This window comes from Streptomyces sp. NPDC085481, from assembly GCF_044541845.1.
GTDB lineage: Bacteria > Actinomycetota > Actinomycetes > Streptomycetales > Streptomycetaceae > Streptomyces.
In genome coordinates, this window is record NZ_JBITTJ010000009.1 from 112,337 (window position 1) to 167,166 (window position 54,830).

The window sequence follows — 54,830 nt, forward strand, 5'->3', positions numbered from 1 at the left end:
TATCTGCCCGTCCTGTCCGCCCTGCCCGGGGTCGAACTCCACCTCCAGACCCGCACGCTCGCCACTCTCGAACGGGTCGCCGACAGCTACCACCTGCCCGCCGCGCGCCGCCACACGGACCTCGACTCGCTGCTCTCCGCCGGTCTCGACGCCGCCTTCGTGCACGCGTCGACCGCCGCGCACCCCGAGATCACCACCCGGCTCCTCGAGGCCGGCGTGCCGACCTACGTCGACAAGCCGCTCGCCTACGAGTACGCCGACTCCGAGCGACTCGTGGAACTGGCGGAGAAGCGGGCGGTCAGCCTCGCCGTCGGCTTCAACCGCAGGCTGGCCCCCTCCTACGCCCAGTGCCTCGACCACCCGCGCGATCTGATCCTCATGCAGAAGAACCGGATCGGCCTGCCCGAGGACCCGCGCACCTTCGTGCTCGACGACTTCATCCACGTCGTCGACACCCTGCGCTTCCTGCTGCCCGGCGAGGTCGACCACGTCGACGTGCGCGCCCGGATCCGCGAGGGGCTCATGCACCACGTGGTGCTCCAGCTCTCCGGCGACGGCTTCACCGCCATCGGCATGATGAACCGGCTGAACGGCTCCACCGAGGAGATCCTGGAGGTGTCGGGACAGGACACCAAGCGCCAGGTCCTCAACCTCGCCGAGATCGTCGACCACAAGGGCCAGCCGACCGTCCGGCGACGCGGCGACTGGGTGCCGGTGGCCCGTCAGCGCGGCATCGAGCAGGCGGCCTCGGCCTTCCTCGACGCCGTACGGGACGGGCGGCTGCTCAGCGCACGGGACGCCCTGGCGACCCACGAACTGTGCGAGCGCGTGGTACGCGAGGCGCTGCCCCAGTCCGCCTGAACGTCCCCGTGCCCTCGGCCGCGCACAGCGCGCCCACCACGAGCAGCGCCGCGTAGACCGGCCAGTCGCCGAGGCGGACGTACGCCGTGGTGGACTGCGAGAGCGGCAGCTCGTACACCGTGGCCGCGCTGCTGCCGGTGGACAGGGTGGCGCCGGTGCGCCGCCCGTCGGGACCGTACGCGGCGCTGATCCCGGTCAGTGTCGCGTGCACCACCGGGCGCCCCGACTCCGCCGCCCGCAGAGCTCCCAGCGAGGCGTGCTGGGCCGGGGCCCAGCTGTCCTGGAAGGTGGAGGTGGCCGACTGGGCCACCACCAGCTCGGCGCCGTCCCGGGCGAGCCGACGGGTCATGTCGGGGAAGGCCGACTCGAAGCAGACCAGCGTCCCGAGCCGCACGCCGGGCGGGCCGCCCTCGGCCGGGGCGGGCAGCGTCATCACGACCGGAGTCGTGCCCCGGCGCCGGTCCTCGCCGGCCGCCTTGCCGACGGAGGTGACCCAGCCGAGCACGACCCGTGCGGGCACGTACTCGCCGAACGGCACGAGCCGCATCTTGTCGTAGCGGTCGCCGGTGGGACCGTCCCGGCCGACCAGGATCGCGCTCTTGAAGATGCCGGGGCGGTCGGAGCGGCGCGCGTCCACGTTGACGAGCACCGGCGCGTCCACCGCGCGCGCGAGGGCCGTGAGCCGCTTCGCGAGCTCCGGCCGGGCCCGCAGGTCCGCGCCGACGCTGCTCTCGCCCCAGACCACCAGGTCGAGCCGCTGCCCGGCGAGCGCCCTGGTCAGCTCCTCGCCCCGGGCGAACCGCCGGTCGGCGCCGCCCGGCCCGTCGAGGACACCGGGCTGGACGACCGCGACCCGTACCGTGCCGGTGATCGGGGGCGGCGCGGTGCCCCACCAGACCAGGCCGAGCGTCAGGGCGCAGCCGACCAGGCCCGCCACCGCGGCACGGCGCAGCGGCGGCGCCGCCACGAGCAGCGCGGCGGCCGTGTTCACCGCCACCACCAGCAGGCTCACCAGCCAGACCCCGCCGACCGAGGCGAGCCGCAGCGCGGGCGGCACCTGCCACTGGCTCGCCCCGAGCAGCCCCCACGGGCCGCCCAGGCCCTCCCAGGAGCGGACCAGCTCGATCAGCAGCCAGCCGGAGGGGACCACGAACAGCGCGGCGGCCGCCCGCCACCGGGACGGCTCGCCGCCGAGCATCGCCCGCACCAGCCAGCCCCACGGCAGCCACAACAGGCCGAGCAGCGCGGCGAGGACGAGAAGGAAGACGTGCAAGCTTGGCAGCAGCCAGTGGTGCACGGCCAGCATGAAGCCGATGCCGCCGAACCAGCCGTCCAGGCCTGCCCGGCGTGCGCTCGGCGCCGTACGGATCAGCAGCAGCCAGGGGACGAGGGCGACGTACGCGAGCCACCACAGGCCGGGTGCCGGGAAGGCGAGCGCGGGCAGCGCGCCGAGGGGCACGGCGAGCGCGGAGCGGCCGAGACCGGCCCGGGCCGGACGCCCTGCGAGCGGATTGCGCATGCCGTGCCTCCAGCTGTCGCCTCCAGTGTGCGCGCGGCGGGGCCGGCGCTCCTCGCATGCGGCGCCCGAGGGCGTGTCCGGCGGATCACGGCTCGCCCTCGGAGACCCCCCTGGCTAGGGCGTGTCCATCCGGCGCCACTTCTCCTCGACGACGACCGAGCCCAGGAGCCAGCCGAAGTCCGCGCGGCGCAGGGTGAAGGTGTAGCGGCCGCCGCACACGAAGTCCCCGCCCGACTCGAACCGCATCGGGTTCACGTAGTCGGCGCGCACGGTCGCGGCGTCGCCGGGGTAGCCCCCGAGGTCCTGGATGCGCACCCGCCGGTTGACGATCAGGTGCTGGCGTACGGGGAACAGCAGCATCGTCTCCGCGAGCCAGTCGGCGACCTCGGCGGCCGGGCCCTCGATGCCGCCGGAGCCGCGGTAGTCGGCGCGGCCGTCCGGCGTGAACAGCGCGCGGTACGCGGTCCAGTCGGAGTCGTCCACGGCCGCCGCGTAGCCGGTGATCAGGTCGTCGATGGCCAGCCGGTCCATCACGGTCGCGAGATCCACGCGCTGCGTCATCGGATCAGTCTCCGGCAGAGCGGGCCGGGGGCCAAGAGGCGTGCGGGCGGCGCGTCGTGCTTCCTGTGCCCCGGACCTCAGGAAGCCGGAAGCCGGGATCAGCCGGCGGACTCGCCGGCGTGCGGGCTGAGGACGTCCGTGCCGACCAGGATGAAGAGCAGGATGCCGAGGGCGATCCGGTAGATCACGAAGGGCATGAAGCTCTTGGTGGTGATGAACTTCATGAACCAGGCGATCACCGCGTAGCCCACGCCGAAGGCGATGATCGTGGCGAAGATCGTCGGGCCCCAGGACACATGGCCCCCGTCGCCGGCGTCCTTCAGCTCGAACGCGCCGGAGGCGAGCACCGCCGGGATGGCGAGCAGGAAGGAGTAGCGGGCGGCGGCCTCGCGGGTGTAGCCCATGAGCAGTCCGCCGGAGATGGTGGCGCCGGAGCGTGAGACGCCCGGGATCAGGGCCATCGCCTGGCAGACGCCGTAGATCAGGCCGTCGCGCACGCCGAGGTCCTTGAGCGTCTTGCGCTCGCGGATCGCGCGGTGCCGGCCGCCGATCTCGTCGCGGGCGGCGAGCCGGTCGGCGATGCCGAGCACGATGCCCATCACGATGAGGGTGGTGGCGATCAGCCGCAGATCGCGGAACGGGCCCTCGATCTGGTCCTTGAGCGTGATGCCGAGGACACCGATCGGGATCGAGCCGACGATGACCAGCCAGCCCATCTGGGCGTCGTGGTCGGAGCGCATCGCCTTGTCGAAGAGCGAGCGGAACCAGGCGGAGACGATCCGCGCGATGTCCTTGCGGAAGTAGATGAGGACCGCCGTCTCGGTGCCGATCTGGGTGATGGCGGTGAAGGCGGCGCCGGGGTCCTCCCAGCCGGCGAAAGCGGCGGTCAGCCGCAGATGCGCGCTGGAGGAGATGGGAAGGAACTCCGTCAGCCCCTGGACGAGTCCGAGGATGAATGATTCGAACCAACTCATGGAGCCTGGGCCGTCCCGTATGTACGTGTGCCGTCAGAAGGTCGCTGCGCAGCGTACCCTCCCGAGGTGACGGGCCTGTTCGCAGGGTTACGGGTGCCCTTCGCGCAGGTCTCCGGGCAGCCGGGCGGGCTCGTCGGGCGACCGGGCTCAGCCCTCCGCGGGCCCCGTCGTCGTCCAGCCGGGTGCCTGTACGTGGGCCTTGAGGCTCGCCGCGTCCGCCTCGTCCCCGCAGCTCGCGCAGATCACCCGCGGGCTCAGCACCTCGCCGCAGCGGTGCTCCAGAAGCACGGGCCGGCTGCCCTCGTTGAGGTGGCGGTCGCCCCAGGCCATCAGCGTGACCAGGACGGGCTGCAGTTCCTCGCCGGCCTGGGTGGCCCGGTACTCGTAGCGCCTGGGCCGCTCGCTGTACTCGACCTTCTCCAGGATCCCGGCCTCGACGAGCCGCTTGAGGCGGGCGGTCAGGATGTCGCGCGGCGCGCCCGTGTTGCGTGCGATCCGGTCGAAGCGGCGGACGCCGAGGGAGACCTCGCGCAGCACGAGGAGGGAGTACTTCTCGCCGACCAGGGCGAGGGTGTCGGCGATGGAGCAGGGGCGGGGGGCGGCCTTCATGAGCCAAGACTAAGGCAGATCGGCAGGGGAGGGTTTGAGAATCCAACTTACTGGGCTATGTTACCGGTGAGTGTCGGTCCAGTTTTCCAACCCTGTATCCCTCGGGAGCCAGTCATGCGTGACGCCGTCATCGTCGAAGCCGTCCGTTCACCGATAGGGAAGGGCAAGCCCGGCGGAGCCCTCGCCGACGTCCACCCCGTCGCCCTGCTCTCCCACACCCTGCGCGCCCTGATCGACCGCAGCGGCATCGACCCCGCCCTCGTCGACGACGTCATCGGCGGCACCGTCGACCAGGTCGGCGAGCAGGCCATGAACACCACCCGCTACGCCTGGCTGGGCGCCGGCCTGCCCGAGACCGTGCCCGCCACGACCGTCGACCGCCAGTGCGGGTCCTCGCAGCAGGCCGTGCACTTCGCCGCCCAGGGCGTCATGTCCGGCGCGTACGACATCGTCGTGGCCTGCGGGGTCGAGTCCATGAGCCGCGTCCCGATGTGGTCCAACGTGCCGCCCGGCGCCGACCCCTTCGGCCCCGGCGTCGCGGCACGCTACCCGGAGGGCCTGGTCCCGCAGGGCATCAGCGCCGAGCTCATCGCCGCCAAGTGGTCGATCGGCCGCGAGGCCATGGACGAGTTCGCCGCCGCCTCGCACGCCAGGGCCGCGCGCAGCTGGGCGGCCGGTCACTTCGACGCCGAGGTCGTCCCGTACGGGGACGTGCGGCGCGACGAGTCGGTGCGGCCCACGACGACCACCGAGATCCTGGCCGGGCTCCGGCCCTCCTTCGAGGACCCCGGCTTCGCCGAGCGCTTCCCGCAGATCGACTGGTCGGTCACCGCGGGCAACAGCAGCCCCATCAACGACGGCGCCTCCGCCGTGCTCGTCATGGCCGCGGAGACCGCCCGCAGCCTGGGCCTGCGCCCGCTCGCCCGGCTGCACTCCTTCGCCGTCACCGGCTCCGACCCGCTGCTCATGCTGACCGGGGTCATCCCCGCCACCGAGAAGGTGCTCCGGCGGGCCGGGCTCGGCCTCGGCGACATCGACCTCTTCGAGATCAACGAGGCCTTCGCGAGCGTCGTCCTCGCCTGGCAGCAGGAGACCGGCGCCGACCCCGACAGGGTCAACGTCCACGGCGGTGCCATCGCCCTCGGCCACCCCCTCGGCGCCAGCGGCACCCGTCTGACCACCACCCTGATCCACGGCCTGCACGCCCGCGGCGCGCGCTACGGGCTCCAGGCCATGTGCGAGGCGGGCGGTCTCGCCAACGCGATGATCATCGAAGCGATGTGACGGCGGGTCCGCCGCGGAGAGATCCGGCGAGACACCCGCGCAGACGTCCGGCGAGACGCCCGCACGGAGGTCTGACAGACGCCCGCGGCGAGGTCTGACAGGCGCCCGCGGCGAGGTCTGACAGACGCCCGCGGAGAGGTCCGGACGGACGCCTAACCGAGCGGCGGCAGACGGTCCAGCCACGGGGACGGCTCGATGCCGTTCTCCGTGAGGGCGGTCACGCCGCCCGCCAGGCCCACCCCGCCCGGCCCGAAGGCGGACGGAGCCGAGCCGCGCACCGCCAGAGCCGAGGTGAGGGCGGGCGGGCCGGACACCGGGACGGTCAGGCCGAGTTCGAACAGAGCAGAGCCGGTCGTGGAGGTACGGGCCACGGGGGCCGTGTCGTCCTCCCAGGGCGCGCTCACCAGGAGTTCGGCCCGGCCGTCGCCGGTGTGGTCCTGCAGGGCGACGGCGTAGCCGAAGCCCTCGCCCGGCTTGGCGGTGGCCGCGAGCGGCGCCGAGTCCTCGGTGAAGGTGGCGCTCGGCCGGGCGGTGAGGCCCGCCGGGTCGCCGGTGAACACGGTCACGCTGCCCGTGCCGCCCGCGCCGCGCAGGGCGCCGACGGCGAGTTCGTCGCGACCGTCGCCGTTGACGTCGCCCGCGGCGAGCGCCCCGCCCCAGTACGCGTCCGCGTACGCAGGCGAGGGGCCGGCCAGGGGGACGACGGGGCTGCCGCCGATGCCGGTCGAGCCGCCGGGCGCCACGACGACCGCTCCCGAGCGGGCCGGGGCGCCGCGGTGCTGGTCGGCGAAGAGGGCGAGGTCGGCGTAGGCGGAGCCGTGGAAGCGGCCGGCGACCAGGGTGCGTACATGACCGGACGTACCGGTGTCCTCGACGTTGACCACCGCGGGGGCGGTGGCGCTCAGTCCGCCGGTGCCGCCGGCCAGGACGATGGCGGCGCCCCAGGCGGCGTCGACGCCACCGAGGGCCTCGCCGGAGGCCAGCACGGCCAGGTCGTCGTGGCCGTCGCCGCGCAGGTCGGCCGCGGCCAGCGAGGCGCCGAAGTGGTCGAAGGGCTCGGCCGCGCCGGCCACCGTGCCGTCGAAGGTCTGGGCGCCGGTCGGGGTGAGGCCGCTGGGGCCGCCGTACAGGACGGTCACCCGGCCTGCCTCGAACGCGGTGCCGACGGCCTCGCCAGGGGCGCCGATCGCGAGGTCGGCGTAGGAGTCGTCGTTGAAGTAGCCGGTGATCAGGCTCGTGCCGAACTGGTCGGCGGGCTCGTTGTCGCCGGGGACGTCCTGGGTGTTCTGGTCGATCCAGGTGAGTCCGCCGCGTCCCGCGCCCAGGTAGGGGGCGGCGCTCTGGCCGTACTGGACGGTGACCGCCCCGGCGTCGGCCAGGTCGCCGACGGCCTCGTGGGGATTGCCGAAGGCGACGTCGGCCTTGCCGTCGTTGTCGAAGTCGCCGGTGGCGACCGACTGGCCGAAGGTGTCACCGAGCTCGGAGCTCCCGGGCACGGTCGGCGAGCTGTCCTGGCCGACCAGGGCGGTGACGGGGCGCGCGCCGGCCGCGCCGCCGGGCAGGAGGTAGACGGATCCGCCCAGGTCCGCCGCGCCCACGGCGCCGTCGGCCCAGCGGGTCAGGCGAGCGGACGAGGCCACGACGACGTCGGCGGCGCCGTCGCCGTTCAGGTCCGTGCCGCGGGTCCGCTGCGTGACCGTCGCGCCGGCGGATTCCGGCAGCACCGCGGTGCTCACCGCCACCGCCACGACCAGCGCCATCGCCCACCGGTCCCGGCGGCCGGCCCCCATCCGTCCTGCCACGGTTCCCCCTTCGATCACTTGTTCGCGGGTGACTCTATACTCCGGATGACCAATGGGGGACGGGGAGGGAAAGTGGTACGTCGTCGACTCGGCTCCGTGCTGGCGGCCGTGGCCGTCGCCGGGCTCGTGTACGCGGGAGCCGCCGTGCGGGACTCCGCCGGCCAGGAATCCGCGCAGGGGCCGACCGTGGGCGCCACCACCAGCAGCGTGCGGGTGCTGACCTGGAACGTCTGCGGCGAGAGCGGCAGCTGCCGGGCCCAGGACCAGGCGGAGCAGCAGGCGGTCCGGATCGCGAACCTCGCGGCGAGCCAGAACGCCGATGCCGTCTTCCTGCAGGAGGTCTGCGGGGAAGAGGCCAAGAACGACGTGGCCTACGACGGCAGCAAGAAGGCAAGCACGAGCCTCGTGACCCTGGTGGACGGGAAGCTGGGCGAGGGCTGGAGCGTCGCGTTCCTGCCGTACACCCGCCCCGCCGAGAGCCGCTTCGGCGGCTCGGTGCCGGTCGCCCCCTCGGTCGCCCCCTCCTACCCGCCCCGCTACCAGAACCCGCAGGCCACCTCCGACTTCCGCTGCCGCGGACCGCTCCTGGTGGGCGTGCAGGGGATCGCGGTCGCGGTGAAGGGCGAGACCGGCGAGCCGGAGGAGTTCGAGCTGCACTCGCCGAAGGCCGGACTCTTCCTGAAGGCGCTCTGCGTGCGCCGCGCGGGTTCCGCACCGGTCCGGTTCTGCACCAGCCACCTCACCCCGCAGAGCGAGGACCTGGACTCCCGTGCCGGCTTCTCGTACCGCGCCGAGCAGGTGCAGCGGCTCGGCGAGCTCGTCGGGGACGGCCACGACACCGTGTTCGGCGGCGACTTCAACAGCCGCCCGCCGGACGACCCGAGCGTCGGCGCCGACAGGAACATCCTCGCCCCGCTGTACGGGAAGTACCGCGAGTGCGAGCAGGGCGCGAGCGGAACCGCGCGCAAGGGGTCGGGCACCATGTGGGACGACACGGACCAGGACCTGCGCACCGACCGCAAGTACGACTACCTGTTCTCCAAGAGCTCCTTCAGCTCCTGCCAGGTCCTGAGCGACCCGGCGCTCGCGGCCTGGTCGGACCACCTTCCCGTGCTGGGCACGGTGCCGGTCACGACCGGCTGATCCCGGCGGGCGCACCGGCCCCGACCGCGGCGCCCGCCGTCGCAGGCTCGCACTCCGGCACGGCGTCCGGCTCCGCGGCGGTCCTGGCCACCCCGCGCAGCCGGTGCCGCTTGCGCCAGCCCACCACCGCGGCGGCGGCCACCGACAGCACGATGAAGCCCGTCGCGACCAGGAAGGCGGGGGAGGTGGGCGAGGTGGCCTGGCTGCCGGCGACCACGTACGCCACCGTGTTCGGGATCGAGCCGAGTCCGGTCGCCACGAGGAACGGGACGTACTTCATCCGGGACACCGCGGCGCCGTAGTTGGCCACCGCGAACGGCATTCCCGGGAACAGGCGGATCGCCAGCATCGAGCGGAAGCCGTGCCGGTTCAGCTGCACGTCCGCCGCCGTCAGCCAGCGGCCCCGCACATAGGGGCGCAGCGCGTCCCGGCCCAGGGCGCGGCCGAGCGCGAAGGCGATGCCCGCGCCGAGTACGGTGCCGCCGAGGGCCGCGGCGAAGCCGGCCTGGGTGCCGAAGAGGGCGCCCGCCGCCAGGTTCAGGATCGGCCGCGGCACCAGGGCGGCCGTGCACACCCCGTACGCGAGGCCGAAGACCACCACCGCGCCCGCCCCGCTCAGCTGCGGCGGCCAGCCCGCCGAGAGCAGCCGCTGCGGCTCGAAGAGCAGCACCGACGACCCCGCGGTCAGCAGGATCACGGCGAGATACGTCAGCCGGGCCCGTGGCGACAGGAGCGCACGGGAGCGGCGTACGGGCACGGGGTGGGACACCCGGGGAGAGTAACCGACACGCTGATGTGATCGCCGTCATGTCCGTCACGGCCGCCGCCCCCCCTGATCCGGCCTGATCGACGAGACACCCCCTAGAGTGGGGAAATGACCATCCCGGTGCCCGGCAGCGCCCTCGCCGACACCGTGCTCGCCCGGCTCACGGAGGTCTACCCCGCCGCCGGCGACCCGTTCCGCGCCCAGGAGATGGTCGCGTACATGAAGGGCGTCGCCCCCTTCCTCGGCCTGCGCACCCCCGAGCGCCGCACCCTGTCCCGTACCGTCCTGGACGGCACCCCCGCCCCCGACGAGGCCGACTGCACCGCGATCGCCCTGCGCTGCTTCGCCCTGCCCGAGCGCGAGTACCACTACTTCGCCGTCGACTACCTGCGCCGCCACGTGAAGCGCTGCTCCTCCGCCTTCCTGCCGGTGGCCCGCACCCTCGTCACCACCGTCTCCTGGTGGGACACCGTCGACCACCTCGCCGCGCACGTCGTGGGCGGCCTCGTCGCCGCCGACCCCGCGCTCGCCGCCCGCATGGACGAGTGGATCGCCGACGACGACCTGTGGCCGGCCCGCACCGCCCTCCTGCACCAGCTCCGCTTCAAGGCCGCCACCGACACCGGACGCCTCTTCTCCTACTGCCTGCTCCGCTCCGGGCACCCGGACTTCTTCATCCGCAAGGCCATCGGCTGGAGCCTGCGCGAATACGCCAGGACCGACCCCGACGAGGTGCGCGCCTTCGTCACCGCGCACACCTCCCGCCTCTCCCCGCTCTCCGTGCGCGAGGCCCTCAAGAACCTCTGACCGCACCGAAATTCGCTCGACGAGGACGCCCCGGGCGGACATGATCGGGGCATGTCCCGGTACGCCTTCCCCGCAGCGCCGTCCGCAGTCGCGGACGCGCCGGAGGCTGCCGTCCTGACGCTCGGCGGCGACCGAAGCTGACCCTCCCCGGACCGACCGGCGGACCCCACAGGGGGAGGGTCGGTCCGGCCCCGGGGTCCCCACACATGCTTCGAGTACCGAAACGAGCGATTCAGCCATGCCCAAGCAGGCATACGCACGCACCAAGCCGCACCTCAACATCGGCACCATGGGCCACGTCGACCACGGCAAGACCACCCTCACCGCCGCCATCACCAAGGTCCTCAGCGAGCGGGCCGCCGGCGGCCCCACCACGTACGTCCCCTTCGACCGGATCGACCGCGCCCCCGAGGAGGCGCGGCGCGGCATCACCATCAACGTCGCGCACGTCGAGTACGAGACCGAGACCCGCCACTACGCCCATGTCGACATGCCCGGGCACGCCGACTACATCAAGAACATGGTCACCGGAGCCGCCCAGCTCGACGGGGCGATCCTGGTCGTCTCCGCGCTGGACGGGATCATGCCGCAGACCGCCGAGCACGTCCTCCTCGCCCGGCAGGTCGGCGTCGACCACATCGTCGTCGCGCTCAACAAGGCGGACGGCGGCGACGACGAGCTGACCGACCTGGTCGAGCTGGAGGTGCGGGAGCTGCTCACCGCGCACGGCTACGGCGGGGACGCCGTGCCCGTGGTCCGGGTCTCAGGCCTGCGGGCCCTGGCGGGCGACCCGCGCTGGACGGCGTCCGTCGAGGCGCTGCTCGACGCGGTGGACACCTACGTGCCGGTGCCCGAGCGGTACGTGGAGGCGCCGTTCCTGATGCCGGTCGAGAACGTCCTGACCATCACCGGGCGCGGCACCGTCGTCACCGGCGCCGTCGAGCGCGGCACCGTCCGGGTCGGCGACCGCGTCGAGGTGCTCGGCACCGGCACCGAGACCGTCGTGACCGGGGTCGAGACCTTCGGCAAGCCGATGGAGTCGGCCCAGGCCGGCGACAACGTGGCACTCCTCCTTCGCGGGGTGCCGCGCGGCGAGGTCCGCCGCGGCCACGTCGTGGCAGCGCCCGGCAGTGTCGCGCCGCGCCGCCGCTTCACCGCGCGGGTGTACGTGCTGTCCGCCCGCGAGGGCGGTCGCAGCACCCCCGTGACCACCGGCTACCGGCCGCAGTTCTACCTCCGCACCGCGGACGTCGTCGGCGCCGTCGACCTCGGCGAGCGGCCCGTCGCCCGGCCCGGCGAGACGGTCACCATGACCGTCGAGCTCGGCCGCGAGGTGCCGCTGGAGCCCGGCCTCGGCTTCGCGATCCGGGAGGGCGGCCGCACGGTCGGCGCCGGCACGGTGACCGAGGTCCACTGACCGCTCACGCACGCAAGCGTGGAGGCCCGCGTTCCGCACCCCGCGGGACGCGGGCCCCAAGCCCTGCGCCAGACTCGGGTCATGACGGACACTCAGAGGCGTACGGCACTGGTACTGGGCGCGGGCGGGCTGACCGGAGCGGGGTGGGAGATCGGGGTCCTGAAGGGCCTGGCCGAGACGGGGACGGATCTGACCGACGCCGATCTGGTCGTCGGCAGCTCGGCGGGCGCGGTCGTCGCCGCCCAGATAGCCTCCGGCATGTTCGCCCTGGACGAGCTCTACGAGAGCCAGCTGGCCGACCCCGTCGGCGAGCTCCCCGCCCGTCTCGGCCCCGGCGCGATCCTGAGGTACGCCGTCGCCGTGCTCGGCTCGCGCACCCCGGAGGCGTACGGGCGCAAGCTCGGCCGTCTCGCCACCGCCGCACGGACCGTCGACCTCGCCACCCGGCGTGCGGTCGTCGCGGGCCGGCTCGGGCCCGCCGTCGAGTGGCCCGAGCGGCGGGTGCTGCTCACCGCCGTCGACGCGGAGAGCGGCGAACTCACCGCCTTCGACGCGTCCGCCGGCGTGTCCCTCGCCGACGCCCTCACCGCCGGCTGCGCCATCCCCGGCGTGTGGCCGCCCGTCCCGCTCGCCGGACGGACCTGGATCGACGGCGGCGTGCACTCCACCGCCAACGCCCACCTCGCGGCCGGTTACGAGCGGGTCGTCGTCATCGCCCCGAGTGCCGCCGGCAACAAGGTGATCCTCTCCCCGGCCCGGCAGGGCGCCGCCCTCGCCGCCGCGGGCGCGCGGGTCGAGGTCATCACACCCGACGCCGAGGCCAGGCGGGCCTTCGGCCGTAACCCGCTCGACCCGGGCCGCCGCGCCCCCGCCGCCCGGGCCGGGCGGGCCCAGGCCGCGACCCACGCCGAGGCCGTAGCCGCGCTGTGGGCACAATGAGGCTGTGGGCACAATGAGGGAGTGAACGAGCAGATTCCCGTCATCCGCGACGTCGACTGGGGCACGGCGCGGCTCATGCCCGACGTGGACACCGAACGGGGCTGGCTGCTCACGGTCGACGGCGCGCCCCAGTCGTACGTCGACCTCGACGATCCGACGCACCTGGAGTTCGAGTACGCCCAGCGGCTCGCCCACGTCGTCGACCTCGCCGCCGACGAGGGCGCCCCGCTGGACGTCCTGCACCTGGGCGGCGGGGCGCTCACCCTGCCCCGGTACGTCGCCGCCACCCGGCCCGGCTCCCGGCAGGACGTCGCCGAGGCGGACAGGGGCCTGCTCGCCCTGGTCGCCGAGCACCTGCCGGTGCCGGAGGGTGCCGGGATCGCGGTGCACGGGGCGGACGCCCGCGCGTGGCTGGAGGCCGCGCCGGACGCGTCCGCGGACCTGCTGGTCGCCGACGTGTTCGGCGGCTCGCGGGTGCCGGCCCACCTCACGTCCGTGGAGTACGCCCGGCAGGCGCGGCGGGTGCTGCGGCCGGGCGGGACCTATGCGGCGAACCTGGCCGACGGGGCGCCGTTCGGCTTCCTCCGCTCGCAACTGGCCACCTTCGCGGCCGTCTTCCCCGAGCTCGCGCTGATCGCCGAGCCCGCCGTGCTGCGTGGCCGGCGCTTCGGCAACGCGGTGCTCGTCGCCTCCGACCGGGAGATCGACCCCGTACCGCTGGCGCGCCGGACGGCCGCGGACGTCTTCCCGGCGCGCGTGGAGTGGGGCGAGGCGCTGGCCCGGTTCACCGGTGACGCGCGGCCGGTACGGGACGACGGCGCCGTCCCGTCACCCGTGCCCCCGGACGGTGCCTTCGGCGTCGGCTGAGGCGTCGGCTGAGGCGTCGGCTGAGGCGTCGGCCGAGGGGTCCGCCGCGGCGTCCTCCGAGCTCGGATCTGCCGCCTCCGCGGTGCCCGCCACCTGCTTCGTACGGCGGGTCAGGTTGCGTACGTCCGGCACGAGCAGCACCAGCGCCGTCACCAGCACGATCAGCGTCGCGGAGCCCCACAGCGCGTTGCTGCGGCCGAAGAGGTCCTCCGCGGGGCCGGCCAGCGCGGTGGACAGCGGCAGCATCGCCGTCGAGCCGAACCAGTCGTAGGCGGCGACCCGGGACAGCTTCTCCTCCGGGATCTCCTGGTGCAGCGCCGTCATCCAGGAGACGCCGAACACCTCGATCGCCACCCCGCTGACGAACATCGCGGCCGAGAGCCCGACCACGTCGAGCGGGACCGCGAGCGCCGCCGAGGGCAGGGCGATCGGGAACACGCACAGGGTCCCGACGAGCAGCAGCCGGCGCGGCTTCCACCGCATCATCAGCACCGCACCGGTCAGCGTTCCGACGCCGAACGCGGCGAGCGCGAGCCCCCAGGGCCGGGCGCCGCCCAGCTCGTCACGGGCGACCAGCGGCCCGTACACCGATTCCGCCGCGCCCACCAACGCCACCACGATGGCGAACTGGGCGACGATCGACCACAGCCAGGGGCGGCTCGCGAACTCGTCCCAGCCCTCGCGCAGATCGGCCAGCAGGCCGCCGCCGGGCGCGCGTTCGGGGATGTGCCGTACGTCGAGGAAGGCCCGCAGCGCGCCCGCGAGGGCGAACGCGGCCGCGTCGACGGCGAGCACCCAGCCAGGCCCCATGGCGGCGATCATCGCGCCGCCGAGCGCGGCCCCGCCGATGCCGGCGCCGTTCATCGCCATCCGGAAGAGGGCGAAGGCGCGGCCGGCCTGCTCACCGCTGACGCTGGACATCAGCATGCCCTCGGCGGCCGGGCTGAAGAAGGCCTGCCCGGTGCCGCACAGGGCGGTGAGCAGCATCATGTGCCACAGCCGGGCCTCGCCGGTGAGGACGAGGACGGCGAAGACCGCCTGCGAGACGCAGTTGAGGGCGTTGGCGGCGACCATGACCCGGTGCCGGGGCACCCGGTCGGCGATGGCTCCCCCGACGAGCAGGAACAGCACCAGGGGCAGGGTGCGGGCCATCGCGACCAGGCCGACGTCCCCGCCGTCGCCACCGGACTGGATGACGGCGAACGCCGCCGCGATCAGGGCGCCGTGGGTGCCCAGGTTGGTGACGATCGCGGCGGCGGTCAGCAGCAGGTAGTTCCGCCCGGCCCAGCCGGGTATGCGGGCGCGGTTCAGGACGACTCCGGGGTCCCCGGGGCGAGCCGCACGGTGGAGAGGATCTGCTGGACGGTGGCGTTGGGCAGCTCTTCCTTGACGCCGGCGGCGGCGTACAGCACGAAGGAGGAGAAGTCGCCCTTGGCGTTCTTGAAGGAGAAGGCGACGGACTTGCCGTCCGACTCGCACTTGTTGCGCTTCTTGATGCCGGGGGCGGTGGCGGTGGCCATGCTGCCCTTGAGGCCGGACTTGGTGGTGTACGGCACGGCCTTGGTGATCTTGATGGTGCCCTTGGGCATGTGCTGGGCGTAGCCCGCCCACACCCAGTTGCCGGCCTCGTTGAAGGCCGCCTCGTCGGTGTTCTTGGCGCCCTGGCCGCCCTTGGTGGCCGCGGTGCTCAGGCCCCAGGTCTCCTCGGTGCCGTTCTTGTCGGTGTCGTACGTGCACCACTTGCTCTTGAAGCGGGCGGGCGAGGACATGGTGACGACGGGGGAGCCGTCGCCCTTCTTCTCGTCCTCGAAGTAGGTGATGGTGCCGGTCTTCGACACCTCCCACTCGGGCGGCACGTCGAACAGCGTGCCGTACTTGGGGTTGTAGACGACCTTCCAGCCCGGGATCGTCGGCTGCTGGCCGGCGCTGTCGCGCGGGTTGTCCAGCGGCGGCGCCGGGGAGGTGGCGGGCGCCGAGGAGGCCGTCGTCGTCGGCTTCGGGTCGTCGGCCTGGTCCTTCTTGCCGTCGTCCTTGCCGAGGACCAGATAGCCGGCGACGCCGGCCGCGGCGAGTACGGCCACGGCGGCCACGATCGCCACCACGGTGGTCTGCTTCTTCTTCCCGCCGTCACCGCCGCCCGGCTGCGGCGGGCCGGGCACCGCGTACTGCGGCACGGTCGGCTGCTGGTACGGGTTCGGCTGCTGGTACTGCGGGTTCGGCTGCCCGTAGGCGGGCTGGGTCGGCTGCTGCTGGTACCCCGGCTGCGTGTAGGGGTTCGGCTGTCCGTATCCCCCCTGCGCGTACGGGTTCTGACTCTGGTCCTGCGGGTTCTGCTCGCCCCCGGGCGGCTGCTGTCCTGGCCACATGGCCAGTAACGATAGAGGTGCGGCGGTGGTCAGGCTACGGCCGCCCCCGTGCGGGGATGGCGAAGAGTGCTACCCACGGGTAACATCACGGCCCATGAGCGCAGACCAGATGACCGTCGGCGAGATGCTCGCCGCCACGGTGCCCATGGCCCGGACCCTCGACCTGGAGTTCCTGGAGACCACCGCCGAGCGCGCCGTCGTGCGCCTGCCGGACCAGGCCGCGTACCACAACCACGTGGGCGGCCCGCACGCCGGCGCCATGTTCACCCTCGCCGAGTCGGCCAGCGGCGCGATCGTCCTCGCGGCCTTCGGCGACCAGCTGAGCCGCGCCGTGCCGCTCGCCGTCAAGGCCGAGATCGGCTACAAGAAGCTCGCCATGGGCGTCGTCACCGCGACCGCGACCCTGGGCCGCCCGGCCGCCGAGGTCGTCGCCGAGCTCGACGCGGGCGAGCGCCCCGAGTTCCCCGTGCACATCGACATCACCCGCGAGGACGGCGCCGTCACCGGCGAGATGACGGTGGTCTGGACCCTGCGCCCGAACTCCTGACGCGTTCCGGCTCCCCGTGGCCGCGCGGACCTCGTGCGGTCACGGCCGGTTCGCCGTGACCGGGTAGGCTGCCGGGGTTCGGTCGCCGCTACGGGAGAGGAACCCATGCACGTCCAGGAGTGGCTGGAGACGATCCCGGCGGTCGCCGTCTACGCGCTGGTCGGGGTGGTGATCGGCCTGGAGAGCCTGGGCATCCCGCTGCCCGGCGAGATCGTGCTCGTCAGCTCGGCGCTGCTCGCCTCGCAGCACGGCGAGATCAACCCGTACGTCCTCGGCGCCTGCGCCACCCTCGGCGCGATCATCGGCGACTCGATCGGCTACGCGATCGGCCGCAAGGGCGGCCGGCCACTGCTGACCAGGCTCGGCAGGAGATTCCCCAAGCACTTCAGCGACGCCAACATCGGCGTCGCCGAGCGCTCCTTCGAGAAGTGGGGCATGTGGGCGGTCTTCTTCGGCCGCTTCGTGGCCCTGCTGCGGATCTTCGCCGGCCCGCTCGCGGGCGTGCTGCGCATGCCGTACTGGAAGTTCCTCATCGCCAATGTCTTCGGCGGCATCCTGTGGGCGGGCGGCACCACGGCCGTCATCTACTCGGTGGGCATCGTCGCCGAGGCCTGGCTCAAGCGCTTCTCGTGGCTCGGCCTCGTGGCCGCGGTCCTCGTCGGCCTCGCCTCGATGCTGATCATCAAGAACCGGGCCAAGAAGGCCGCGGCCACGGCCGAGGTGACGGCCGCCGCCGAGTAGGTCCTTCGGGGGTGGGCCGCTCAGTCCCCGAAGGCCTCCGCGTGGCCCTTGGCGAGGTGCAGGTACATCTCGGCGTTGAGCCGGATGCCCGCCCGCTCCTCCTCGGTCAGCGGACGCCGCACCTTGGCCGGCACCCCCGCGACCAGCGAGCCGGGCGGCACCTCCATCCCCTGCGGGACGAGCGCCTGCGCGGCGACCAGCGACCCGGCCCCGATCCGGGCGCCGTTGAGGATCGTGGCGCCCATGCCGACCAGCACGTCGTCCTCGATCGTGCAGCCGTGGACGGTCGCGTTGTGGCCGATCGTCACCCGTGCGCCGATCGACACCGGATAGCCCGGGTCGACGTGCACCGTGCAGTTGTCCTGGACGTTCGCCTCCTCGCCGACCTCGATGGGGCCGCAGTCCGCCCGCAGCACCGCGTGGTACCAGATGCTGGCGCGCGCCCCGAGGGTGACCTCGCCGAGGACCACCGAGGTCGGCGCCGTGAAGGCCGTCGGGTCGACCCGCGGCTCCTTGCCGCCCACGGCCTTGATCAACGCCCCTGACACCTCTGACCCCTGCGTCATCGTCTGCTCTCCTGCTCGCTCGCTTCTTCGGTCGCGCCTCGCGGCGAAGCGTAGCCGCGGCCCATGACGGACATCACAGCGCACCGCACTGATCAGCGACGACGCCGCCGACTACGGTGTCCGGGTGCCCCGGAACAGAAACACGTTCTCATCGCTGACCGCCTGGCGCCGCCGCGTCGTCGCCCGCGCCCTGCAGGGCGGCTGGCGGCGGATCCAGGAGGCCGGCGCCGTCACCGCCGAGCACCCGGGCCGGCTGCGCTTCCGGCGGCTCGGCGAGGGCACCCGGCTGGCCTTCCCCCAGGGCACGGTCTTCGGCGAACGCTGGATCGAGATCGGCGCCTGCTGCATCATCGCGGAGCAGGTCACGCTGACCGCCGGGATGCTGCCGGACCTCGACCTGGGTCAGGACACCGTGCTGACCCTCGGCGACGGGGTCGTCCTCGGCCGCGGCAGCCACGTGATCGCCGACGCGCCCATCACCATCGGCTCCGACACCTACTGCGGGCCGTACGTCTACATCACCTCGACCAACCACAGTTACGACGACCCCGACGTACCGGTCGGCCGCCAGTGGCCCCGCTCCGAGCCGGTCGTCATCGGCCCCGGCTGCTGGCTGGGCACGGGCGCGGTGATCCTGCCCGGCGCCCGGATCGGCCGCAATGTCGTGGTGGCCGCCGGGGCGGTCGTACGGGGGGAGGTGCCCGACCACTCGGTGGTGGCGGGGGCGCCGGCGCGGGTGGTCCGTTCGTACGACCCCGAGAAGGGCTGGCAGCCGCCGCTGCGCACGCCGGCCCCGCGCGCGATACCCGCCGGGGTGACGCCGGCGCAGCTCGCGGCGCTCGCGGAGCTGTCGGCCGAGGACCTGAAGGACCTGAACGGCCTGGCGGAGCTGGAGAGCTGAGGGGCGGGCTCCCGGCCGGACGGCGCTCAGGCGCCGCCGAACACCGTCAGCCCGTGGCCAGCAGGACCGTGCCCACCAGGGCGAGCCCCGCGCCCGCCGCCTGCACCGCGCGCAGCCGTTCCTTCAGGACACCGCGGGCGGCGAGCGCCGTCACCACCGGGTAGAGGCTGGCCAGGACCGCGGCGATCGTGACGGGGCCGCGCTGGGCGGCGAGCGCGTACGTGCCGTTGGCGGCGACGTCCGCGAGGCCCACGAAGGCGAGCGCCGGGATCGCGACCGCCACCGCGCGCAGTCCGCCGCCGCCCTCGGGCAGTGCCCGGCCGCCGCGCTTCACGGAGAGCCACAGCGCGCCGCTGCCCACGGCCACGTTGGTGACGCGCTGTACGAAGAGGGCGAGGAACAGACCGGTGAGGGTGGTGGAGGCCTCGGAGATCAGGGCCATCACCGCGCCGAAGCCGAAGGCCGCGACGAGGGTGAGCAGGACGGCCTGCCGCTGCACCGGCGCGCCGCGCAGCTCGGGGCCGCCCGCGAGGACCACGCCGAGGACGGCGACCGCGATCCCGGCGAACTGGAGCAGTCCCGGCCGGTCGCCGACCAGCAGGCCGACCGAGACGGGGACGACGACGCCGAGGGAGCCGAGCGGCGAGACCACGCCCATCGGGCCGAGGGCGAGCGCCTTGTAGAAGCAGAGCATGGCCGCGGGGCCCACCGCGCCGGCCGCGACCGCGTACCAGAGCTGGGGTCCGGCCTCGCTCCAGGCGCCCGTGGCGGCGACGACGGTGCCGAGGACGAGGACGGCGAGGGTCTGGGAGACCACCACGACGGTCAGCGCCGGGAAGCGCCGGGTCAGCAGCCCGCCGCCGAAGTCGGCGAGGCCCCAGAGCAGGCTGGTGGCCAGGGCGAACAGGGCCGTCATCGCAGATCCTCGCAGTACAGTTCAGTGAACAATCGGGTGCACCACACGGTAGTACAGTCTGTTGAACTCTGTCATTCAAAATATTGGACGGAATGTGTCGGACCTCGATCAGCTCACGCAGTCGCTCGCCCGCAACCTGAAGCGCTGGCGCAACGAACGCGGCTTCACGCTGGACGCGCTCGCCGCCCGGGCCGGCGTCAGCCGCGGCATGATCATCCAGATCGAGCAGGCCCGCACCAACCCGAGCGTCGGCACCACGGTCAAGCTGGCCGACGCGCTCGGCGTCTCGATCACCACCCTCCTCGACTACGAGCAGGGCCCCCAGGTCCGCCTCGTCCCGCCCGGCCAGGCCGTACGCATGTGGTCGACCTCCACCGGGAGCCACACCACGCTGCTCGTCGGCACCGAGGCCCGCGGTCCCCTGGAGCTCTGGTCCTGGACCCTGATGCCGGGCGACGGCACCGCCTCCGACCCGCACCCCGACGGCACCACCGAGCTCCTCCACGTCACAGCCGGGACGCTGACCCTCGTCGTGGACGGCGAGGACCACCTCCTGGCGGCCGGGACCTCCGCCGTCTTCGAGGCGAACGTGCCGCACGCCTACCGCAACGAGGGCGAGGAGACGGTCGAGATGACGATGGCCGTGTCCATCCCGCCCGTACGCTGAGACGGTCAACCCCGCACCGGGAGACCCTTGTTAGCGTGTCGGGCATGCGCGCACCCATCGGAGACTTCGACGACGCCCGGCCCGCCCCCGACTGCCTCGACCTGCTCACCGAGCCGGTCGCCGCGGCCGTCCGCGCCTGGCAGGGGGCCGTGCCCGCGGACCAGCTCCTCTACGTCGACACCGACCCGGCCATCGCCGACACGGCCGTCTTCATCGAGCACTACGGGCAGCGGCTGCTCGACGAGTCCGCGAACTGCGTGATCGTGGCGGGCAAGCGCGGCGAGACCACGACCCTCGCTGCCTGCGTGGTCCGCTCGGCGACCCGGGTCGACGTCAACGGCGCCGTCCGCAAGCGGCTCGGCTCCCGCAAGGTGCGCTTCGCCCCGATGGACACGGCGACCGGCGACACCGGCATGGAGTACGGCGGCATCACCCCCATCGGCCTGCCCGGGAGCTGGCCGGTCCTCGTCGACGCCACCGTCGTCGACACCGAGTGGGTGCTGGTCGGCAGCGGTCGCCGGCGCGGCAAGCTCATCGTGCCGGGCAAGGCCTTCGCCCAGCTACCCGGCGCGGTCGTCCTGGAAGGACTGGGGATCGCCTCCGACGCGGGCTGAGCCCCGGACGGCGCGTGAGCGCCGCCGGGGCCGGCCGGGCCGCGAGGGCCGGCCGGGCCGCGAGGGCCGGCCGGGCCGCGAGGGCCGGCCGAGTCGCCGGGGCCGGCCGAGGCGCGGGGGTCAGCCGAGGCGCGGGGGTCAGCCGAGTCGCGGGATCTCGATGGCCGGGCAGCGGTCCATGACCATGTCGAGGCCCGCTTCGCGCGTCCGCGCGCAGGCGGCCTCGTCGATCACGCCGAGCTGGAACCACACCGCCTTCGCGCCGATCGCGACCGCCTCGTCCGCGACCGGCCCCGCGAGCTCGCTGTTCACGAACACGTCCACCACGTCCACCGGGAACGGGACGTCCGCCAGGGACGCGTACCCCTGCTCCCCGTGCACCGTCTCCGCCTTCGGGTGCACCGGCACCACGCGCTTGCCGAAGCGCTGCAGCACCTCGGCCACGCCGTAGGCGGCGCGGGAGCGGTTGGTGGAGAGACCCACGATCGCCCAGGTGTCGCCCGTGGCGGTGAGGATCCGGCGAATCGTCTCCGACTCGGACTCCGTGGTCGTGCTGTCGACGCTCATCTGAAGCTGCCCTCCGTGTCATCGGCTCGTCACCGTGCAGAACGTGCCGAGGCCCGGGCGGATTCCCTCCGGCCGGGCGCATAGGCTGACGGGATGCAGGAGCAGTACCGCACGCTCGCCGGCGAGGGCGTCCACGAGTCCGAGATCAACCGCTCGCGCTTCATCTGCGCGCTGGCGCCCGTCGCCACCGAGCAGGAGGCGCAGGACTTCGTCGCCCGGATCCGCCGCGAGCACCCGACGGCGAGCCACAACTGCTTCGCGTACGTCGTCGGCGCGGACGCCTCCGTACAGAAGGCCTCCGACGACGGCGAGCCCGGCGGCACCGCCGGCGTCCCCATGCTGCAGATGCTGCTGCGCCGCGAGATGCGCTACGTCGCCGCCGTCGTCACCCGCTACTACGGGGGCGTGAAGCTCGGCGCGGGCGGCCTCATCCGCGCGTACGGGGGAGTCGTCGGCGAGGCCCTCGACGCGCTGGGCACCGTCACCCGCCGCCGCTACCGGCTCGCCACCGTCACCGTCGACCACCAGCGCGCCGGCAAGCTCCAGAACGACCTGCGCGCCACCGGCCGGACCGTGCGCGAGGTCACCTACGGGGCCGCCGTCACCATCGAGATCGGGCTGCCCGACGCCGACGTGACGGACTTCACGGCCTGGCTCGCCGACGCCACCGCGGGCGAGGCGGGCTTCGAACTGGGCGGCGAGGCATACGGGGACGGGTGAGGCGGCCCACGAGCGGCCGGGCCGGGCCGTGCCTGAGGCGGCCGCCGCTGTCGTACCCCACCGATACCCTCTCGGATCATGAGGCTTCTGCACACGTCGGACTGGCACCTGGGGCGGTCGTTCCACCGGGTCGCCCTGCTCGACGCCCAGGCCGCGTTCCTCGACCACCTCGTGGCGACGGTCCGCGAGCACGCCGTGGACGCCGTCCTGGTGGCAGGCGACGTCTACGACCGGGCCGTGCCGCCGCTCACCGCCGTCGAGCTCTTCGACACCGCCCTGCACCGGCTCGCCGAGGCCGGCGTGCCCACCGTCATGATCTCCGGCAACCACGACTCGGCCCGGCGCCTCGGCGTGGGCGCGGGCCTCATCGGGCGCGCCGGGATCCACCTGCGCACCGACCCGGCCGGCGTCGGCACCCCCGTCGTCCTCGCCGACGCCCACGGCGACGTGGCGCTCTACGGCCTGCCGTACCTCGAACCCGCCCTGGTCCGCGAGCAGTTCGGCGCCGAGAAGGCCGGTCACGAGGCCGTGCTCGGCGCCGCCATGGACCGGGTCCGCGCCGACCTCGCCACCCGCCCCGAGGGCACCCGCTCCGTCGTCCTCGCCCACGCCTTCGTCGCCGGCGGCGAGGCAAGCGACAGCGAGCGCGACATCACCGTCGGAGGCGTCGCCGCCGTCCCCGCCGGAGTCTTCGACGGCGTCGACTACGTGGCCCTCGGCCACCTCCACGGCAGCCAGACCCTCACCCCCCGCGTCCGCTACTCCGGCTCGCCGCTCGCCTACTCCTTCTCCGAAGCCGACCACCGCAAGACCATGTGGCTGATCGAGCTCGGACCGGACGGCGCGATCGGGACCGCCGAGCGCGTCGACTGCCCCGTGCCGCGGCCGCTCGCCCGGATCAGGGGACGGCTCGACGACCTCCTGGCCGACCCCGCGCTCGCCCGCCACGAGGAGTCCTGGGTCGAGGCCACCCTCACCGACCCCGTACGGCCCGCCGAACCCATGGCCCGACTCGCCGAACGCTTCCCGCACACCCTCCATCTGGTCTTCGACCCCGAGCGCACCGAGGGCGATCCGCTCGTCTCCTACGCCCGGCGGCTGCGGGACCGCAGCGACCAGCAGATCGCGGAGGACTTCGTGGCCCACGTCCGCGGCGGCGCAGGACCCGACGGCGCCGAACGGACGGTCCTGTACGGCGCGTTCGACGACGTACGGGTCGACACCGCCGAGCGGGAGGTGGGCAGGTGAGACTCCACCGCCTCGCCGTCACCGCCTTCGGGCCCTTCGGCACCACCCAGGAGATCGACTTCGACGCCCTGTCCTCGGCCGGGCTCTTCCTGCTCCACGGACCCACCGGCGCCGGCAAGACCTCCGTCCTCGACGCCGTCTGCTTCGCCCTGTACGGCGCCGTCCCCGGAGCCCGCCAGACCCCCGGCGCCACCCTGCGCAGCGACCACGCGCCCACCGGCACGTCCACCGAGGTCACTCTCGAACTCACCGTGGGGGAGCGGCGCCTGGAGATCACCCGCCGCCCCGCCCAGCAGCGGCCCAAACTCCGGGGCACCGGCTTCACCACGGAGAAGGCCCAGACCTGGCTGCGGGAGTACGACCCCGAGGCCGGCACCTGGCAGGGGCTCAGCCGCTCCCACCAGGAGATCGGCGAGGAGATCACCCAGCTCCTCGGGATGAGCCGCGACCAGTTCTGCCAGGTCGTCCTGCTGCCCCAGGGCGACTTCGCCCGCTTCCTGCGCGCCGACGCCGAGGCCCGCGGCAAGCTCCTCGGCCGGCTCTTCGACACCCGCCGCTTCGCGGCCGTCGAGGACCGCCTCGCCGAGCTGCGCAGGGCGGCCGAGCACCAGGTCCGCGAGGGCGACGAGCGGCTGCTCGCCCTCGCCCACCGGATGGCCCAGGCCGCCGGAGCCTCGGCCGCCTGGGGCGCCGCCATCGAGGAGCGCCCCGGTGAACCCGGGCTCGCCGAGGCCGTACAGACCCGCGCCGCCCTCGCCCGAAGCGAGGCCCGCGAGGCCCTCGACATCGCGGGCCTGCGCCTTGCCGCCGCCGAGCAGCGCCAGGCCGCCGCCCGCGAGGCGCTCGAGGCCGCCCGCGAGCTCGCCGACCGGCAGACCCGGCACGCCGAGGCGCTCCGCCGCCGCGAGGAGCTGACCGCCCGGCGCCCGCAGCGCGACGAGTGGCAGGCCACCCTGGACCGCTCCCTCAAGGCCGACCGAGTAGCCCCCGCGCTCGGTCTGCGCGAGGACGCCGAGCGCGCCCACCGCACGGCCGGCGCCGACCGCGACCGCGCCCGGGCCGTCCTGCCGCCCGACCTCGCCGAGGCGGGCGCGGACCAGCTCTCCGCTCTCGAACGCCGGCTCCGCGAGGAGCTGGGCGGCCTGGAGTCCGCCCGCCGCGCCGAGCAGCGCAGCGCCGGGATCGCCGCCGAGCGGGCCGCCCTGGAGCGCGAGGCCCGCGCCGACGAGGACTTCCTCCAGGACGCCGCCTCCTGGCTGGCCGGCTGGGAGCCGCACCGCGCCGGACTCAGGCAGCGCGTCGAGGCCGCCCAGGAGGCCACCGCCCGCGCCGAACACCTCGCGGGACGCCTCGAACCGGCCCGCCGCCGGCTCGCCGCGGCTCGCCGCCGCGACGGCCTTGCCGAGGACCTCGCCGCCGCCCGTGACCGGCTCAGCGGCGCCCGCGAGCGGCGCAACGCGGCCCACGAGAGCTGGCTCGACATCAAGTCCCGCCGCCTCCAGGGCATCGCGGCGGAACTCGCCGCCGCCCTCGAACCCGGCGCCCCCTGCCAGGTCTGCGGCTCCGCCACCCACCCGGCCCCGGCACGCGCCACCGCCGACCACGTGGACCGCGCCGCCGAGGACAGCGCGTACGCCGCCTACACCCACACCGACGAGGCCCGCACCGCTGCCGAGACCGCCGTCGCCGCGACGACGGAGGCCTGGGAGGCGGCCCGCAAGGAGGCTCTGGAGGGCACGGCGCAGGACGCCGAGCCCACCGTCGCCGAGCTCGGGCGCGTCGTCGACGAACTGGGCCGCGAGCACGCAGAAGCGCACGCGCTCGCCGCGCAGACGCATGCCGCGCGGGAGGCGCTCGCACGGGCCGAGCGCGAGTACGAGGAGCGGGTCGCCGCCCAGCGGGCGGCCGAGACGCGGGTCGCCGCCCGGACCTCGCGGCGCGAGGCGCTGGAACAGCAGCAGGCCGCACTGGAGGCCGAACTGGCGCTCACCCGGGGCGAGTCGGGCAGCGTCGCCGCGCACGCCACGCTCCTGGAGCGGCGGATCGCCCTCCTGACGGAGGCCGCCGAGGCCGTACGGGCCGCCGAGGCCACCGCCCGCGGGCTGAAGGAGGCCGACGACCGGCTCGCCGGCGCCGCCTTCAGGGCCGGGTTCGACACCCCCGCCGAAGCCGCCGCGGCCCTGCTCGACGAGCCCACCCGCCGCGGGCTCCAGCAGCGGGTCGACGCCTGGCAGGCCGAGGCCGCCGCCGTCGCCGACCGGCTCGCCGAACCCGCCACCGCGGCCGCCGCCGCACTCCCACCCGCCGACCCCGCCGCCGCCGAGACCGCGCACACGGCCGCCGAGCGGGCGCTGCGCGAGGCCGCCGCCGCGCTCGCCGCCGTACGGGACCGGGGCACCGAACTGGACCGGCTCTCCCGGCAGGCCGACGCCGAAGTCCGCCGCCTCGGCCCGCTGCGCGAGGAGTACGAGCGGGTCGCGCGGCTCGCCGGGCTCACCGCGGGCACCTCCGCGGACAACGAGCGCAAGATGCGCCTGGAGTCGTACGTCCTGGCCGCCCGCCTGGAACAGGTCGCGGCCGCCGCCACCGCCCGCCTCCAGCGGATGTCCTCCGGCCGCTACACCCTGGTCCACTCCGACGCCCGCAGCGGCGGCCGGCGCGCGGGCCTCGGCCTGCACGTGGTCGACGCCTGGACCGGCAACGAGCGGGACACATCGACCCTCTCCGGCGGCGAGACCTTCTTCGCCTCGCTCGCGCTCGCCCTCGGCCTCGCCGACGTCGTCACCGACGAGGCGGGCGGGGTCCGGCTCGACACCCTCTTCATCGACGAGGGCTTCGGCAGCCTGGACGACCAGACGCTCGACGAGGTGCTCGACGTCCTCGACTCCCTCCGCGAACGCGACCGCAGCGTCGGCATCGTCAGCCACGTCGGCGACCTGCGCCGCCGGATCCCGGTCCAGCTGGAGGTCGTCAAGGCGCGGGACGGCTCCGCGGTGCGGCTCCGCGCCGGCGGGGACGCGCTCGGCGGCTGACGGGCGGCGCTGATCACGCTGATCAGGAACCGCCGGCCGCGCCGCTCAGCGGCTGATCGGGCGCCGGGGGAGCGGCGAGGAGTACACCACGCTGGTGGTCACCGAGCCGAGTGTGCCGACCTTCCCGGAGATCTCCTCCAGGTGCTTCATGGAGCGGGCGGCCACCTTCAGGACGAAGCAGTCGTCGCCGGTCACGTGGTGCGCCTCGAGGACCTCCGGCGTGTTCGCGACGAGGTCGTGGAAGGGCTTGTAGTTGCCGTTCGGGTAGCGCAGCCGGACGAAGGCGAGGATCGGCAGGCCGAGCCGCTCCTGGTCCACGACCGCCGTGTACCCGGCGATCACTCCGGCCTCCTCGAGACGCCGTACGCGCTCGGTCACGGCCGAGGCCGACATGGCCACCGCCCGGGCGAGCTCGGCGAAGCTGGCCCGGCCCTGGGTCTGGAGGGCCTCGAGAATCCGCCAGTCCGTGGCGTCCGGGATGTATCCGCTGGTCATGGGCGTGACCTTGCAGAAAAATCCCCGGGAGTTCAAGTGACCCCCGGGGACTTCTCACCGTCCGGACCGGTGCCGGACGCCCGGATCTCGCCCTCAGAGCCGGGAGAGCTCGTCCACCAGGTCGTCCAGACCCAGCGGTCCCTGCGACAGCGCGGCCATGTGCCAGGACTTCGCGTCGAAGGCGTCGCCGTGCGCCGCCTGCGCGTTGGCCCGGCCCAGCAGCCAGGCACGCTCGCCCAGCTTGTAGCCGATGGCTTGGCCGGGCATCGACAGATAGCGGGTCATCTCGCTCTCCACGAAGGCCGGCGGCCGGCTGGAATGCCGCTGGAAGAACTCCTGCGCCAGCTCCGGGGTCCACCGCTCGCCGGGGTGGAAGGGCGAGTCCGCCGGGATCTCCAGGGCCAGGTGCATGCCGATGTCGACGATGACCCGGCAGGCCCGCATCATCTGGCCGTCCAGATAGCCGAGCCGCTGCTCCGCGTCGGCGAGGAAGCCGAGCTCGTCCATCAGGCGCTCCGCGTACAGCGCCCAGCCCTCGGAGTTGGCACTGACCTTGCCGATCGTGGCCTGGTAGCGGGAGAGCCGGTCGGCCACGTGCGCCCACTGGGCGATCTGCAGGTGGTGGCCCGGCACGCCCTCGTGATACCAGGTCGACACCAGGTCGTACACCGGGAAGCGCGTCTGCCCGTCCACCGGCAGCCAGGTGCGGCCGGGGCGCGTGAAGTCCTCGGACGGGCCGGTGTAATACGGCGCGGCGGCGCTGCCGGGCGGCGCGATCCGGGACTCCACCCGCCGTACCCGCTCGGCGAGTTCGAAGTGGGTGCCGTCGAGCGACTTGATCGCCTCGTCCATCAGCTGCTGCAGCCAGGCCTGGACCTCGGCCACGCCCTCGATGTGGGTGCCGTGCTCGTCGAGGTGGGCCAGCGCCTCCCAGGGGCCCGCGCCGGGCAGGATGCGCTCGGCCTCGCCCCGCATCTCGCCGAGCAGCCGGTGGTACTCCGACCAGCCGTACGCGTACGCCTGGTCGAGGTCCAGGTCGGTGCCGTTGAAGTAGCGCGACCAGCGGCGGTAGCGCTCGCGGCCCACCGTGTCGGGGGCACCCGCGACGGCAGGCGCGTACACGTCGCGCATCCAGTCCCGCAGTTCGGCGACGGCCAGGTCGGCGCCCGCGCCCGCGGCCGTCAGCTCCGTACGCAGCTCCTTGGGGACCGACTCGTCGGCGGCCGAGGCGAACTCCTCGAACCAGCCGCGGCTCTGGCCGTCCCGGTCCGCGCCGCCCGCGCCCGCCCACTCGGTGAGCTGACCGACGAAGGTGTCCGTGGCGCGCGGCCCGCCGAACATGCCCCGCTCCAGACCGAGGGCGAGCGAGGCCCGGTAGCCCTCGAGCGCCGCCGGGACCGCCCGCAGCCGGCTCGCGATCGCCGTCCAGTCCTCCTCGGTGTCGGTCGGGAGCATGGTGAAGGAGATCCGCACGCTGTGCGCGGGCGAGCGGAGATTGCTCACCACGCACAGCCCTTCGTCCGCGTCGTGTACGAGGAGCTGGGCGGCCAGCCGCTCCCGCAGCAGCCGGGCACAGCGGCGCTCCGCCTCGTCCTCGGCGCCTGGGCGCCGTTCGGCCTCGTCGAGGAGGGCGAGCGTGCGGCGGGCGAGGTCGGCGACCGCCTCCTGGCCGGCGGGCGAGAAGTCGGGAAGGAGACCCGAACTCTCTTTGACTCCCAGGTAGGTACCGGTGATCGGGTCGAGTTCGATGAGTGCGTCGACGTATTCGTCGGCGACCTGGCGGGGAAGCAGGCTGCTGGAAGTCTCTGGCATGAGGCTCATCCTCGCCCGTGCACGGTCCCCGCGTCACCCTCAATCGATCTCAGTCGGCCGACAAATGAGCGCCTGGAACGGGCGGAAGGAGGGGTCCGCACTCCCATTGCTGGAAGATCAGCCGGGTCTCGACGCGGGCCACCTCGCGCTGCGAGGTGAACTCGTCGAGGACGAGTCGTTGCAGGTCAGCGGGGTCCGCCACGGCCACGTGGACCAAGTAGTCGTCGGGCCCCGTGAGATGGAACAGGGCCCGGGACTCGGGCAGCGCCCGGACGCGCTCGACGAACGGGCCGATGAGCTCGCGCCGGTGCGGTCGGACCTGGACCAGGAGCAGCGCCTCCAGGCCGCGGCCGAGTTTGGCCGGATTCAGCTGTAGGCGGTGTCCGAGGATCACTCCGGTGCGGCGCAACCGGGCCACCCGGTCCAGGCAGGTGGAGGGTGCCACGCCGACCTCGGCGGCGAGCTCGCGGTAGGTGGTCCGGGCGTCGTTCTGCAAGAGGCGAAGAATGTGCAGATCGACCGCGTCCAGTGCGACGGAATCGGCCATTGGCCGAACGTAGCACGGCGATTTCCCGCTACGCGTCGGGATACGTTCAGAGTGCCGCCCATGGACACCCCCATGGACACCCTGGCCTCCGCCTCCGCCGCCTCCGCGCCCGTCAGGGCGCTGGCGACCGAAGCCGTGCACGCCGGCCGCGACGACCTCGCGGAGCTCGGTCTGCACGCCGCTCCGATCGACCTGTCCACGACCTACCCGTCGTACGACGTCCGGGAGGAGGCGGCCAGGATCGACGCGTTCGCCGCGACCGGCGCCCAGCCGGACGGCCCGCCCGTCTACGCCCGGCTGGACAACCCCACGACCGCCCGTTTCGAGACGGCGCTGGCCCGCCTGGAGGGCACCGACTCCGCGGTCGCCTTCGCCAGCGGCATGGCCGCGCTCAGCGCCGTCCTGCTCAGCCGGGCGAGCCTCGGGCTGCGCCATGTGGTGGCCGTCCGTCCGCTCTACGGGTGCAGCGACCACCTGCTCGACGCGGGCCTGCTCGGCACCGAGGTCACCTGGACCGATCCGGCGGGCGTCGCGGCGGCCATCCGGCCCGACACCGGCCTGGTGATGGTCGAGTCCCCGGCCAACCCGACCCTGGCCGAGGTCGACATACGCGCCGTCGCCCACTCCTGCGGCTCCGTGCCGCTGCTCGTCGACAGCACCTTCGCCACCCCGGTGCTCCAGCGGCCGGCCGAGCTGGGCGCGCGGATCGTGCTGCACAGCGCCACCAAGTACCTCGGCGGGCACGGCGACGTGATGGGCGGGGTCGTCGCCTGCGACGAGGAGTTCGCCCGTGGCCTGCGGCAGGTGCGCTTCGCGACCGGCGGCGTGCTCCACCCGCTGGCCGGCTATCTGCTGCTGCGGGGCCTCGCCACGCTTCCGGTACGGGTACGGGCCGCGTCGACGACCGCGGCGGAGCTGGTCCGCCGGCTCGCCACCGACCCGCGGATCGCGCGGGTGCACTACCCTCGGATCGGCGGGGCGATGATCGCCTTCGAGGTGTACGGGGACCCGCACGACGTGATCGCCGGGGTACGGCTGATCACGCCGGCGGTCAGCCTCGGCAGCGTCGACACCCTGATCCAGCACCCGGCCTCCATCAGTCACCGCATCGTGGACCCGTCGAACCGGCGCTCCGGCGGGATCAGCGAGCGGCTGCTGCGGATGTCGGTCGGCCTGGAGGACGTCGAGGACCTGTGGCGTGACCTGACCCAGGCCCTCAGCGCTTCGCCTGCGACCGAGCGGACTCACGAGGCGCCGGGCCCGGCGCGGTCAGCCGGGCGGTGATCACCAGGGTGCCCTCCTCGATCTGGTAGTCGAGGGGGAGGTTCAGCGCGCGCATGGCGGCGACCATCCCGGTGTTGGAGGACTGGGTCACCGCGTAGACGCTGTCGCAGCCGGCCTCCTCGGCCATCGCCACCAGGCGGCCGAGGAGCTCGGAGCCGATGCCGCGCCGCTGCCAGTCGTCCTCGACGAGCAGGGCGACCTCGGTCTCGTCCCCGTCCCAGAGGAGGTGGCCGAGGGCGACGACCCGGCCGGAGGCCGTCTGCACCGCGAGGGTGCGGCCGAAGCGCGGGCTGAGCAGGTGGTCGAGGTAACGGTCGGCGTCGCCGACCGGACCGTGGTAGCGCAGGCGCAGGGTCCGCTCGGAGCAGCGGTCGTGCATGGCGCGGGCGGCGGTCAGGTCGCGCTGGTCGGCGCGGCGGACGGTGATGTCGTTGCCCTCGGGCAGGGTGAGCACGTCCTGGCTGCGCGGGATGCGCGGGCCGAGCCGGGCGTCGAGCTCGACGAGGGCGCGGGCCCGGGCGAACTCGGTCGGGGTGAAGGGCAGATAGGGCCGTTCGATGACGATCGAGCCGCCGCCCGGGTCGCGCAGCCGCATCGAGGTCTCCTCGAGGACGCCTTCCACCGGGGCGGGATCGCCGGTGGGGCGGCCGGTGAGGGAGACGGCGGGGACGGAGTGGATGGTGCAGCGGCCGAGCAGCTGGCGCAGCGCGAGCGGGAGTTCGGCCGCGTCGAGGGCGGTACGGGTGGCGAGGCCGAGCACCCGGGTCGGTGTGTCGACGAGGTCGTGGGTGTCGGCCCGCTCGGTCCAGGTGTCACTGCCGCCGGCCTCGGCGATCGCCCGGGTCAGCACGCTGGTCTGGAGGCCGGAGGGCGCGCGGAGCAGGAACTCGTCGACGGTGCCGTCGGCGAGCGGGTGGGTCTGCAGGGTCAGGATGTCGACGCCGTGGCGCGCGAGCACCGCGCACAGCGCGGCGAGGCTGCCCGGGGCGTCGCGGACGGTGGTCCGCATCCGCCACAGGGCCGTTTCGGCGGAGTCCCCCACGGGGGTGGGGGCGTCGTCGGGAACGACGGCCGGCGGCAGCGGAGCACGCCCGCTGCCGCCGGGATCGTCGGCGGGCGGCGCATGGCTGTGCCGCCGTGCCCACCAGGTGTGGAAGGCCGCGGTGGCGACCAGCGCGATGGCCGAGAACACCAGCAGGTAGGGGCCGTCGGGGCCCTTGGCGATGGTCTTGGCGATCGTGTCGGCCACCACCACGGCGGTGAACAGGGCGGCCAGCTCGATCGCGTCGTGGCGCCAGCGGTGGGAGCGGCGGGCGTTCTTCTTGTGCTGCAGAGCGGTCATGACCTCACTGTGACCCAGTGGTGTTGCGTGATCACGAACGCTTTGTGACTGACGGGTTAAGCGCCGATCTGGGGGCCTAGTGACCGATTTCCTCTGATTCCGAGCGCTGCTGATCGGTGCCGTGGCGGAGCGCGCTCGCCAGGCGCTGCGCCTGCGCCACCAGCTGCGAGGAGCCCCGCCGCGCCGCCACGTCGGCGAGCCCCGGTATCTCGCCGGTGGCCCGGCACCGCTCGACGCACTCCGCCGCCACCGCGACCAGCTCGCCGGCCCCGCGCACCGGCTTCGGCGCGGTGAGCAGCCCCGGTAGCAGCTCCGAGAGCACCGCCCAGACCGTCGCGTACGCCCCCGTCGAGGCCGCCGTACGGACCGAGTCCGCCAGCCGGTTCGGCTTCACCGTCCCGTCGGCCACGAGCTCGGCGAGCCGGGCGGCGAGCAGCGCCGGGTCGAGGTCGCCACGGGCCGCCAGCACGAGCAGCGCGTCGACGGCGGTGAGCCGGTCCTCCGCGTGCCGGCAACCGAGACCCACGGCCAGCGCGAGATGGAGGGCCGGGCCGACCGGACCGTCGGCCTCGGCGAGCGCGGTCAGGCTCCAGGCCGCACCCCGCTGGTCCCACTCGGCCCCGTTGCCCAGCGCGGGCAGCAGCCAGGCCGCGAGCGTCTCCCGGTCGTCGGGCAGCACACCCGGCCAGAGCGGACGCTGCCCCGACCAGTGGTGGCATGGACGGACCGACTCGGTGAGCTCACCGCCCAGCCACTGGAACGCGGGCGGGAACTCCTCCCGTATCGCCCGGCGCTCCCGGATCGCGAGCACGAGCCGGTCCGCCGGCCACCACTTCCCGGACCGGATGTCCCGCCCCCTGGCCAGGAACCGCAGCCCGGGCGCCAGCGACACGTCCGCCGTCAGCCACTCGGCGAGCCGCTCGCCGGCCCGGGTGCCGAGCTCGGCCGCCTTCCGGGCGGCCCCGGGCGCCGACGGATCGGCCTTGCGCACCCTGAGCAGAGCCTGGGCGAGGTCGACCGGCGCGGGCTCCGCCCCGGCGTCGTGGTACGCCCGCAGCCGCCCGACCAGGACCAGCGGGTCGATCGAGCCGGTGTGCAGGGTCGGCGTGGCCAGCAGGAACGGCACCCGCTGGGCGCTGGTCATCAGCCAGGCCGCCTCCCACAGCCGTGCGTCGACGGCCCCCGCGAGGGCGTGATGCACACAGGAGACCGTGGCGTGCCTCCGCCTGCGACCCTGGTCGATCCCGGAAGGACGCACATCGCCCAGGAGGGCGGCGAGGACGACGTCCAGACCGTGGGTGGAGTGGGTGAAGAAGTCCGGGTGCCGGCGCCAGTACGCGTCCGAGAACGCCTCCCGCACGGCCGCCCTCAGCGCCTCCCGGTCCCGGTGCGCATGCCGTACGAGACCGTCGAGGGCCCGCTCGAACTCCTCCAGGTCCTCGGAACGGCGCCGCGAGACGGCGACCAGCTCCTCCACCAGCTCCGCGAGGGTCTCCGCCGCCGGCGCCACCGGCCGCGGCCCGGGCAACGGGGGCAGCACCTCCGCGTAGGGAAGGCCGTCGTCCGGCGCGGCCACGCCGAACAGCTCGGCCGCGGCCTCCCGGTGCACCGGGCTCAACAGCGCGGCGGCCCCCGCCAGCTCCTCGCGAACCCGAGCGTCCACGGCGGCCAGATGGCGGCCCACCAGCTTCAGGGCCCGCTCCTGGATGCCCGTGTCCTCGTGCCCGAACGCGTCCGTGATCACCGGCAGCAGCTCCGTCGCCGCACCCGGCTCGCGCCGCAGGACCTTGGCCAGCAGCGTCAACTGCGCCCGCACCAGCTTCTTCTCGGTGCGGAACAGCACCGAGCCGGTCATCTCCGCCAGGTCCCCCACCGCCAGGACGCCGTCCAGGGCGAGCTGGGTCAGGACCTCCTGGGCGTGGGCCGCCACGGGCGAGGGGGCGTCCGCCGCCATGCCGAGCCAGTCGGGAATCCGGCCGCGCCGCTCCTCGTCCGTCGTCCCGAGCAGCTGGAGCAGGGCGAGCGGGAAGCGCAGATCACGCGCCCGCCCACCACGCAGCAGGCGGGCGACGCCAGCGTCGACGAGCGCGGAGCGGTCCACGAGTCCCTCGTCGGCCAGCGTCTTCACGGCATGCGGCCAGCTCCGGTCCGGTTCCGTGCCGAGGCTCCACGCGAGCAGGTCCGGCGTCTGGGGCAGTTGCACGGCGTACGGCAGGAGCACCGGGGTCTGCGGATCGGTGCGCAGCCTGTCGACGAGCTCCCCGTTCGTCATGTCCCGCGTCCAGCCGCGGGCGTACGCCTCGGTCGTCGGCACCGGGCAGCCGGAGCGGACCACCAGGGTGTGCACCAGCCGGTACTGGTCTTCGGCGACGGCGGGCCGCTCGGCGAGCCGCTGCGCCACGTCGGCGAGCCAGGAGTCCTCCCGGTCGGCCAGCACCTCGAGGACGTCGTCGACGGAGTTCTGCCCCCAGCCCGCGAGATCGCGGGAGCCGATCCAGGCCGCGGCCGCGGCGGCGCCCGTGTGGCACCCCGCCCCGGCCACCCGCAGGGCGCGCTGTGCCTCGGCCTGCGCGGTCCACCGCTCCCAGCCCCAACCCCGCACCTCCTTGCGCAGCTCCTTCAGTCCCGGCAGGGCCGCCTTCCGTGCGGCGGCGTCCAGCCGTCCCAGCATCCCGGGCACCACGTGCTGGCGGCCGTCGCGGACCGCGTCGAGCAGCTCCCGCACCGCGGCCGTTGCCTCCGCCGTCACCATCGTCTCCGCCGTCACCGTCGCCTCCGTCATCGCAGACCCCCCGCCCCCGCCACCGCCACCGCCGGCGCCGCACCGGGCGCCGTGTCGGCCACCGCGCCGCGCCGCGCCATCCGCACCGCGAGCGCGTGCTTGCACGGGCCCCGCCGGCCCCGGTACTCCGCCCACCACGAGCAGGTGCAGCTCAACCGGCCGCCGGCCGACTCCCGTACCTGATAACGCCGTTCACCCGAGGCCACCGAGGCGAGCACGCCGTCCAGGGCGACCGCGCCGTCCGCGAGCAGCGCGCGGGCTCCGACCAGCCGCGGGTTGTGCCGCTCGGCCCGGTCCGCGTCGTACGGCAGCTCCCGGTGGAAGTAGGCCGCGTCCGCCACGTCGTAGCCGACGCGCCCCGCCGTGCCGAGCCGGGTAAGCGCCGCCCGCACCCGGTCCACGGTGAGCCCCGACTGCTCGGCCAGGTCCGCGAGGTCGATCCGCGGTTCCCAGGCGAGCAGCACAGAGACCAGTTCCGCGTCCCCGGCCGCCTCGTCGGTGGCCAGCGCCTCCAGGACACCGCCCTCGCCGGAGAACCCGCGCGCCGGGTCCGGCGACAGGGTCAGCGTGAGCCGCATCCCCGGCAGTTCCACCTCCCAGGCGCTCGGCGCGGGCCGGCCGTCCGGCACCGGCCCGTACACCCGCAGCGCCGTCGCGTGCCGCAGGACCCGCTCCAGGGCGACCAGCCGGTCGGGACCGGCCAGGCAGACCGCGCCCGCGACCGGTCGCGTCGTCGGCCGCAGCGTCCGGCCGGACTGCACCACCCACAGCGGGCCGCGGCCCCGGGCCGGGGTGCGCGGCAGGGAGCGCAGGAACCGCACCGCCTCCGCGCCGGTCAGCTCGGCGCGCAGGTCGAATCCGGCGGAGGCGACCTGCGCCTCGGCGAAGCCGCGCAGCCAGCGGTCCGGCAGCGGCACCTTCTTCTCGACGACCGGACCGTCGAGGGTGGTCACCGCCAACTCCTCGGGGCCCACCCGCAGATGCAGCGGCTCGTCACCGGCCAGCCGGGAAAGGGCCTCGCGCAGCGGGTTGTTGACGTCCACATTGGTGGTGCCGTGCCCGGTCTCGGCCCCGTCCAGGCCCTCGCTCAGCACGTCCAGGCGCGCGTACACCCCGCCACAGCCCGAGAAGGACTCGAAGCGCAGCCGGTCCCCGTTGCCGGTCACCACCGGGTCGAGCGAACCCGGCCTCATGCGCTGGTGGTAGCGGGCCGCCGCCACGTCGGCGACCGCGAGCAGCCCGCGCGCGGCGACCTTGGGCGAGGTGAGGAAGCCGGCGAAGAACCGGGGCCGGGCCTCGGCGCCGTGCGGCGTGAGACCCCCGGACGTCTCGAGGCCGAGGAGCCGGCCGGAGCCCATGGGCTCCAGCGCGGACGGGCGTGCGTAGGCGAGCGCCTGTACGGATCGCGTCATGCAAACGACGGTAGGACCCGGCACTGACAATCGACCGGGACCGCCCCGACGACGCCCGCCCGCACCCCTGCTGACCTGGTGTTACGCCCTGTTACTGCCCCACGCGCCCCGGCTGCAGCACCGTGCCGAACAGGACCGTGCCGCCCTCGGCGCGCAGCCGGACCGTCAGTTCCCCGCTGTCGCCGTCGATGTCGACCTCGCCGAAGTACTGCGGGCTCTCCATCGGCGACAGGTTGGCCCGCTCCGGCGCCCGTACGAAGACCCGCTCCGGGCCGAAGGTGCCGTCCAGGGCGTTCGCCGGGAAGCCGCCGGCGGCCAGCGGCCCGGAGACGAACTCCCAGAACGGCGCGAAGTCCTGGAAGGCCGCGCGCTCCGGCGCGTAGTGCTGCGCCGAGGTGTAGTGGACGTCCGCGGTGAGCCACAGCGTGCCGGTGATCCGCCGGTGCTTGATGAACCGCAGCAGCTCGGCGATCTGCAGCTCGCGGCCGAGCGGCGCGCCGGGGTCGCCCTGGGCCACCGCCTCGAAGTCCGTGGCGCCGTCCGTGACCACGAGGCCCAGCGGCATGTCCGCGGCGAGCACCTTCCACACCGCGCGCGACCTGCTCAACTCCCGCTTCAGCCAGTCCAGCTGCTCGGCGCCGAGGATGCCGGTGGCGTCGTCGGCCTGCCGGCCGGGCGAGTTGGCGTTGCGGTAGGTGCGCATGTCGAGCACGAACACGTCGAGCATCGGGCCGTAGCGCACCACCCGGTGCATCCGCCGCTCGGCGCCCCGCGCGTGGAGCGTGGAGACGGGGAAGTACTCGGCGAACGCGCGCGAGGCGCGGGCCGCGAGGACGTCCACGTCCTTCTCGCCGTAGCGTGGGTCGTCGAGGATCTGGCCCGGGTACCAGTTGTTGCGCACCTCGTGGTCGTCCCACTGCACGATCGAGGGCACCTGGGCGTTGAAGGCGCGCACGTTGTGGTCGAGGAGGTTGTAGCGGAAGTTGCCGCGGTACTCGTCGAGGGTCTCGGCGACCTTGGACTTCTCGGGCGTGGTGACGTTCCGCCAGATCCGGCCGTCGGGGAGCGTGACGCTGGGCTGGATGACGCCGTCCGCGTAGATCGTGTCGCCGCTGCACAGGAAGAAGTCCGGGTTCAGCCGGCGCATCTCGTCGTACGCGCGGAAGCCGCCGATGTCCGGGTTGATGCCCCAGCCCTGTCCGGCGATGTCGCCGGACCACAGGAACCGCACTCCGTCCCTGCGCCGCTCGGGGGCCGTGCGGAAGGTGCCGGTGAGGGGCTCGCCGGTACGGCGCGGGTCGTCCGGGTCCGCCAGGGTGACCCGGTAGTGGATCTGCTCGCCGGCCGGCAGGCCGCGCAGCGCGGTGGTGCCGGTGAAGTCCGTACCGGGGCCGAGCAGCGGCCCGTAGTGGCGGCGGACCCGGCGGAACGATTCGCCGGACGAGGTCTCGACGATCATGCGGGCCGGCCGGTCCGAACGGACCCACACCAGGCCCGAGTGGGCGGTCACGTCTCCGGCCTGCACGCCCCACCGGGCCGACGGACGCCCGGACAGGGCGAGCGCCGGGCTCGCGAACGCGCCGCCGCCGACGGTCAGGGCGGCGGCCGACGCGGCGAGCGATCCCCGCAGGACGGTACGGCGAGCGGGGGAAGGGCCGGGCGTGGGGTGGGACATCGTGCGCCTCCAGGGTCTCGGCGGGGTGTGCCGTCGACGCGCGGCGCCAGCGACCGCGCGCCCCATGCCTAGCGCCTGGGAGCGGCGTGCAGCCGAACCCCATGTGAACAACGGGACGGATGGGGGTGTTGCGGCCCGCCAACAGCCGTGCACCCAGGGCGATGTCAGCCTCCCGGTGGGGGCCGGGGCGGCCCTGGGCACGGGCCTGTTCACCGGAGGGTCAGGAGGCGCTGCCGTCCAGGATCACCCGGGCGACGAGCGCGGGGTCGTCGTTCATGGGGACGTGGCCGCAGCCCGGCAGGCGGACCAGACGGGCACCCGGGATGGTGTGCTTGGCGCGGACGCCCTGGCGACGCAGCAGGAGCCGGTCGCGGGTGCCCCAGGCGACGGTGACGGGCACGGCGGGGACGTCGTCGCCGAACAGCACGTTGCGGCCGGCCGCCAGGGTCTGGTGGAAGCCGGTCGCCTTGCGCAGGGCCAGCGTCTCGGCGACCGCGGCCTCGGGTGAAAGGCGCCCGGGACGGGCGTAGATGGTGCTGGTCAGCGCGGTGCGGCCGGCCGCGCTGCGGGAGAGCCGCTCGATCAGCGGGAGCGGCATCGCGAGCGCGGCGCCCCGCATCGCGCGCAGCGTCGTGAACGCGTAACGCCGCTCGCTCTCGGACCAGAAGCCGGCCGGGGACAGCGCGGTCACCGAACGGACCAGCTTCTCGCGGCCGAGCTCCAGGGCGAGCAGCCCGCCCAGCGAGTTGCCCGCGACGTGCGGCCGCTCGATCCCGAGCTCCGCACAGAACGCGGTCAGCACCGGCACGACCGTGCTCAGGTCGTACGCCAGCGGCGCGGGCAGCTCGGGGGAGGCGCCGAAACCGGGCAGGTCGACGGCGATGACGTCCCGCTCGGCGGCCAGGATGTCGAGCACCGGCTCCCAGGCCCGCCAGAGGTGGCCGATCCCATGGAGCAGCAGCAACGGCGCTCCCGCGCCCCGCCGCTCGTACGCGACGGTGACCGTGCGCGGCCCGGCGGGGGACTCCACGGCGAACGAGATCTCTGCGGACATCGGCTGCTCCCTGTCTCACCTTTAGACACCCTGTCAGCAACAATTACCGATGAGTAGAGTCAAGTTCAAGACGTACCACCGGAACTGGACAGCGAACCGGCCGTGGGCTGGGATGGGGGAGTGCCGACCGACATGCCGACCGAGACGCCGACCGAGACGACGGCTGAGACGCCGACCGACCCCACCGATCTCTTCGAAGCACACCGCCCGATGCTCACCGGCGTCGCCTACCGCATGCTCGGCCGCGCAGCCGACGCCGAGGACGTCGTGCAGGAGGCGTGGCTGCGCTGGTCCGCCGACGACCGCTCCGACGTGCGCGAGCCGCGCGCCTACCTCGTACGGATCACCACCCGCCTCGCCCTCGACCGGCTCCGCCAGGCCCAGTCCCGCCGCGAGTCCTACGTCGGCCCCTGGCTGCCCGAGCCGGTCGTCACCGACTTCGGGCCCGCCGCGCCCGACACCGCGGAGCGCGCCCTGCTCTGCGACTCGGTGTCCCTCGCGCTCCTCGTCGTCCTGGAGTCCCTCTCCCCGCTGGAGCGCGCGGTCTTCGTGCTGCGCGAGGCCTTCGGCTTCCCGTTCGCCGAGATCGCCACCACCCTCGACCGCAGCGAGGCCGCCGTCCGCCAGCTCGCCGGCCGGGCCCGCAAGCACGTCGACGAGGGCCGGCCGCGCTACGACGTCGACCCGGTCCAACGGCGCGACCTCACCGAGCGGTTCCTCGCCGCCGCGGCCGGCGGCGACCTCGAAGGGCTGCTCGCCCTGCTCGCCCCGGACGTCCGGCTCGTCGGCGACAGCGGCGGCAAGTCCAAGGCCCCGCTGCGCGTCATGGAGACCGCCGACAAGATCGGCCGCTTCCTGCTCGCCGTCACCCAGGGGAGCGACGCGACCTTCGACGTCCGCTTCGCGGAGATCAACGGCGGCCCGGCGCTCGTGGCCCTGGCTGACGGCGCGGTCGACTCCGTCTTCCAGATCGACGTCCGCGACGGGCGGATCGCCTGCGTCTACATCGTGCGCAATCCCGACAAGCTCCAGGGGCTCGCCTTCGACTGACCCCTGCGGCCCCCTCCGTCACACACGGAACGCCCCGCCACCGGACCCGGTCCAGGTCCGCGGCGGGGCGTTTTGCTGCACAGGGCACACGACTCCGCGAACGTCCTGTGAACGATCCGGGTCAGAGGGGCACATTCGGGGGCGTACGACAGAGGATTGGTCTTGACCAAGGGTGTGCGGCGCCTTATGGTCGCAGAGTTAGTGCAGGAACCTTTAATAAACAAGGGCGCGGAAAACCGCCGCGGGACACGGCGAATGTGCGGAGGATCAGGGTGGGGACCACGCAGCTGGAATCAGTGCCGGAGCCGAAGTACTGGCACCTCAAGACCGTGATCGGCGAAGCCCTCGACACCGACTTCGCGGTCGGGGAGATCCTGCCCAACGAACGCGACCTGGCCGCCCGTTTCGGCGTCGCGCGCGCCACGCTCCGTCAGGCCCTCGAACAGCTGGAGCTTGAGGGCCGCCTGCAGCGACGCCGCGGCGTCGGCACCACCGTCGCCCCGCCACGCGTCGGCGTGGACGTCTCCACCACTCAGCACGCCTGGCCCGGCGCCGGCGAGGACACCTGGCACTCCGTGGACTCCGCGGCGCCCGCCGCCGTCACCCGGCTCCTCGACATCACCCCCGACGAGCGCGTGCACGTCGTGCGCCGCCTGCGGGTGACCGAGGGCCAGCCCGTCGCCGCCGAACTGCTCTACGTGCCCGCCGACTCCGTCCCCGGCCTCGCCGCGAGCGGCGCCCCCGGCGGCCCGGCCCGCGCCCGCGACGTCCTGAGCGAGCTTCAGCTGCTCGCCCTCGACGGCCAGGACCGCTCCGTCGAGCTCGGCTCCGCGCGCGCGGACGACGCCAAGGAGCTGGACCGCCTGCCCGGCGCGCCCGTCCTCGTCGTCACCACCCGCTACCTCTCCGAGGGCCGCACCGCCGCGGTCTCCGTGGCCACCTACCGTGCGGACACCTGCCGGCTCACGTTCGGCGACTCCGGCGACCTGGTCATGGCCTCCTGACGGAGCACCACCCGAGTCGTGTCACCTGCCGCCCGGCGCTCCTCAGCGCCGGGCCGACACCGTGCCGTCCACCGCGAACAGCTGCTCCTCCACGTGGTCGAGCGCCAGCCGCAGCGCACCCGTGCCCACCGCGGCCTCGCCGAGGAGCGACAGGACCACGCGCGGGGGCCGCAGGCAGAACCGGGCCAGTTCGTCGCGCAGCGGCTGCAGTACGCCGTCCAGGCCGGCCGCCCAGCCGCCGATCACCACCAGCTCCGGGTCGAGCGCCAGGACCAGGGCCGCCACGTCGTGCACCAGCCGCTGGATGAACCGCTCCACCGCCGCCCCCGCCTGCGCGTCGCCCTGCCGGGCCAGCGTGAACACCTCCGCGACCGCCTGCTCGTCCAGCGGGTGCAGCGGCTCGTCCGTCGTCGAGAGCAGGTGCTCCGGCGTGACGCCCCGGCCGAGCAGGTGCAGCGCCCCGATCTCGCCCGCGGCACCGCCGTAACCCCGGTGCAGCCGCCCGCCGATCAGCGAACCGGCGCCCGGGCTCAGCCCCGCGAGGACGAAGACGATGTCGTCGGAGTCGGTCGCGGCACCCTTCCAGTGCTCGGCGAGCGCCGCCGCGTTGGCGTCGTTCTCCACGATCACCGGGCAGCGGAACGAGCGGCGCAGCCGCTCGCCCAGCGCGAGTCCGGTCCAGCCGGGCAGCGCGGTGCCGAGGCGGACCGTCCCGTCCGCCTCCACGATCCCGGGGGTGCCGACGCCGACCGCCCGCAGGCTCGACCGGGGCACCCCGGTCCTGCGCAGCACGTCGGCCACCACGGCCCTCACACGGTCGAGGCGCTCGTCCTCCGGGGCCGTCTCCGAGACCTCGCGCGAACCGGCGCCGATGATGCGCCCGTCCAGACCCGAGATCAGCGCGGCGACCCGGTGCGGGCCGATCTCGACGCCGAGCAGATGGCCCGCCTCCGCACGGAAGCGGAACCGCCGGGCCGGGCGGCCCTGGCGCCGTGCCTCGCCCTCTTCGGGCGCGGCCTCGACGACCAGACCCCCCTCGATGAGTCCCTCGGTCACTCCCTCGACCGTCGGCCGGGACAGACCGGTGATCCGGGTCAGGTCCGTGAGCGTGAGCGCGTCGGAGCTCCGCAGCGCATGGAGTACCACCGCGGAGTTGATCCGCCGCAACAGCGACGGATCTCCGCCGGTCAGCCGCCCCACCGTGTGTCCTCCCAGCTCGTGCGCCTCTTTGGCCGGATGTTACTCAATGGACGGGGGAGCGGCGAGCGGCCCCCGAGGCCCGCGTGGGGGCCGCGCTCCGCGGCCGCGCCTGACGGGGCGCCAACTGTCAGTGGGGCGCGCTTTACTGGGTTCATGGACAGGGCACAGCACCTCGTGGTGATCGACGAGCTGGTGAGCCGGGAGTTCCCCGAGCACCCGGAGCGTTCGGGGGACCGCGAGAGCGGCCCCGGCTACCACCTCGTCGAGCTTGCCACGAGCGAGGAGTTCTGGGAGGACGACGGTACCCGCCGGTTAGCCGCCGAGGAGCAGTACGAAGCGGAACGCGACGGGCTGACCGTGCTCCTCGACGCCCGCTGGGGGCCGCCGCAGGTCTTCAGCCTCTGGTCGGTCCTCGACCGGGGCATGGCCGGTGAGGAGATACCCGAGCCGTGGGGCGGGCTCAGCAACCACACGCCCGACCTGCACCTGTGGCGGGCCCGCGACCGATGGATCGGCCTCGGCGTGTCCCAGTGGGACAGGGAGCTGCCCTTCCGGCTCCTCGCGGTCGTCACGACCGTCGATCCGCCCTGACAACGTCCTGCGCGCCTGAAGCGGCCTGAACCGTACGCCGGTCCGGCAGCCCCGCCGCCTCCCGCAGCCGCGCGAACTCCGCCGCCATCGACTGCGCGGTCCAGTGCGCGTTCAGCCCGCTCGGATTGGGCAGCGCCCAGATCCGCGTCGCGCCGATCGTCCGCTCCTGCGGCCCGATCAGGGCCTTCTTCTCGCCGAACGCCGTGCGGTACGCGGTGACGCCGACGACCGCGAGCCAGCCGGGTGCCAGCCGCTCCACCTTCTCGGTGAGGATCCGCCCGCCCTCCCGGTACTCCTCGGCGCTCAGCTCGTCCGCCCGCGCACTCGCCCGCGCCACCACATTGGTGATCCCGAGCCCGTACGACAGGAGCTCGTCCTGCTCCGACGGCGCCAGCTGCCGCGGGGTGAAACCCGACAGGTGCAGCACCGGCCAGAAACGGTTGCCCGGCCGGGCGAAGTGGTGCCCCGTCGCCGCCGACATCAGCCCGGGGTTGATCCCGCAGAACAGGACGGAAAGGCCGCCCGCGGCCACGTCGGGGATGACGCGGTCGCGGGCGGCCTCCAGCTGCTGCGGGGTGAACCGGGTCAGAGGATCGCGCCGGGGGCGTAGCCGGCGGCCTCGGGGTGCTGCTTGGTGATCTCCTCGATCCGGGAGACCACGGCGGCGACCTGGTCGGCGGCGGCACCGGTGAACGACAGCTTGTCGGCCATCAGCTCGTCGAGCTGCGCACGGTCCAGCGGGATCCGCTCGTCGGCGGCCAGCTTGTCCAGGAGCTCGTTGCGCTCGGCGCCCTGCTCACGCATGGCGAGCGCGGAGGCGACCGCGTTCTCCTTGATGGCCTCGTGGGCGACCTCGCGGCCCACGCCGGCGCGCACGGCGCCCATGAGGACCTTGGTCGTCGCGAGGAACGGCAGGTAGCGGTCCAGCTCGCGGGCCACGACGGCCGGGAAGGCGCCGAACTCGTCGAGGACGGTGAGGAAGGTCTCCAGGAGACCGTCGAGCGCGAAGAAGGCGTCGGGCAGCGCGACCCGGCGGACCACGGAGCAGGAGACGTCGCCCTCGTTCCACTGGTCGCCGGCCAGCTCGCCGGTCATCGACGCGTAGCCGCGCAGGATGACCATGAGGCCGTTGACACGCTCGCAGGAACGGGTGTTCATCTTGTGCGGCATCGCCGAGGAGCCGACCTGGCCGGGCTTGAAGCCCTCGGTGACCAGCTCGTGGCCCGCCATCAGCCGGATCGTCTTGGCGATCGACGACGGCGCGGCGGCCAGCTGCACGAGCGTGGTGACGACGTCGTAGTCGAGCGAGCGCGGGTAGACCTGGCCCACCGACGTGAAGGCGTGGGCGAAGCCGAGGTGACCGGCGATCCGCTGCTCGAGGTCGGCCAGCTTCGAGGCGTCCCCGCCCAGCAGGTCGAGCATGTCCTGCGCGGTACCGACCGGGCCCTTGATGCCGCGCAGCGGGTAGCGGCCGAGCAGGTCCTCCAGGCGCGCGTACGCCACGAGCAGCTCGTCGGCGGAGGTCGCGAAGCGCTTGCCGAGGGTGGTGGCCTGGGCGGCGACGTTGTGCGAGCGGCCGGCCATGACCAGCTCCGCGTACTCGGCGGAGAGCTTGCCGAGCCGGGCCAGGACGGCCACGGTGCGGTCGCGCATCAGCTCGAGCGAGAGCCGGATCTGCAGCTGCTCCACGTTCTCGGTGAGGTCGCGGGAGGTCATGCCCTTGTGGACGTGCTCGTGGCCGGCGAGGGCGTTGAACTCCTCGATGCGGGCCTTCACGTCGTGCCGGGTGACCTTCTCGCGCTCCGCGATGGAGCCGAGGTCGACCTGGTCGAGCACGCGCTCGTAGTCGGCGAGCGCCGCGTCCGGAACCTCGATCCCGAGGTCCTTCTGAGCACGCAGCACGGCCAGCCACAGCCGGCGCTCCAGCTTCACCTTCTGCTCGGGGGACCAGAGGACGGCGAGCTCCGCGGAGGCGTAGCGGCCGGCCAGGACGTTGGGGATGCGGGGCTTCGCAGTCACAGCTGTCACGTGTCCAGATTCTACTGGCGGTTTCTGCAGGCCAGCGCCAGGGTCCCGGCTGTACCTTGCTACGAGACGGGCGTCACGTCACGACCCGCCGCCGCCCTCAAGGCGTCTCCGGCACCTCGTACGGCGCCAGCTCCGGGCGCTTCGGCGCGCGGCCGTCGCCCGAGGAGCGGCCGGTCAGGCGGCGGCCTATCCACGGGCCCAGGTGCTCCCTGGCGAAGCGGGCGTCGGCGAGGCGCCGGCTGGCCCAGCCCGGGTGGACGGCCGGCGGCAGCGGGGCCTGCCAGTCGTGCTCGGGGGCGAGGCCCAGGGTCTGCCAGACGGCCTCGGCCACCCGGTGGTGGCCCTCCGCGGTCAGGTGCAGCCGGTCCACGTCCCACAGCCGCGGGTCGCCGAGGGCCGGGGCGCCGTACAGGTCGACCACCAGGGCGCCGTGCCGGGCGGCGAGCTCGTCCACGTACGCGAAGAGCTCCTCCATGCGGGGGCGGAAGCGCTCCATGACGGGGCCGTTGCGGCCCGGGCTGCGCATCAGGACCAGCTGCCCGCAGGACGGGGCGAGCCGCTCCACGGCCTCGCCGAGCAGGCCGCGCACCCTGCCCATGTCGCACTTGGGGCGCAGGGTGTCGTTGAGTCCGCCGACCAGTGTCACGACGTCGGCCTTCATCGCGGCCGCCGTGTCCACCTGCTCGTCGACGATCTGGCCGATCAGCTTGCCGCGCACGGCGAGGTTCGCGTAGCGGAACCCCGGGGTGCGCGCGGCGAGGCGGCCGGCGAGGACGTCGGCCCAGCCCCGGTAGGAACCGTCGGGCTGCCGGTCCGACATTCCCTCGGTGAAGCTGTCGCCGAGGGCGACAAGACTGGTGTACGTGGCATTCATCTCCATGGCGGTGCGATCATACCGTGCGGTATGCGCGAGGGCCCCGGGCCGCCTCACGACCCGGGTCCATGCCTTACGGCGCCGACGGGCGGCCCACCAGCTCGCGGAGCACGTCCTCCATCGTCACCATGCCGGCCAGCTTGCCGTCCTCGTCGAGGACCGCAGCCAGATGGGTCCGGCTGCGCCGCATCGCGGTCAGGACGTCGTCCATCGGCGTCGCCGCCCGCACCCGGGCGATCGGCCGCAGCGACGCGACCGGGAACGGCAGGTCGCGCGGGCTGACGTCCAGGGCGTCCTTCACATGGAGGTAGCCGAGGATCCGCTGCCCCTCGTCGACCACCGGGAAGCGGGAGAACCCGGAGCGCGCCGACAGCGCCTCCAGCTCCTCCGGAGTGGTGCCGACCTGCGCGTACACGACCTTCTCCACCGACATCACGACGTCTCGAACCGGGCGCCGGCCCAGCTCCAGGGCGTCGTGCAACCGCTCGGCGGCCCGGTCGTCGAGCAGGCCCGCGTCACCCGCGTCGGTGACCATCCGGGCCAGCTCGTCGTCCGAGAAGGTGGCCGCGACCTCGCCCTTCACCTCCACCCTCAGCAGCTTCAGGATCCCGTTGGCGAAGGCGTTGATCGCGAAGATCACCGGACGCAGTGCCCGCGCCAGGGCCACCAGGGGCGGGCCGAGCAGCAGCGCGGTGCGGGTCGGTTCGGCCAGCGCGATGTTCTTCGGGACCATCTCGCCGAGCAGCATGTGCAGATACGTGGCGACCGACAGCGCGATCACGAACGAGATCGGGTGCACCAGGCCGTGCGGCACGCCGACCGCGTCGAACACCGGCTCCAGCAGGTGCGCGATGGCCGGCTCGGCCACGATGCCGAGCACCAGGGTGCACAGCGTGATGCCGAGCTGGGCGGCGGCGAGCAGTGCCGAGACGTGCTCCAGGCCCCAGATGACGCTGCGCGCCCGCCGGTCGCCGGACTCCGCGTGCGGCTCGATCTGACTGCGGCGCACGGAGATCAGGGCGAACTCGGCGCCGACGAAGAAGGCGTTGACGACCAGGGTCGCGAAGCCGATCAGCAACTGGATCGCGGTCATCGGTGCGCCTCCCCGTCCTCGTCACGGGGGAGCGGCGCGTGCATCAGCACGCGGGCCGCGCGCCGCCCCGAGGCATCCACCACGTCGAGCCGCCAGCCGGCCAGCTGGACGCTGTCGCCGACGGCCGGGATCCGGCCGAGCTCGGTGGCGAGCACGCCCGCCAGGGTCTCGTACGGGCCCTCCGGCACCCTCAGGCCGATGGTCTCCAGCTGGTCCGTGCGGGCGGCTCCGTCGGCGGACCACAGGGCGTGACCGTCCGCGTCCTCGCCCGCGCGCGCCAGGTCCGGCGTCTCGTGCGGATCGTGCTCGTCGCGCACCTCGCCGACGACCTCCTCGACGATGTCCTCCAGGGTCGCGACGCCGGCCGTACCGCCGTACTCGTCGATGACGACGGCCATGGTCTGCTTCCCGGAGAGCCGGTCGAGCAGCTTGTCCACGGTCAGGCTCTCGGGCACGAGCAGCGGTTCGCGCACCAGGTCGCCGATCCGGCGGCGCGGGCGCTCGTCGGCCGGTATCGCGAGCACGTCCTTGATGTGGGCGATGCCGACGACCGTGTCGAGGTTGCCCCGGTAGACGGGGAAGCGGCTGAGCCCGGTCGCTCGGGTCGCGTTGGCGACGTCCTCCGCGGTGGCCTGCACGTCGAGGGCGGTGAGCTGGACGCGCGGAGTCATCACGTTCTCCGCGGTCAGCTCGGCCAGGTTGAGGGTGCGGACGAAGAGCTCGGCGGTGTCCGCCTCCAGGGCACCCTCCTTGGCGGAGTGACGGGCGAGGGCCACCAACTCCTTCGGGGAGCGGGCGGAGGCCAGCTCCTCGGTGGGCTCCATGCCGATCCGGTGCAGGATCCGGTTGGCCGTGTTGTTCAGGTGGCTGATCAGCGGCTTGAACGCGGCGGTGAAGATCCGCTGCGGGGTGGCCACCACCTTGGCGACCGCGAGCGGCGAGGAGATCGCCCAGTTCTTGGGGACCAGCTCGCCGACGACCATCAGGACGACGGTCGACAGGCCCGTGCCGATGACCAGGGCCGCCGAGGAGGCGACCGAGGGGGAGAAGCCGAGGGCCTCGACCGGGCCGCGGATCAGCTTGGCGATCGACGGCTCGGAGAGCATGCCGACGACCAGGTTGGTGACGGTGATGCCGAGCTGTGCGCCGGACAGCTGGAAGGTGAGCGACTTCACGGCCTTCAGCGCGCCGGCCGCGCCGCGCTCGCCGCGTTCGACGGCGGCTTCGAGCTCGCCGCGCTCGACCGTGGTCAGCGAGAACTCGGCCGCGACGAAGGCACCACAGGCGAGCGAGAGCAGCAGCGCCACGAGGAGCAGCAGCACCTCGGTCATCGGTTCACCTCCGTCCCTCGACGCATCCCATGATCAGTCAGGGGAGGGAGGACCGCGCGATGTCGGCTTCGGGAACGGCTACTGGGAGGCTCGCCCATGGGCGGACGCTCACACCTTTCGGTCGTACGTGGAGTCGATCGGATGATCGGTGGTCAGGGACACCAATGGTAAAGGATCAGCAAAGCAGGAACGGCGTTCAGGCCCCGGCCGCTGCCGCCAGTGGCTTCACCCACCGGGTCCACTGCTCCTCGGGCCCGTACTCCGCCGCCCGCCAGGCCTTCCGCCCCAGCTCGTTGTGGTCGAGGACCATCGCGTCCGCACGCCGCCCGCCGAGCCGCACGAACCGCTCCTCGGCCGCCGCGAGCAGAGCGCGGCCGATTCCCCGGCGCCGGTGGCCGGGGTGCACGGCGAGCCGGTAGAGATGACAGCGCCAGCCGTCGAACCCGGCGATCACCGTCCCTACCAGCTCTCCCTCCCGATCGGCGAGCAGAAGGGCCTCCGGGTCACGCTCGACGAGCCGCTCCACCCCGGCGCGATCGTCGCTGATGCTCGTCCCCTCGGCGGCGGTCCGCCAGAAGGCCAGTACGGCATCGAGGTCGGCCGCCACCGCGGCCCGTATCCGAAGATCATCCATGGTGGCATCCCACCACCGGCCGGCCCCGCCCGTCGACCGTGTTTCAGCGGGCGGACTCCCGCCGCAGCAGCGCGATCACGGGACCGAAGGCCTCCATGGCGTCGTCGAGCACCGCCAGATACGAGATGCCCAACCGCTCCCGCAGCCCGACCAGCCGGTCGGCGATCTCCCGCACCGTGCCGATGGCGAGGATCGGCAACTCACGCACCTGCTTCTCGTCGAGGTACGGCGCCAGGGCGAGGAACTCCGCGACGGCCCTGTCCGGATCATCGGTCACGATCACCCGCTGGAGCAGCAGATTCCGCTCCGCGGGCGTCTCCCGCCCGGCCCGCCTCTCGAAGCCCTCGTACGCCGCCACGCGCGCGGCCAGCTCCTCAGCCGTCAGCAGGGTCGGCGTGTCGCCGTCGAACCGGCCACCGGAGAACGCCGTCACCTCGGCGTGCCGAGCGGCGAGCCGCAGCACCCGGTCCCCGTTCCCGCCGATCAGCAGCGGGACACGCGGCGACTTCAGCGCTTCGGCCAGCTCCTCGACCGTACGGGTGAGATGGTCGACCCGCTCGCGCGGCGGCAGGAAGGGGATCCCGGCCTGCTCGTGCTCGCCCGGCACATACCCCGTACCGAGCCCCAGTTCCAACCGCCCCTCGGTCAGCGCGGCCGTGGTGGTCACCTCGCGGGCCAGCAGGGACGGATTCCAGAACCCCGCGTTGAGCACGAACGTCCCCACGCGCGGCCGGGTCGTGGCTTCGGCCGCAGCCACCAGCGAAGGGAACGGCGCGGGCATGCCCAGATGATCCGGGACCTGGATCACGTCGTAACCCAGCTCCTCGGCCCGGCGGCAGCGCGCCCGCCACTCGCTCCCGGAGCCGGGCGGCGTCAGCATGTTCACGGCGAAACGAAACGGCGAAGACACGGCAGAACCTCCTTGGTGACGTCCCCTCAACCCGTCACGAAGCAGAACTCATTCCCCTCGGGATCACGCATCACCTGGAAGGACCCCTGCTCGTCGGTCACGATCCCGCCGACCCGCCGTGCCCCGAGCGGCTGCGCCTCCCCGGCCGCCGCGCCCGGATCGGCCACCTCCACGTCCAGATGGACGCGGTTCTTCACGGCCTTGCCCTCCGGGACCCGCTGGAACGCGATCCGGACGAACCCCGGCGGGTCCACGTACGACCAGCCGGGGCTCCGGTCGACCGGAGCCCCTCCCAGAAGCTCCGACCAGAACCGCACCAGGGCGGCCGGGTCGGCGCAGTCGAACACGATCTCCTGAACACGTGCGCGCATGCGGCAAGGGTACGGAGTTCAGGCCCGGGCCGCCGCCGTGAACGCGACAGCGTCCCAGGTGCCGCCGAGCGCGGGCGCCAGCCACGTGGCCGCCGCCGCCCGGAAGTCCTCGACGCCGAGCGCGCCCGCCCCCTCCGGCACCGCCCCCAGCAGGGGCGCCGCGGCAGCCTCCGGAAGGTCCGTCAGATTGCACCGCGCGGCCAGATCCGGAGCGTCCGGCCAGCTGCCGACGACCACGCCCAGCTGCTCGATGCCGCGCGCCCGCAGCGCCTCGGCCGTCAGGGCGGTGTTGTTGAGCGTCCCGAGTCCGGCCGGGGTGACGACCAGCACCGGTGCGCCGAGCAGCCGGGCAGCGTCGGCAAGGGTGCCACCCTCACCGTCGAACCGTACGAGGAGCCCGCCGGCGCCTTCCACCAGCACCAGGTCGTGCTCGGCGGCCAGCTTCCGGGCCGCCTCCGCGACCTCGGCGGGCCCGACCGGCGCCATCCCGGCCCGCCGCGCCGCCGTCGCGGGCGCCAACGGCTCCGGGAAACGGGCCAGTTCAGTGCCGCTGGCCGCCCCCGACAACCGGAGCACCTCATCCGCGTCCCCCGCCTCGTGCGGGCCGACCCCCGTCTGGGCGGGCTTCAGCACGGCGACGGAGCGTCCGGCAGCGGTGGCGACCGCGGCGACGGCGGCGGTGACGACGGTCTTGCCGATCTCCGTACCGGTGCCGCTGACGACGATGACGGTCATGACGAGAGGTCCTTTCTGACTCGGAAAACGGTGCCGCGCCGGACGGCGGCGGCCCACGGGGTCGAACCCACCGTCACCCCGCCCCCGCGGCCGCCTTCACCGCCGAGCAGATACGCGCCACGTCCGCGTCCCCGGTGACGAACGGCGGCATCGTGTAGATCAGGTCCCGGAACGGCCTGACCCAGACCCCCGCGCGGACCGCGGCCCGCGTGGCGGCCGCCATGTCGACCTCGTGGTCGAGCTGGACGACCCCGATCGCGCCGAGCACCCGGACGTCGCGGACACCAGGGACCGCGGACACGGGTGCGAGCCCCTCGCGGAGTCCGGCCTCGATGCGCTTGACCTCGACCTGCCAGTCCTGCCCGAGCAGCAGATCGATCGAGGCGAGCGCGACCGAGCAGGCGAGCGGGTTGCCCATGAACGTCGGGCCATGGGCGAGGACGGGGACCTCGCCCTGCGAGATCCCGTCCGCCACCCGCCCGGAGCACAGCGTCGCCGCCAGCGACAGGTAGCCTCCGGTCAGGGCCTTCCCCACGCACATCACATCGGGCGAGACCCCGGCGTGGTCGGCGGCGAACAACGCCCCCGTACGCCCGAACCCGGTGGCGATCTCGTCGAAGACGAGCAGCACGTCGTGCGCGTCGCACGCCTCCCGCAGCACCCGCAGGTACTCGGGCGAGTGGAAGCGCATACCGCCCGCGCCCTGCACCACCGGCTCCACGATCACCGCGGCCAGCTCGTCCGCGTGCCGGCCGATGGTCTCGCGCAGCAGCTCGGCGTACGACTCCTCGTACGCGACCGGCGGCGCGTCCACGAAGACCTGCCGCTGCAGGACCCCGGACCACAACTGGTGCATCCCGCCGTCGGGGTCGCACACCGACATCGGCTGCCAGGTGTCCCCGTGGTAGCCGCCCCGCCAGGTGAGCAGCCGGTGCTTGCCGGGCCGGCCGACCGAGCGCCAGTACTGCAGGCACATCTTGGCGGCGACCTCGACGGCGACGGACCCGGAGTCGCTGAGGAAGACGTGCCGGAGCGGCTCGGGCGTGATCTCCACGAGCCGCGCGGCGAGCCGGACGGCGGGCTCGTGGGTGAGCCCGCCGAACATCACATGGCTCATCCGGTCGAGCTGGCCGCGCGCCGCCTCGTTGAGCACCGGGTGGTTGTAGCCGTGGATGGCCGACCACCAGGAGGACATGCCGTCGACCAACTCGTCCTGCCCGTCGACCGACTCGGCCAGCCGGAGCCGTACCCCGGACGCGGACGCGACGACCAGCGGATCGACACGGCCCGGCATGGGCCCGTACGGGTGCCAGACGTGCGCCCGGTCCAGGGCGAGGAGCTCGTCGTTACGCATTCGGCGCGAGATCCGTCCCGGCGCCCCGGCGGCGCACTGCCACGAGGTCCGTACGGGCGTCCGCGGTCGCCGCGGGCACCTCCGCGGCGGCACCGCCACAAGGCCCGCACCCGCCACCGGCCTCGGCATGCGACCCGCACCCGCCACCGGCGCCCGCGTGCGACCCGCACCCGCCACCGGCCTCGGCAGGCGACCCGCATCCGCCACCGGCCGCGGCGAGCGCGTCGGCCCGGTGCGCGGGCAGCGTGGTCGTCCCCGCCCCCTCCACCTCGAAGCCCGCGTCCGCGATCATCTCCAGGTCGGCGTGCCCGGCCTGCCCCTCGCTGGTGAGGTAGTCGCCGAGGAAGATCGAGTTGGCGATGTGCAGCGCGAGCGGCTGCATCGTGCGCAGGTGGACCTCACGCCCGCCCGCGATGCGGACCTCGACGTCCGGGCAGACGAACCGCACCATCGCGAGGATCCGCAGGCAGCGCTGCGGGGTGAGGTTCCACTCCTTCGCGAGCGGCGTGCCCTCGAAGGGGATCAGGAAGTTCACCGGCACGGAGTCCGAGTCGAGCTCGCGCAGCGCGTAGACGACGTCGACGAGGTCCTCGTCGCTCTCGCCCATGCCGGCGATGAGACCCGAGCAGGCCGACAGACCGGCGGCGTGCGCCTTCTGCACGGTGTCCACCCGGTCCTGGTACGTGTGGGTGGTGGTGATCTCGCCGTACGTCCCCTCGGACGTGTTCAGGTTGTGGTTGTACGCGTCGGCGCCGGCCGCCCGCAGCCGCTCGGCCTGGCCGTCGGAGAGCAGACCGAGACAGGCGCAGACCTCCACGCCCTCGTTCTGCTCCTTGATGGCCTCGATGGTCTTGCCGACCCGGTCGACGTCCCGGTCCGTCGGACCCCGGCCGCTCGCCACCAGGCAGACCCGCTTCGCGCCGCCCGCGACGCCGGCGGCGGCCGCGGCGGAGGCCTCGTCCGGCTTGAGCCAGGTGTACTTGAGGATCCCGGCGGTCGAACCGAGCCGCTGCGAACAGTACGAGCAGTCCTCGGGGCACAGGCCCGACTTCAGATTGACCAGGTAGTTCAGCTTCACCCGCCGTCCGAACCACTGACGGCGGACCTTGCCGGCCGCAGCCACCACATCGAGCAGGTCGTCGTCGGAGGTCGCCAGCACGGCGAGCGCTTCTTCACGGGTCGGCGACTCGCGCCGCAGCCCCTTCTCCACCAGCGTGTTCAGCAGGTCCATAAGCGCTGATCCTCGCCTACCGCACACCCCGCGGCCAAGGAGGATCCGAACAAACGACGCCATTGGAGGTGTGTGTATGGCCACACCCTGACCTCGGCCCGGGCCGGTTAGGGTCTGTGCGCTGCCTACAAAAGGATCTGCCATGCCGTCGTACGCCGAGGACCTGCCGGGGGACCTGCACGAGGACCCGTACGGGGACCCGCAGGACAGGACGGCGGGGCCGGACCCGCGCCGGGCCGCGTTCGGCTGGACCGAGGCCGCCGCACGGCAGCGCGCGGCGGCGGGCCTCGTGCGGACGCTGCGGCCCCGGACGGCCGAGTCCGGCCTGCTCGACCTCGCGGGCAACGACTACCTCGGACTCACCCGCCGCCCGGAGATCACCGAGGCGGCGGCCGAAGCGGCGCGGCGCTGGGGCGCGGGCTCCACCGGATCGCGGCTCGTCACCGGCTCGACCCGGCTGCACGCCCGGCTGGAGAGCGAACTCGCCGCGTTCTGCGGCTTCGAGGCCGCCCTGGTCTTCTCCTCCGGCTACACGGCGAACCTGGCCGCGCTGACCGCGCTCTCGGCCCGGGACGGGCTGATCGTCTCCGACGCCGGCAACCACGCCTCCATCGTGGACGGCTGTCGGCTCGCGCGCGCCGAGACGGCCGTGGTGCCGCACGCCGACCCCGAGGCCGTCGCCAAGACCCTCTCCGCCCACCCGGACCGCCGGGCCCTCGTCGTCAGCGACTCCGTCTTCTCCGTGGACGGCGACCGGGCCCCGCTCACCGCCCTCGCCGAGACCTGCCGGGCGTACGGCGCGGGCCTGGTCGTCGACGACGCCCACGGATTCGGCGTCCTCGGCGACGGCGGACGCGGCGCGCTGCACGAGGCGGGGCTCGCGGGTGACCCGGACGTGGTCGCCACGCTCACCCTGTCCAAGTCCCTCGGCAGCCAGGGCGGCGCGGTCCTCGGCCCGGACCGGGTGATCGAGCACCTGGTCAACGCCGCCCGTACCTTCATCTTCGACACCGGCCTGGCCCCCGCCGCCGCGGGCGGGGCGCTCGCGAGCCTGCGGCTGATCGCCGCCGAGCCGGCGCTCGCCGCCCGGGCCCGTACGGTCGCCACGACCCTCCACCGGCTGCTCACCGAGGCCGGCCTCACCGCCGTACGGCCCGACGCCGCCGTGGTCTCGGTCCGCGCCCCCGGCCCGAGCGAGGCGCTCCGGTGGGCCGCCGACTGCCGTGAACTCGGCCTCGGCGTCGGCTGCTTCCGCCCCCCGTCGGTCCCCGACGGCGTCTCGAGGCTCCGCCTGACCGCCCGCGCCGACCTGACGGACGCGCAGATCGAGCAGGCCGTGGCGACGATCGTGCGGACGGCGCCGGAGGGCGCGGCCTGACTGTCAGTGGTGCTCGCTAAGTTGAGGGCATGAGTTCTTCGCTGAGCGTGTACCTGCTCGACCCCAAGGCCGCCCACGACCTCGTCGGTTCGCGCGACGACCAGCTGCTCCAGGTCATCCGCGACTCCTTCGCCGCCGACCTCGCCTCGGCCGACGACTGGTTCTCCTCGGAGATCGCGGACGGCGCGCCCACGGCGTACGAGGCGCTG

Annotated in this window: 52 protein-coding genes (2 of these 52 running past the window's edge); 21 read left to right on the forward strand and 31 right to left on the reverse strand. The window is 73.8% G+C overall.

The window, feature by feature from the left end; translation table 11 throughout:
• Nucleotides 1-861: the 3' portion of a Gfo/Idh/MocA family protein gene (locus tag ACIGEZ_RS20330; protein WP_399832925.1), read on the forward strand. 45 nt of this gene lie to the left of the window's left edge; 861 of the gene's 906 nt are visible here — the last part of the coding sequence; its start codon lies off the left edge, out of view; its stop codon occupies nucleotides 859-861.
• Here ACIGEZ_RS20330 and lnt read toward each other — a convergent pair.
• The 4 genes from lnt to ACIGEZ_RS20350 form a co-directional block, all read right to left on the reverse strand.
• Entirely contained in the window at nucleotides 785-2,380 is a 1,596-nt protein-coding gene (gene lnt, locus ACIGEZ_RS20335; protein WP_399832927.1) for an apolipoprotein N-acyltransferase, read from the reverse strand. The genes ACIGEZ_RS20330 and lnt overlap by 77 nt on opposite strands.
• A 114-nt stretch (nucleotides 2,381-2,494) precedes the next feature.
• Nucleotides 2,495-2,941: a nuclear transport factor 2 family protein gene (locus ACIGEZ_RS20340; RefSeq protein WP_399832929.1), complete on the reverse strand. Its 447-nt coding sequence runs from the start codon at nucleotides 2,939-2,941 to the stop codon at nucleotides 2,495-2,497.
• Nucleotides 2,942-3,039: 98 nt separating this feature from the next.
• Complete coding sequence (locus tag ACIGEZ_RS20345) at nucleotides 3,040-3,915, reverse strand: undecaprenyl-diphosphate phosphatase (protein WP_399832931.1); 876 nt, start codon at nucleotides 3,913-3,915, stop codon at nucleotides 3,040-3,042.
• Nucleotides 3,916-4,062: 147 nt separating this feature from the next.
• Nucleotides 4,063-4,524, reverse strand: a complete 462-nt coding sequence (locus ACIGEZ_RS20350) for a winged helix-turn-helix transcriptional regulator (RefSeq protein ID WP_399832933.1) — start codon at nucleotides 4,522-4,524, stop codon at nucleotides 4,063-4,065.
• A 114-nt stretch (nucleotides 4,525-4,638) separates the two neighbouring features.
• Here ACIGEZ_RS20350 and ACIGEZ_RS20355 point away from each other — a divergent pair, with 114 nt between their 5' ends.
• Nucleotides 4,639-5,808, forward strand: a complete 1,170-nt coding sequence (locus ACIGEZ_RS20355) for a thiolase family protein (protein ID WP_399832935.1) — start codon at nucleotides 4,639-4,641, stop codon at nucleotides 5,806-5,808.
• 152 nt (nucleotides 5,809-5,960) lie between these two features.
• Here ACIGEZ_RS20355 and ACIGEZ_RS20360 read toward each other — a convergent pair whose 3' ends face one another.
• Nucleotides 5,961-7,610: a VCBS repeat-containing protein gene (locus ACIGEZ_RS20360; RefSeq protein WP_399832937.1), complete on the reverse strand. Its 1,650-nt coding sequence runs from the start codon at nucleotides 7,608-7,610 to the stop codon at nucleotides 5,961-5,963.
• 72 nt (nucleotides 7,611-7,682) lie between these two features.
• On the opposite strand from ACIGEZ_RS20360, the gene ACIGEZ_RS20365 reads away from it, so the two are divergent.
• On the forward strand, nucleotides 7,683-8,753 hold the full coding sequence (locus tag ACIGEZ_RS20365; protein ID WP_399832939.1) for an endonuclease/exonuclease/phosphatase family protein: 1,071 nt from the start codon (nucleotides 7,683-7,685) through the stop codon (nucleotides 8,751-8,753).
• Here the strand turns inward: ACIGEZ_RS20365 and ACIGEZ_RS20370 are convergent.
• Entirely contained in the window at nucleotides 8,740-9,522 is a 783-nt protein-coding gene (locus ACIGEZ_RS20370) for a TVP38/TMEM64 family protein (RefSeq protein WP_399832941.1), read from the reverse strand. The two genes, ACIGEZ_RS20365 and ACIGEZ_RS20370, sit on opposite strands and share 14 nt — an antisense overlap.
• A gap of 105 nt (nucleotides 9,523-9,627) precedes the next feature.
• On the opposite strand from ACIGEZ_RS20370, the gene ACIGEZ_RS20375 reads away from it, so the two are divergent.
• From ACIGEZ_RS20375 to ACIGEZ_RS20390, 4 genes are all read left to right on the forward strand, one after another.
• Nucleotides 9,628-10,326, forward strand: a complete 699-nt coding sequence (locus ACIGEZ_RS20375; protein WP_399832943.1) for a DNA alkylation repair protein — start codon at nucleotides 9,628-9,630, stop codon at nucleotides 10,324-10,326.
• Between the two features lie 238 nt (nucleotides 10,327-10,564).
• Entirely contained in the window at nucleotides 10,565-11,743 is a 1,179-nt protein-coding gene (gene tuf / locus ACIGEZ_RS20380; protein WP_399832945.1) for an elongation factor Tu, read from the forward strand.
• An 81-nt stretch (nucleotides 11,744-11,824) separates the two neighbouring features.
• Nucleotides 11,825-12,682 carry a patatin-like phospholipase family protein gene (locus ACIGEZ_RS20385; protein ID WP_399832947.1) on the forward strand — a complete coding sequence of 286 codons (858 nt, stop codon included), beginning with the start codon at nucleotides 11,825-11,827 and terminating at the stop codon, nucleotides 12,680-12,682.
• 21 nt (nucleotides 12,683-12,703) lie between these two features.
• Nucleotides 12,704-13,549 carry a spermidine synthase gene (locus ACIGEZ_RS20390; protein ID WP_399832949.1) on the forward strand — a complete coding sequence of 282 codons (846 nt, stop codon included), beginning with the start codon at nucleotides 12,704-12,706 and terminating at the stop codon, nucleotides 13,547-13,549.
• On the opposite strand, the gene ACIGEZ_RS20395 is transcribed toward ACIGEZ_RS20390, so the two are convergent.
• Both ACIGEZ_RS20395 and ACIGEZ_RS20400 read right to left on the reverse strand, forming a co-directional pair.
• Nucleotides 13,511-14,860, reverse strand: coding sequence for an MFS transporter (locus ACIGEZ_RS20395; RefSeq protein ID WP_399833247.1), 1,350 nt, complete (start codon nucleotides 14,858-14,860; stop codon nucleotides 13,511-13,513). The genes ACIGEZ_RS20390 and ACIGEZ_RS20395 overlap by 39 nt on opposite strands.
• Nucleotides 14,857-15,915: a hypothetical protein gene (locus tag ACIGEZ_RS20400; RefSeq protein ID WP_399832951.1), complete on the reverse strand. Its 1,059-nt coding sequence runs from the start codon at nucleotides 15,913-15,915 to the stop codon at nucleotides 14,857-14,859. Before ACIGEZ_RS20400 ends, ACIGEZ_RS20395 begins: the two co-directional genes overlap by 4 nt.
• 109 nt (nucleotides 15,916-16,024) lie before the next feature.
• Here ACIGEZ_RS20400 and ACIGEZ_RS20405 point away from each other — a divergent pair, with 109 nt between their 5' ends.
• The gene (locus tag ACIGEZ_RS20405; RefSeq protein WP_399833249.1) at nucleotides 16,025-16,462 is read left to right on the forward strand and encodes a DUF4442 domain-containing protein; all 438 of its coding nucleotides are present in this window, start codon (nucleotides 16,025-16,027) and stop codon (nucleotides 16,460-16,462) included.
• 105 nt (nucleotides 16,463-16,567) lie between these two features.
• A complete protein-coding gene (locus ACIGEZ_RS20410; RefSeq protein WP_399832953.1) occupies nucleotides 16,568-17,203 on the forward strand; it encodes a DedA family protein in 636 nt (211 codons plus the stop codon).
• Between the two features lie 20 nt (nucleotides 17,204-17,223).
• On the opposite strand, the gene ACIGEZ_RS20415 is transcribed toward ACIGEZ_RS20410, so the two are convergent.
• On the reverse strand, nucleotides 17,224-17,769 hold the full coding sequence (locus ACIGEZ_RS20415; protein WP_399832955.1) for a gamma carbonic anhydrase family protein: 546 nt from the start codon (nucleotides 17,767-17,769) through the stop codon (nucleotides 17,224-17,226).
• A gap of 124 nt (nucleotides 17,770-17,893) precedes the next feature.
• On the opposite strand from ACIGEZ_RS20415, the gene ACIGEZ_RS20420 reads away from it, so the two are divergent.
• The gene (locus ACIGEZ_RS20420; protein WP_399832957.1) at nucleotides 17,894-18,670 is read left to right on the forward strand and encodes an acyltransferase; all 777 of its coding nucleotides are present in this window, start codon (nucleotides 17,894-17,896) and stop codon (nucleotides 18,668-18,670) included.
• Between the two features lie 46 nt (nucleotides 18,671-18,716).
• Here the strand turns inward: ACIGEZ_RS20420 and ACIGEZ_RS20425 are convergent, their stop codons facing one another.
• Nucleotides 18,717-19,586 carry an EamA family transporter gene (locus ACIGEZ_RS20425; RefSeq protein ID WP_399832959.1) on the reverse strand — a complete coding sequence of 290 codons (870 nt, stop codon included), beginning with the start codon at nucleotides 19,584-19,586 and terminating at the stop codon, nucleotides 18,717-18,719.
• Between the two features lie 94 nt (nucleotides 19,587-19,680).
• Between ACIGEZ_RS20425 and ACIGEZ_RS20430 the strand changes: the two genes are divergently transcribed.
• A complete protein-coding gene (locus ACIGEZ_RS20430; RefSeq protein ID WP_399832961.1) occupies nucleotides 19,681-20,253 on the forward strand; it encodes a helix-turn-helix domain-containing protein in 573 nt (190 codons plus the stop codon).
• A 44-nt stretch (nucleotides 20,254-20,297) separates the two neighbouring features.
• Nucleotides 20,298-20,867, forward strand: coding sequence for a YbaK/EbsC family protein (locus tag ACIGEZ_RS20435; RefSeq protein WP_399832963.1), 570 nt, complete (start codon nucleotides 20,298-20,300; stop codon nucleotides 20,865-20,867).
• Between the two features lie 138 nt (nucleotides 20,868-21,005).
• On the opposite strand, the gene ACIGEZ_RS20440 is transcribed toward ACIGEZ_RS20435, so the two are convergent.
• Nucleotides 21,006-21,434 carry a CoA-binding protein gene (locus ACIGEZ_RS20440; protein WP_399832965.1) on the reverse strand — a complete coding sequence of 143 codons (429 nt, stop codon included), beginning with the start codon at nucleotides 21,432-21,434 and terminating at the stop codon, nucleotides 21,006-21,008.
• A gap of 93 nt (nucleotides 21,435-21,527) precedes the next feature.
• On the opposite strand from ACIGEZ_RS20440, the gene ACIGEZ_RS20445 reads away from it, so the two are divergent.
• The 3 genes from ACIGEZ_RS20445 to ACIGEZ_RS20455 all read left to right on the forward strand — a co-directional run bounded on the left by ACIGEZ_RS20445 (nucleotide 21,528) and on the right by ACIGEZ_RS20455 (nucleotide 26,434).
• Nucleotides 21,528-22,154 carry a YigZ family protein gene (locus tag ACIGEZ_RS20445; protein ID WP_399832967.1) on the forward strand — a complete coding sequence of 209 codons (627 nt, stop codon included), beginning with the start codon at nucleotides 21,528-21,530 and terminating at the stop codon, nucleotides 22,152-22,154.
• A 78-nt stretch (nucleotides 22,155-22,232) separates the two neighbouring features.
• A complete protein-coding gene (locus tag ACIGEZ_RS20450; protein WP_399832969.1) occupies nucleotides 22,233-23,402 on the forward strand; it encodes an exonuclease SbcCD subunit D in 1,170 nt (389 codons plus the stop codon).
• Nucleotides 23,399-26,434 carry an AAA family ATPase gene (locus tag ACIGEZ_RS20455; protein ID WP_399832971.1) on the forward strand — a complete coding sequence of 1,012 codons (3,036 nt, stop codon included), beginning with the start codon at nucleotides 23,399-23,401 and terminating at the stop codon, nucleotides 26,432-26,434. The genes ACIGEZ_RS20450 and ACIGEZ_RS20455 overlap by 4 nt, the downstream gene beginning before the upstream one ends.
• Before the next feature lie 45 nt (nucleotides 26,435-26,479).
• On the opposite strand, the gene ACIGEZ_RS20460 is transcribed toward ACIGEZ_RS20455, so the two are convergent.
• The 3 genes from ACIGEZ_RS20460 to ACIGEZ_RS20470 form a co-directional block, all read right to left on the reverse strand.
• A complete protein-coding gene (locus tag ACIGEZ_RS20460) occupies nucleotides 26,480-26,929 on the reverse strand; it encodes an Lrp/AsnC family transcriptional regulator (protein ID WP_399832973.1) in 450 nt (149 codons plus the stop codon).
• Nucleotides 26,930-27,022: 93 nt separating this feature from the next.
• Nucleotides 27,023-28,741 (reverse strand): DUF885 domain-containing protein, encoded by a 1,719-nt coding sequence (locus tag ACIGEZ_RS20465; protein ID WP_399832975.1) that lies wholly within the window; start codon nucleotides 28,739-28,741, stop codon nucleotides 27,023-27,025.
• 49 nt (nucleotides 28,742-28,790) lie between these two features.
• Entirely contained in the window at nucleotides 28,791-29,288 is a 498-nt protein-coding gene (locus ACIGEZ_RS20470; RefSeq protein ID WP_399832977.1) for an Lrp/AsnC family transcriptional regulator, read from the reverse strand.
• Nucleotides 29,289-29,348: 60 nt separating this feature from the next.
• On the opposite strand from ACIGEZ_RS20470, the gene ACIGEZ_RS20475 reads away from it, so the two are divergent.
• Nucleotides 29,349-30,572, forward strand: coding sequence for a trans-sulfuration enzyme family protein (locus ACIGEZ_RS20475; RefSeq protein WP_399832979.1), 1,224 nt, complete (start codon nucleotides 29,349-29,351; stop codon nucleotides 30,570-30,572).
• On the opposite strand, the gene ACIGEZ_RS20480 is transcribed toward ACIGEZ_RS20475, so the two are convergent.
• The 5 genes from ACIGEZ_RS20480 to ACIGEZ_RS20500 form a co-directional block, all read right to left on the reverse strand.
• Nucleotides 30,505-31,914 carry a GNAT family N-acetyltransferase gene (locus ACIGEZ_RS20480; RefSeq protein ID WP_399832981.1) on the reverse strand — a complete coding sequence of 470 codons (1,410 nt, stop codon included), beginning with the start codon at nucleotides 31,912-31,914 and terminating at the stop codon, nucleotides 30,505-30,507. The genes ACIGEZ_RS20475 and ACIGEZ_RS20480 overlap by 68 nt on opposite strands.
• Nucleotides 31,915-31,990: 76 nt before the next feature.
• Nucleotides 31,991-34,696 carry a DUF6493 family protein gene (locus ACIGEZ_RS20485; RefSeq protein WP_399832983.1) on the reverse strand — a complete coding sequence of 902 codons (2,706 nt, stop codon included), beginning with the start codon at nucleotides 34,694-34,696 and terminating at the stop codon, nucleotides 31,991-31,993.
• On the reverse strand, nucleotides 34,693-36,108 hold the full coding sequence (locus ACIGEZ_RS20490; RefSeq protein WP_399832985.1) for an SWIM zinc finger family protein: 1,416 nt from the start codon (nucleotides 36,106-36,108) through the stop codon (nucleotides 34,693-34,695). The genes ACIGEZ_RS20485 and ACIGEZ_RS20490 overlap by 4 nt, the downstream gene beginning before the upstream one ends.
• A gap of 91 nt (nucleotides 36,109-36,199) precedes the next feature.
• Entirely contained in the window at nucleotides 36,200-37,783 is a 1,584-nt protein-coding gene (locus ACIGEZ_RS20495) for an alkaline phosphatase D family protein (protein ID WP_399832987.1), read from the reverse strand.
• A gap of 220 nt (nucleotides 37,784-38,003) precedes the next feature.
• On the reverse strand, nucleotides 38,004-38,837 hold the full coding sequence (locus ACIGEZ_RS20500; protein ID WP_399832989.1) for an alpha/beta fold hydrolase: 834 nt from the start codon (nucleotides 38,835-38,837) through the stop codon (nucleotides 38,004-38,006).
• A 132-nt stretch (nucleotides 38,838-38,969) separates the two neighbouring features.
• Here ACIGEZ_RS20500 and sigJ point away from each other — a divergent pair, with 132 nt between their 5' ends.
• Both sigJ and ACIGEZ_RS20510 read left to right on the forward strand, forming a co-directional pair.
• Nucleotides 38,970-39,887: an RNA polymerase sigma factor SigJ gene (sigJ, locus tag ACIGEZ_RS20505; protein ID WP_399832991.1), complete on the forward strand. Its 918-nt coding sequence runs from the start codon at nucleotides 38,970-38,972 to the stop codon at nucleotides 39,885-39,887.
• 272 nt (nucleotides 39,888-40,159) lie between these two features.
• The gene (locus tag ACIGEZ_RS20510) at nucleotides 40,160-40,891 is read left to right on the forward strand and encodes a GntR family transcriptional regulator (protein ID WP_399832993.1); all 732 of its coding nucleotides are present in this window, start codon (nucleotides 40,160-40,162) and stop codon (nucleotides 40,889-40,891) included.
• Between the two features lie 42 nt (nucleotides 40,892-40,933).
• On the opposite strand, the gene ACIGEZ_RS20515 is transcribed toward ACIGEZ_RS20510, so the two are convergent.
• Entirely contained in the window at nucleotides 40,934-42,091 is a 1,158-nt protein-coding gene (locus tag ACIGEZ_RS20515; protein WP_399832995.1) for an ROK family transcriptional regulator, read from the reverse strand.
• A 153-nt stretch (nucleotides 42,092-42,244) separates the two neighbouring features.
• Here ACIGEZ_RS20515 and ACIGEZ_RS20520 point away from each other — a divergent pair, with 153 nt between their 5' ends.
• Nucleotides 42,245-42,682: a hypothetical protein gene (locus tag ACIGEZ_RS20520; RefSeq protein WP_399832997.1), complete on the forward strand. Its 438-nt coding sequence runs from the start codon at nucleotides 42,245-42,247 to the stop codon at nucleotides 42,680-42,682.
• Here ACIGEZ_RS20520 and mug read toward each other — a convergent pair.
• The 11 genes from mug to bioB form a co-directional block, all read right to left on the reverse strand.
• Nucleotides 42,660-43,214, reverse strand: coding sequence for a G/U mismatch-specific DNA glycosylase (gene mug, locus ACIGEZ_RS20525; protein WP_399832999.1), 555 nt, complete (start codon nucleotides 43,212-43,214; stop codon nucleotides 42,660-42,662). The two genes, ACIGEZ_RS20520 and mug, sit on opposite strands and share 23 nt — an antisense overlap.
• Before the next feature lie 53 nt (nucleotides 43,215-43,267).
• Nucleotides 43,268-44,710, reverse strand: a complete 1,443-nt coding sequence (purB, locus tag ACIGEZ_RS20530; RefSeq protein WP_399833001.1) for an adenylosuccinate lyase — start codon at nucleotides 44,708-44,710, stop codon at nucleotides 43,268-43,270.
• Nucleotides 44,711-44,807: 97 nt separating this feature from the next.
• Entirely contained in the window at nucleotides 44,808-45,590 is a 783-nt protein-coding gene (locus ACIGEZ_RS20535) for an SGNH/GDSL hydrolase family protein (protein ID WP_399833003.1), read from the reverse strand.
• Between the two features lie 67 nt (nucleotides 45,591-45,657).
• A complete protein-coding gene (locus ACIGEZ_RS20540) occupies nucleotides 45,658-46,677 on the reverse strand; it encodes a hemolysin family protein (protein ID WP_399833005.1) in 1,020 nt (339 codons plus the stop codon).
• Entirely contained in the window at nucleotides 46,674-48,008 is a 1,335-nt protein-coding gene (locus ACIGEZ_RS20545; RefSeq protein WP_399833007.1) for a hemolysin family protein, read from the reverse strand. The genes ACIGEZ_RS20540 and ACIGEZ_RS20545 overlap by 4 nt, the downstream gene beginning before the upstream one ends.
• 196 nt (nucleotides 48,009-48,204) lie before the next feature.
• Nucleotides 48,205-48,642, reverse strand: a complete 438-nt coding sequence (locus ACIGEZ_RS20550; protein WP_399833009.1) for a GNAT family N-acetyltransferase — start codon at nucleotides 48,640-48,642, stop codon at nucleotides 48,205-48,207.
• Between the two features lie 43 nt (nucleotides 48,643-48,685).
• Nucleotides 48,686-49,552, reverse strand: coding sequence for a TIGR03621 family F420-dependent LLM class oxidoreductase (locus tag ACIGEZ_RS20555; RefSeq protein WP_399833011.1), 867 nt, complete (start codon nucleotides 49,550-49,552; stop codon nucleotides 48,686-48,688).
• 26 nt (nucleotides 49,553-49,578) lie between these two features.
• A complete protein-coding gene (locus ACIGEZ_RS20560) occupies nucleotides 49,579-49,923 on the reverse strand; it encodes a VOC family protein (protein ID WP_399833013.1) in 345 nt (114 codons plus the stop codon).
• Between the two features lie 18 nt (nucleotides 49,924-49,941).
• A complete protein-coding gene (bioD, locus tag ACIGEZ_RS20565; protein ID WP_399833015.1) occupies nucleotides 49,942-50,658 on the reverse strand; it encodes a dethiobiotin synthase in 717 nt (238 codons plus the stop codon).
• Nucleotides 50,659-50,731: 73 nt separating this feature from the next.
• Nucleotides 50,732-52,012 carry an adenosylmethionine--8-amino-7-oxononanoate transaminase gene (locus tag ACIGEZ_RS20570; protein WP_399833017.1) on the reverse strand — a complete coding sequence of 427 codons (1,281 nt, stop codon included), beginning with the start codon at nucleotides 52,010-52,012 and terminating at the stop codon, nucleotides 50,732-50,734.
• On the reverse strand, nucleotides 52,005-53,243 hold the full coding sequence (gene bioB / locus ACIGEZ_RS20575) for a biotin synthase BioB (protein WP_399833019.1): 1,239 nt from the start codon (nucleotides 53,241-53,243) through the stop codon (nucleotides 52,005-52,007). The genes ACIGEZ_RS20570 and bioB overlap by 8 nt, the downstream gene beginning before the upstream one ends.
• Nucleotides 53,244-53,385: 142 nt before the next feature.
• On the opposite strand from bioB, the gene ACIGEZ_RS20580 reads away from it, so the two are divergent.
• Together ACIGEZ_RS20580 and ACIGEZ_RS20585 are read left to right on the forward strand one after the other, a co-directional pair.
• The gene (locus ACIGEZ_RS20580) at nucleotides 53,386-54,621 is read left to right on the forward strand and encodes an 8-amino-7-oxononanoate synthase (protein ID WP_399833021.1); all 1,236 of its coding nucleotides are present in this window, start codon (nucleotides 53,386-53,388) and stop codon (nucleotides 54,619-54,621) included.
• 29 nt (nucleotides 54,622-54,650) lie between these two features.
• On the forward strand, nucleotides 54,651-54,830 hold the start of the coding sequence (locus ACIGEZ_RS20585) for a hypothetical protein (RefSeq protein ID WP_399833023.1). The gene runs 432 nt beyond the window's last position; the window shows 180 of its 612 coding nt (coding positions 1-180); its start codon is at nucleotides 54,651-54,653; its stop codon lies beyond the right edge, outside the window.

What these genes read in the sequence shown, in the direction of transcription:
- lnt (WP_399832927.1), bottom strand. Translation starts at nt 2,380, where the DNA reads ATGCGCAATCCGCTCGCAGGGCGTCCGGCCCGGGCCGGTCTCGGCCGC.
- ACIGEZ_RS20340 (WP_399832929.1), bottom strand. Translation starts at nt 2,941, where the DNA reads ATGACGCAGCGCGTGGATCTCGCGACCGTGATGGACCGGCTGGCCATC.
- ACIGEZ_RS20345 (WP_399832931.1), bottom strand. Translation starts at nt 3,915, where the DNA reads ATGAGTTGGTTCGAATCATTCATCCTCGGACTCGTCCAGGGGCTGACG.
- ACIGEZ_RS20350 (WP_399832933.1), bottom strand. Translation starts at nt 4,524, where the DNA reads ATGAAGGCCGCCCCCCGCCCCTGCTCCATCGCCGACACCCTCGCCCTG.
- ACIGEZ_RS20355 (WP_399832935.1), top strand. Translation starts at nt 4,639, where the DNA reads ATGCGTGACGCCGTCATCGTCGAAGCCGTCCGTTCACCGATAGGGAAG.
- ACIGEZ_RS20375 (WP_399832943.1), top strand. Translation starts at nt 9,628, where the DNA reads ATGACCATCCCGGTGCCCGGCAGCGCCCTCGCCGACACCGTGCTCGCC.
- tuf (WP_399832945.1), top strand. Translation starts at nt 10,565, where the DNA reads ATGCCCAAGCAGGCATACGCACGCACCAAGCCGCACCTCAACATCGGC.
- ACIGEZ_RS20385 (WP_399832947.1), top strand. Translation starts at nt 11,825, where the DNA reads ATGACGGACACTCAGAGGCGTACGGCACTGGTACTGGGCGCGGGCGGG.
- ACIGEZ_RS20400 (WP_399832951.1), bottom strand. Translation starts at nt 15,915, where the DNA reads ATGTGGCCAGGACAGCAGCCGCCCGGGGGCGAGCAGAACCCGCAGGAC.
- ACIGEZ_RS20405 (WP_399833249.1), top strand. Translation starts at nt 16,025, where the DNA reads ATGACCGTCGGCGAGATGCTCGCCGCCACGGTGCCCATGGCCCGGACC.
- ACIGEZ_RS20410 (WP_399832953.1), top strand. Translation starts at nt 16,568, where the DNA reads ATGCACGTCCAGGAGTGGCTGGAGACGATCCCGGCGGTCGCCGTCTAC.
- ACIGEZ_RS20415 (WP_399832955.1), bottom strand. Translation starts at nt 17,769, where the DNA reads ATGACGCAGGGGTCAGAGGTGTCAGGGGCGTTGATCAAGGCCGTGGGC.
- ACIGEZ_RS20425 (WP_399832959.1), bottom strand. Translation starts at nt 19,586, where the DNA reads ATGACGGCCCTGTTCGCCCTGGCCACCAGCCTGCTCTGGGGCCTCGCC.
- ACIGEZ_RS20435 (WP_399832963.1), top strand. Translation starts at nt 20,298, where the DNA reads ATGCGCGCACCCATCGGAGACTTCGACGACGCCCGGCCCGCCCCCGAC.
- ACIGEZ_RS20440 (WP_399832965.1), bottom strand. Translation starts at nt 21,434, where the DNA reads ATGAGCGTCGACAGCACGACCACGGAGTCCGAGTCGGAGACGATTCGC.
- ACIGEZ_RS20445 (WP_399832967.1), top strand. Translation starts at nt 21,528, where the DNA reads ATGCAGGAGCAGTACCGCACGCTCGCCGGCGAGGGCGTCCACGAGTCC.
- ACIGEZ_RS20450 (WP_399832969.1), top strand. Translation starts at nt 22,233, where the DNA reads ATGAGGCTTCTGCACACGTCGGACTGGCACCTGGGGCGGTCGTTCCAC.
- ACIGEZ_RS20460 (WP_399832973.1), bottom strand. Translation starts at nt 26,929, where the DNA reads ATGACCAGCGGATACATCCCGGACGCCACGGACTGGCGGATTCTCGAG.
- ACIGEZ_RS20465 (WP_399832975.1), bottom strand. Translation starts at nt 28,741, where the DNA reads ATGCCAGAGACTTCCAGCAGCCTGCTTCCCCGCCAGGTCGCCGACGAA.
- ACIGEZ_RS20470 (WP_399832977.1), bottom strand. Translation starts at nt 29,288, where the DNA reads ATGGCCGATTCCGTCGCACTGGACGCGGTCGATCTGCACATTCTTCGC.
- ACIGEZ_RS20475 (WP_399832979.1), top strand. Translation starts at nt 29,349, where the DNA reads ATGGACACCCCCATGGACACCCTGGCCTCCGCCTCCGCCGCCTCCGCG.
- ACIGEZ_RS20480 (WP_399832981.1), bottom strand. Translation starts at nt 31,914, where the DNA reads ATGACCGCTCTGCAGCACAAGAAGAACGCCCGCCGCTCCCACCGCTGG.
- ACIGEZ_RS20485 (WP_399832983.1), bottom strand. Translation starts at nt 34,696, where the DNA reads ATGACGGAGGCGACGGTGACGGCGGAGACGATGGTGACGGCGGAGGCA.
- ACIGEZ_RS20490 (WP_399832985.1), bottom strand. Translation starts at nt 36,108, where the DNA reads ATGACGCGATCCGTACAGGCGCTCGCCTACGCACGCCCGTCCGCGCTG.
- ACIGEZ_RS20495 (WP_399832987.1), bottom strand. Translation starts at nt 37,783, where the DNA reads ATGTCCCACCCCACGCCCGGCCCTTCCCCCGCTCGCCGTACCGTCCTG.
- ACIGEZ_RS20500 (WP_399832989.1), bottom strand. Translation starts at nt 38,837, where the DNA reads ATGTCCGCAGAGATCTCGTTCGCCGTGGAGTCCCCCGCCGGGCCGCGC.
- sigJ (WP_399832991.1), top strand. Translation starts at nt 38,970, where the DNA reads ATGCCGACCGAGACGCCGACCGAGACGACGGCTGAGACGCCGACCGAC.
- ACIGEZ_RS20520 (WP_399832997.1), top strand. Translation starts at nt 42,245, where the DNA reads ATGGACAGGGCACAGCACCTCGTGGTGATCGACGAGCTGGTGAGCCGG.
- ACIGEZ_RS20535 (WP_399833003.1), bottom strand. Translation starts at nt 45,590, where the DNA reads ATGGAGATGAATGCCACGTACACCAGTCTTGTCGCCCTCGGCGACAGC.
- ACIGEZ_RS20540 (WP_399833005.1), bottom strand. Translation starts at nt 46,677, where the DNA reads ATGACCGCGATCCAGTTGCTGATCGGCTTCGCGACCCTGGTCGTCAAC.
- ACIGEZ_RS20545 (WP_399833007.1), bottom strand. Translation starts at nt 48,008, where the DNA reads ATGACCGAGGTGCTGCTGCTCCTCGTGGCGCTGCTGCTCTCGCTCGCC.
- ACIGEZ_RS20550 (WP_399833009.1), bottom strand. Translation starts at nt 48,642, where the DNA reads ATGGATGATCTTCGGATACGGGCCGCGGTGGCGGCCGACCTCGATGCC.
- ACIGEZ_RS20560 (WP_399833013.1), bottom strand. Translation starts at nt 49,923, where the DNA reads ATGCGCGCACGTGTTCAGGAGATCGTGTTCGACTGCGCCGACCCGGCC.
- bioD (WP_399833015.1), bottom strand. Translation starts at nt 50,658, where the DNA reads ATGACCGTCATCGTCGTCAGCGGCACCGGTACGGAGATCGGCAAGACC.
- ACIGEZ_RS20570 (WP_399833017.1), bottom strand. Translation starts at nt 52,012, where the DNA reads ATGCGTAACGACGAGCTCCTCGCCCTGGACCGGGCGCACGTCTGGCAC.
- bioB (WP_399833019.1), bottom strand. Translation starts at nt 53,243, where the DNA reads ATGGACCTGCTGAACACGCTGGTGGAGAAGGGGCTGCGGCGCGAGTCG.
- ACIGEZ_RS20580 (WP_399833021.1), top strand. Translation starts at nt 53,386, where the DNA reads ATGCCGTCGTACGCCGAGGACCTGCCGGGGGACCTGCACGAGGACCCG.